This is a genomic window from Rhizobium sp. SL86 (genome assembly GCF_026672545.1).
GTDB lineage: Bacteria > Pseudomonadota > Alphaproteobacteria > Rhizobiales > Rhizobiaceae > Neorhizobium.
Window position 1 is genome coordinate 845,265 of the sequence record NZ_JAPPRJ010000002.1, and the last position, 57,671, is coordinate 902,935.

The following is a 57,671-nucleotide window of genomic DNA, read 5'->3' on the forward strand; positions in this document are numbered from 1 at the left end:
CCGGTCGACCTGCCGTTGCGCGCCTTCCATCCCGGCGTCAACAAGGTCGATATCCTGGCCGAATTGCCGCGCGAGGATGACAAAGCTTGCGATCTCGCCGCCCGCAACGACGAGCGCCCGCGCTTCCTGCTTCTCGCCGATACCGCCTTTGACATTCCGGCACTCGCACGGGCCGGTCGCCTGCCCGATCTCGCGGCCTTCGCCGGACGGGGGTATCCCTTCAACCAGCGAGACAAGATCGAGATCTATGTCGACCGTTTCAGTCCGGTCCGTCTCGGTGCGGCCGCGACCATCCTGACGCGACTGGCGCTGAGTGCCCGCCATCCCCTGGTCGCCGATCTCAGGCTGGGCCAACCCGCTCCCGATATCCAGTCGACGGCGTTGGTGATTGCTGCTGGCAATCGCCAGATGGCGCAACTCGACGGAAAAAGCTTGCGGTCCGCCCGTTTCTCCGTCGCCGGTTTCGACACGATGACGACCGGCTCGGTTGCCGGTTCATTGAGCGTGCCGGGCTCCGATGCGGGGGCTGACATGCAGGCGCTGCTGCAGGCCTTCCAGCAGCGTACCGCCGACGAACGCAGCGATCCGTCCGTGATCGCCCGCATCCTCAAAACGCTGCAGGCCGGATCCGATACCGTTGGCCGCTGGTTGCAGTATCGCGACGTGGCAGACCAGCCGCCGCATTTGCGCCCGGCAGAGGTTCTGGCGACGATCAACCAGACCGGCAACGGGTCACGGCTGACGAGCATCACCACCGTCACTGCCGCCAATGAGGAAGATCTCAAGCAGGGGGTCGATGCTCTGACGGAACCTGCAGCCTGGCAGAAGCTGAGGGGCGGCTCGGCCCTGGTGAAACGGTCTGACCTTTCGGTCGTAACCGCACAACCGGCGGCCTACAGCTTCTATCCGCTGACCGATACCAGCATCGGCAATCTGCGCCGGCTGACCGCTGCCTGGCTCTCCGATCATTTCCTCGTTTATGTAGGGCTTATCCTGCTTTTGATCGGAAGTTTCGGCCTCTGGCTTGGTTACACCGTTCCCCGCAAGGGCGTGAGGACAGTTCGATGATGTCTCGCAAGCTCCCTCTTTCCATTTGCCGCTCGTCGGTGCTGCTGCTGATCATGCTGGCTGAAGGCGCATTTGCCGGAAGCCTGCTGCCGCAGGACAATCCTGTTGCCGCTTTGCCCCCCGCCCAGGCTGAAAATACCGCCCCCGAACCGGATGCGGTGGAACTTGCGGCGCTCTATTATTACGCCCAGCAGGGCGAGAAGCAGCGCGTCGAGCGTGAAATCCAGCGCATCAGCCTGAAATTCCCGGCATTTACCGTGCCTGACGATCTCTACAGGCCCGCCGATGAAAAGCGGGTCGATGAAACCCCGTTGTGGCGTCTCTACGAGGCGGACGATTATGCCGGGATCGAGCAGGAAATCAGCCGGCTTGCAGCCGCAAATCCGGGCTGGGAACCCTCTGCCGATTTTCGCGAGAAACTGGCACGCCGAAAGCTCCGTCACGACATGACCGAAGCCACCGTCGCGAAGGACTGGACGGCGGTGATCACCGCCGGCAAGGACCTCGACCCGACCGCCGAACCGGATGTCGATCTTTTGTGGATGCTGATCGACGCCTACAAGGGCAACGACATGGGCACCGTGGCGGCACCCATCTATCGCGGCATCCTGTTCCGCAAGGACGAAAACCGGTTCAGCGACGACGTCGTGATGACCACGCTGCAAAAGGCTGTCGAGGACTTCCCGGCGGCGGAGCTGCGCCAGTTGATCCGCATCCTCTCCGCCTCACCCGGGCTTGCCGCGCGCATGCAGGGGCTGACGCTCGACCTGATGCGCCGTGAGCTCGCCGATTATGCGGCGGGCCTTGCCGGTGCTGTCGAACCGCAGCCGCTCACGCTGCTCGCCGTCCGACGGGCCGCCGAAACGGGAGACGATCCCAAGGACCAGTTGCTGCTCGGCTGGTATTATCTGAAAGCGAAACAGAGCGGCGAGGCGGAGGCCTGGTTCGACCGGGCGCTCGCCGCCACGCCCTCGACGGAAGCGCTGAAGGGTCTCGTTCTCGCCCAGATGGCCGCGGGGCGCAATGGTGAGGCATTTGATACGGTGGCAAGCCATCTCGATCTTGCCGCCGGTGACTGGGAGAGTTTCCTCGCAAGCCTCTCCTTCGGTTTTCAGGGCAAGGCCGCAACCACGGTCGCGCCCACCGTCGCCAAGGCCTATGCAGACGCCATCCAGTCGTCGCAATCGCCCGAACACTCGGAAATCCTCGGCTGGTATGCCTATAATTCCCGCCAGTTCGATGCAGCCAGTGCCTGGTTCGGCAAATCCTTCGATTGGAAACCTTCAGCCGAAAGCCTGAAGGGTAAAGCACTGACGCTGCTGCAGCAGAAGGACAGGAAGGGGCTGGATCAGTTGCAGAGCGACTATGCCGGTGTCTATCCGCAGGTCTTTGCCGAGTTGAAGACGGCGGTAGCCCCCTCCGGCACGCAGGGCCAGGCAATCAACACCCCTTCAAACCAGGCGCAGCCGCAATACGTCCAGAACCTGCGCGCCAAGCGCTACAGCGCCTGTGTCGCCGATCTCGCCCGCCTCGAAAGCCGCAAGTCGCTTTCCGGCGACGAACAGCTGGTACGCGGCTGGTGCACGCTCGGCATCGACCGGTTGGCGGAAGCCCGGCAATCCTTCGAGATGGCCCTCGCAACGAGTAGCAAGAAGGATGATGCGGCCTATGGGCTCGGCTTGACGCTGCTGCGCGCCAAACTGACCGAGGATGCCGATCAGGTGCTTGCCCGCTACAGTCTGACACCCGCCCGCGAGCGGGAGCTGCGCGCGGAAATCCTTTGGCAGCGGGCCCGTTCCGCCTTTGACCAGAAGCGTTTCCCCGATGTTCTGGCGGCGCTCAACCAGCGCCTGCAGATCGCGCCGGAAAGCGTGGGCATGAGCCAGATGCGCGCCTGGGCGCATTATCATCTCGGCAACCTCGGCCAGTCGCGAGCAATCTTTGCCGAACTGAACAAGGTGGTACAGGACCCGGCGAACCAGCGGGGACTGGCGACGATCAACGAACGGATGGGGATCGAGCGATGAACAGGCTGCCCTTGCATCTTGCTGTCTATCTCGCGTCCCTTCTGCCGCTCGCCGGCTGTGTGACGCAGGACGAAGATCCCTGGCTTGCCCGACAGGCCGGAACGACGGCGGGCCTCTCCGCTGCAGCGGTTGGCGGCGGCAATCGGTCGATCCCGCCGGAGCTCGCCTGGGCACGGTTGAGCGGGGTAGAGCAAAAGCCGATCTCCGCCCGCAGCCTCACCAGCGAGGACAGCCAGATCCAGCAGGTGATCTACCCGAACCGCACGACGGCACCCGGCGAAAACCGCCTGACGGTGGAAAAGGGTCCGGCCGATCTCGACCGGCTGCGCAAGGCGCCGAGCCGGGCCGCGCTTGCCGCCGAAATGCGCGCCGCACTGCCTGGCATCGCCATGAACACCGAACAGGTCTTCCGACACAATGCCTATGGCCCGTACGGTGTGGCCATCGGCTCCTTGGCTGATGGCAGCGCCTGCGTCTTTGCCTGGCAGACCATCGAAAAATGGCCGGCAAGCGGAACCAAGGGCAAAGAAGCGGGCACCGTCCGCCTGCGTTATTGCGCGCCCGGCGCCTCGAGAGACAACCTCGCCAATCTTCTTGCAACGCTGTCGCTGAACGGCAGCCTCTATGGTTACGCTGTGCCCGTTGCCATCTCTCCCGCGCCGGAACCGGAAGCGGTGCAGCTCACCCGGCGCACCATTTCGTCAAACGCGACCAGTGGACCAAGTGTCGGCGCAGTGACTGCCGCGCAGTCGGCCCAGGCACGCACGGAAGCGGTGGAAAAATCCTCGACCTCCGTCAGCATTCCACTGCCGGACAGTTGAGGCGAAGTCATAAAGCTCACTTCTGCAGGACACGGCAGGCCGCCGGATCAAGCGGCCTGTCCAGCGCGGCCCGAAGCCCCGCCAGTTGCGGGCGGTCGCCCTTTGCCGTCGGCTGGATGTTCAGTGCCTCGTCCTCCGGCCAGAAATCCCCGCCGGCCCAATAGGCCCAGCCAAGCCAGACATCACGGTCGCGATCGATGGCCGCCGTCATTTGCGCCGCCACCTCGATACAGGCCGGATCCCGGGTCACGCCGAATTCACCCATGAAACCCTGGCGGTCGTTCTGCCGCAGCCAGGCCGAAACCCTGGCAACGGCGGCAATGGCATCCGCGGCACGGCTGCAACTGTCCTTCTTGCCGGAAAAATCTGCGTCGAAATACTGGTGGAACTCGTAGGCGAAATGGTTGGCGGGGTCCTTGATCCCAAGCATGACGGAGGCATTGGCGCCACCATACCAGTCGTCGAACCAGCTGTGCGCGCCGGTCCAGGCCGTGCCTGGCACCAGGATCAGGTTGTGTGAAGACACACGGCGGATCGCGGTGATCGCGGCATTCGCCGTCTTCAGCCACTGCGCCGCCGGCATGTCGTGTGGTTCGTTCATCAGACCGAACATAACGCCTGGATCGTCACCGAACTGATCCGCAAGCCGCTTCCAGAGATCCTCGAAGGCGGCGAGCGGCACCTCGGGGGAACCGATCACCTTGCCGTTGTAACGGGCGTAATTGTGCGGATCGAGGACGACCTTCAGGCCGAGAACACGCATTTTGCGCACCGCGTCGATCAGAAGCCCCGCCTCCTCCTTCGCGAAGGGTTGGGAGAGTTTCGGCTGCAATCTTTCCCACAGGAAGGGAAGCCGTACCGTGTTGAACCCTCGCTCGGCGAAATAGGCGATCGTCGTGTCGGTGGGGTAAATGTGGCTTTCGCCGTGTTTTCCGGGCGGCGCGCCAAACTCCGCCCCGGCGAGATTGATGCCGCGCAGGCAGGCGCCATCGGCGGCCGAGGCGGACGAAGCAAGACTGAGTGCCATGAGGCCTGCCAAGACGTTCCTGATCACCAAAAGAGCCATTCCCGTTGTCGGGCAAGGAAACGCGGCATTGCGGTCCGCCGCGTGCCCTTGCAGGACACTGATCCGATTCGGCCTCATCTTATGGGCGCCACCCGGCCCTCACAAGGGCCGGAAGTGCTTGCCTGCCCGACTAACGCAGGAACGTCCGGAAGCGCTGCAGCGAGAAGACGAACAGCACGCCGCCAATCGTCAGCAGCGCCACAAGTTGCGGCCACACAACGCTCAGCCCCGCCCCGCGAAACAGCACCGCCTGGGCCAGAATGACGAAATGGGTGTTCGGGGCGATCAGCATGATGTTCTGGATGATCTCCGGCATGCTTTCGCGCGGCGTCATGCCGCCGGACAACACCTGCAGCGGCAGAAGAATGAGGATCAAGAGCAGGCCGAACTGCGGCATCGTGCCGGCAACGACCGCTAGCGAGATGCCGATGCAGGTGGTGGCAAAGAGCTGCAGGGCAGCCCCCAGCAGGAACAGGGCGAGCGAGCCCTGCACCGGAACATGCAGCACGCCCTGCACCACCACGACGATGGAGACGATGGTCGCAACCAGCACCACCAGTCCCATCGACCAGATCTTGCTCAGCATGATCTCGACCGGGGTCACCGGCATGGCCAGCAGGTGTTCAATCGTCCCGTGCTCACGCTCGCGGATGAGGGCAGCCCCGGTGAGGATGATCGACAGCATGGTGACGGCCGAAATCACCTCGTTGATCGCCCCGAACCAGCCCTTGTCCAGCTCCTGGTTGAAACGCGAGCGCAGGACGAGGTCGACCGGCAGTTCGCTCTCGCCGCGGTATCCTTGCAGGAACTCGCTCACCTGGCCGGAGACGATGGACTGGACGTAGTTTCCGCCGGTAAAGGCCTGCGTCATTCGGGTGGCGTCGATGTTGAGCTGGATGGTCGGGGAGCGACCCGCCAGAAGATCGCGCTGAAAGTCCGGCGGAATGTCGAGCACGAAGGTATCGAGGCCTGCATCCATGCGCCGGTCCATGTCATATTGCGAGACCAGCTTCGGCGTGACGAAATACGGCGGATAAAATGCCGTGAGGATGCGCGAAGAAACCGGGGACTGGTCCTCGTCCACCACGGCGATCGCCGCATTGTTGAGGCTCTCCGGCTGGGCGCTGGAGGCGGTGTAGATCTGGAGCGTGAAGGAATAAACGATCAGGATCAGCATGACCGGATCGCGCGCCAGACCCCACAGTTCCTTGATGCCCAATTCGACGATATTGGCAATCCGCATGGCTCAGCTCGCCTGCTTCTTGAGGAGGATGGTGCCGAGCCCGAGGAGGACGGGAACAGCGAGGAGCAGTGGCAGGAACGAGCCGGCGAGATCGCCGAAATCGAGCGCCTTGGAGAAGGTGCCGCGCGCGATCGTGACAAAGTAGGTCGTCGGATAGATCTGGCCGATCAACGCCCCTCCCCCCTGCAGTGATGAGACGGGGTCGATCATGCCGGAATACTGGACCGCCGGAATGAGCGTGATGAGTGCCGTGGCAAAGATGGCCGCGATCTGCGACTTGATGAAGCTGGAGATCAAAAGGCCCATGGCCGTCGAGGACAGGACGTACAACACAGCCGCAACCGTCAGCGCCAGGAAACTGCCCGTCAGCGGCACCCGGAAGACGAAGACGGCAAAGGCGACCAGCATCAGGTAATTGAGGATCGCCAGCACGATATAGGGAAACTGCTTGCCGAGCAGGAATTCCAGCCGTGTCACCGGCGTGGCATAGAAATTGAGGATCGACCCCAACTCCTTCTCGCGCACGACGCTGAGCGCCGTCAGCATGGCTGGGATCATCATCAACAGCAGCGGAATGACGGCCGGAACCATGGCAATCAGGCTTTCGATGCTCGGATTGTAGCGGTAGCGGATCGCCAGGTTGAAATCCCCCTTGGTTGCCGCGTCGCCTTTCAATTCACGCGTCTTCTGAGTCAGCCAGGCGGAATGGATGCCCTGCACGTAACCCCGCACCGTTTCGGCCCGGGTGGGCATTGCACCATCGATCCAGGCGGCGATCTCCACGGGCCCCTGGCCACGAGCAACATCGCGCCCGAAACCCGGCGGGATTTCGATGGCGAGGCTCAGTTCACCGCTGCGCATGCGCTGGTCGAGATCCTGGTAATCGCGGATCGGCGGTTTTTCGATGAAATAGCGCGATCCGGCGATCTGCAGTGCGTAATCGCGGCTCACCGTCGTATCGTCGCGATCCAGCACCGCATAGGTCAGGTTGTCGACGTCGAGATTGATGCCGTAGCCGATCACGAACATCAGGATCACGCTGCCGATGATGGCAAGCGTGGCGCGGATCGGATCGCGCTTCAGTTCCAGCGCCTCGCGCTGCGAATAGGCGAGCATGCGCCGGATGTCGAAGAACGGTGGCCGACCCGCCGGTGTGGCGGATGGCTCGGCGATTTCGGACTCTGCAGCCGGGTCCACGACCGCCTGCGGCTGTGCGGCTGTTGCCGTCTGCCCGATCGCCTCTTCCAGATGGGCGATGAAGGCCTCTTCCAGCGTCGCCGCCTGCCGCTGTTCGATGATCGCCTTCGGCGTGTCGCTGACCAGCACCTTGCCGGCATGCATCAACGAAATGCGATCGCAAAGTTCCGCCTCGTTCATGAAATGCGTCGAGACGAAGATCGTCACATTGTCCTTGCGCGACAGATCCGCGAGGATCTGCCAGAAACCGTCGCGCGCCACAGGATCGACCCCGGAGGTCGGTTCGTCGAGGATGAGGATGTCCGGTCCGTGGATCATCGCGACCGCCAGAGACAGGCGCTGGCGTATACCGAGCGGCAGGGCATCCGGCAGACTGTCGACGACCTGCGTCAGATCGAACCGCTTGAGCATCTCCTCGATCCGTGGCCCGATGCGATCCGGTTCCATGCGGAAGAGCCGGGCGTGCAGGTCAAGGTTCTGGCGCACCGTCAGCTCGGAATAGAGCGAAAAGGCCTGGCTCATGTAACCGACCTTCCGCCGCACATCCATGTCCTTGGGATCGACCGGGTTGCCAAACAGCCGCGCCGTGCCCTCCGTTGCGGCAAGCAGGCCCGTCAGCATTTTCATCGTCGTCGTCTTGCCGCAGCCGTTCGAGCCGAGAAAACCGAAAATCTCGCCCTTGCGGATCCGAAAGCTGACTGTGTCGACCGCTGTGAAATCACCGAACCGCATAGTGAGATTTTCCGCCTCGATGGCGATCTCATCCTGCCCGTCGGCTTCCACGCGCGGCGGAATGACGAGCGTTTCGTGTCCCTGGCGTTTTTCCTCCGGCAGCAGCGCAACGAAGGCGGCATCAAGGTTCTTCGTTTGTGTCTTTGCAAGAAGCTCAGCGGGGGAACCGGTGGCGAGAACCCGTCCGCCATCCATGGCAACCAACCAGTCGAACCGTTCGGCCTCCTCCATATAGGCGGTCGCAACGATCACGCTCATCGCCGGCCGGTCGCTGCGGATATGGTCGATCAGTTCCCAGAACTGGCGGCGCGACAGCGGATCGACGCCGGTGGTCGGTTCATCGAGGATCAAAAGATCGGGATCGTGCACCAGGGCGCAGCAGAGCCCGAGCTTCTGTTTCATGCCGCCGGAGAGCTTGCCGGCCGGGCGGTCGGGAAAGGGGGAGAGACCGGTTCGCCGCAGCAGGTCATCGATGCGGCGCTTTCGCTCGTCCCGATCCTGGCCGAACAGACGGGCGAAGAAATCGACGTTTTCGGTGACTGACAGGGTGGGATAGAGGTTCTTGCCGAGACCTTGCGGCATATAGGCAATGCGTGGGCAGATCAGGTCGCGGTGACGGCGGGAGGCAATGTCGCCGCCGAGCACCTGGACCTTGCCGCTCTGCATCACATGCACGCCGGCGACGAGCGACAGCAAACTCGACTTGCCGACACCGTCCGGGCCGATCAGCCCCACCATGCAACCGGCGGGAATGTCGAGCGTGACGTCGCGCAGCGCCTGTGTCTTGCCGTAACGCAGGCTCACCCCCGCAAGCGTGACCACGTTCGGCCGGGGTTCGGCGCCCTCCGTTTGTCCGTCAAGATCCGGCCCTGTCATTGCACCACATCCGCCAGATTGGCCGGCCAGACGGCCTGCGGATCAAGCTTCACATAGGCCATTCCGGGAAGACCAGTCTTCACCTGCTGGATGTATTTCTCCAGCAATGCCTGTGGGATTTTCGCCTTCACCCGGAACATCAGTTTCTGCCGTTCCTCTTCGGTCTCCACCGTCTTCGGGGTGAACTGCGCGACATCGGCAACGAAGGCGACGGTGGCAGGAATGGAAAACTGCGGGGCGGCATCCAGAACAAGGCGCACCTCGCTGCCGATCGCAACCCGGCCGGCCTCCGCGGTCGGCAGGAAGAAGGTCATGTAGACGTCGCTCAAGTCGACAAGATTGAGCACCCGGCCGCCGGCAGACAACACCTCTCCCGGTTCGGCGACACGATACTGCACCCGCCCCGGCCGTGCGGCCGTCAGCGTGCTGTCATTGATGTCGGCAACGATGCTTGCAACGGCAGCCCGAGCCGCTTCGACCGCCGCTTCCGCATCGATCACCTGCGCCTTTGCGGAACTGATGGCAGCCTCCGATGCAGCAAGCTGGGCCTCGGCCGCCGCGACCGCGGCCTTGGCTGCCTTGGCGTCGGCACGGTCCTCATCAAGAGCCTGCTGGCTGGTGACGTTGGAACTGGCGAGTTGTTCGGTGCGGGCCAGCTTGCGGCTGGCACCGTCCAGTTCGGCTTCGCGCTGAGCGACCGTCGCGGCCGCCGCTTCCCGTTCCGCCTGCCGCTGCATCACCAGGCTTTTTGCCGTATCGATGCCGATGATTGCCTGGCGCAGGCTGGCTTCCGCCTGGGCCTTCTGGGCCTCGAGCTGCACGGTATCCATGCGGGCGAGAACCGTGCCGGGTTTGACGAAGTCACCCTCGACCGCCATGATCTCGCGGATCCGCCCTGCCGTCTTGGTGGAAACGTCAACCTCGGTCGCTTCGATGCGGCCGTTTCCGGAGGCAATGCCTTCGGGAAGGGCCGCGCCGCTGTAATTGCTCCAGGCATAATAGCCGCCTGCCGCAAGGGCAGCGATGACTGCCACGGTTGTCAGGCTTTTCATCCGATCGTTCATGTCGCTCTCCGGCACCTGCCTCAGACAGAAATGGAATGTGCTGCCTATTCGGCCCGGCGCCGGCGTCCTGGCTGATAGATCCGAATGAAGCGGCAATACCGAATTGCTCGGCATGACATGAAGGTTAGCGGGCGTGCCTGCGGCGGAAATTGATCCGCGTCAAAAACTGAGAAAAAATTGGTACTCACCAGTATCATTTACCTGTATAGACTGCAGGCGTTTGAGTCCGAGGGCGCCTCCGGCTCTGACCAGGAGTTCTTAAGGGCTTGCGCACATTCGCAGAAATGTACGCGCAAGGTCCACGACAGATGCTTGTGAGACGATCGGACAAGCAGACTGGCGGCGGGCTCCCTACATTAAAGACGAGTGCGACCGATGGCCCTTCGCCGACGTTCGCCTATGTCCTCTGTCGAGGACAGGAACAGGTGAAAGATACTACGCATGCAGACGGCTGTGAATTCAGCAACAGCAGACATGGGAACGAGGGCCGGCAGGACCGTCCAGACGCTTGCTTACCGGCTCGCCGGGAGCCCCCGCGCCATCATCATCGTCTTTGCCGTGTACTTCCTCTTGCAGACGCTGATCCGGCTGTTCCTGCCGACGGCACTGCGGGTCGACGAGGCACAGCAGGTTCTGTTCCAGCAGTGGCTAGCCTTCGGTTATGACGCGCAGCCTCCGCTCTACAACTGGTATCAGCAGATCTTCTTTAGGCTGTTCGGAACAAGCCTTTTCGCCGTCGGCGCCGCCAAGAACCTCGTTCTGTTCCTGATCTTCTTTTTCTACATCAAGGCAGCAGAACTGATCCTCTCGGACAAGCGGCTGGTGGCGGTCGCGGCGTTTCTGTTGTTCGTCATTCCGCAGGTCTTCTGGCAGGCACAACGGGACCTGACCCACACGACGATGCTGATGCTGAGCGTCGCGATGCTCCTTTACCTCACGGCGCGCCTCTTCCGGGGACCCGGGACACTCGGTTACATCGGTATCGGCCTGTGCATCGGCATGGCACTCCTGTCGAAATACAACAGCCTGATCATCCTGCCAGCCATCCTCATGGCGGTCTGGCTTCACCCACAGGGACGTGAGCGCATCCTTGACCGTCGTTTTATTTTGTCGCTTGCGCTGGCATTTGCCTTATGTATCCCGCATGCCATCTGGCTTTTCCACAACCTCGATCTCGCCTCCGGAGTGACGTTGAGCCGAATGGCGGAAAATGCACCGGACGGACGGTTCTTCCAGGTGACCTTTGGCGTTGCAACCTTCATCGGCGGAGCGCTGGTGATTGTCTGCGTGCCGATGCTTCTGACGGCGCTGTCCTTGCTTGGCCTGAAACCGCGCGGCGACGGCGCGCCGGATCGGACCTGGTACCGCTTCTTCCGCACCTATTTCATCGCGATCACGCTCATCATGCTGCTGGTCATTGCAACGATGACGCTGACGGAAATCCGCGACCGCTGGCTGCTTCCGCTGTTCTTGCCCTTGCCGCTGTTTATTGCGCTGTGGCTCGAGCAGCAGCGATTCAGCCTTGCCCGCCTCGTGCCACGTCTGGTCTCGGTCGCGCTGGCCACCATGCTGGTCGTCCCCGGCGCGCTCATCGCCTCGCAGCCACTGATGTCCCTGCTCGGGCTCAGGACCAGTTCCAACTATGACTGGCAGAGTTTCGCCGACAAGTTCCGTGCCGACGAAAAGGTGGCGCCGGCGCTCATCGTCACCGGCGACTGGCGCACCGGCGGCAATCTGAGGTTCCTGTTCCAGGACACGCCGGTTGTGACCACCACCTATGACGACTTCACGCCACCGATCGACGCCTCGGGAGAGCGGCCAATCCTACTCGTGCAGACGACCGGAAAGGAAAAATTCCCGAAAATGCTCGAATGGCTGGAGAAGAACTACGGCCTTCGGCTGGCGCTTCCCGAGATCCGCTCACTCGACATGCCGATGTATTTCCCGACTGAAGGCGAATGGCTGCGCTTCCACTACACCGTCGTCCGACCGGTCGGTCTCGTGGCACCGAAACCCTGACCGTGCCGCCCCTCGGGCAGGTTCTGCCAGGCGTCAACCGGCCTTGAGGCCGAGGAGCGCCGCACCGATCAGTCCGGGCTCCACGGTGCATTCAGCCTTCACCACGAGCGGCCGGTCGAAGCGGCGCAGGATGCGGCTGCGCACCGCGGCATCGATCGCTTCAAGCAGAGGTTCGGCATTGGACAACCCGCCGCCGACCGGAATGATGGTCGTTCCCGTGACATTGGCAACCAGCGCCAGCGGGCCTGCCAGAACATCGACATAGACATCGATCGTCCGGCTCGCCGCGGCATCCCCCACCTCCCAGGCCGCAACAATCTCTTCGCTGGTCTGCGTCGCCCCATGCAGATGCGCATGCAGTTTTTCCATGCCGCGGGCGCTGCAGACGGCATCGATGCAGCCGGTCAGCCCACATCCGCATTGAAAGCGCGGCAGGCGTGCCGGCGGATGGCCGGCTTCGGTCGCGGCGACCGGGCCATGGCCCCATTCGCCGGCAAACCCGCCCTCGCGGTTGATGAGCTGCCCGTCGATCACCAACCCGCCGCCGACGCCGGTTCCGAGGATCACGCCGAAGACGACGCGGTGGCCGCGCCCGGCGCCAATCCCGGCTTCCGCCAGCACGAAACAATCCGCATCATTGGCCACGAGAACCGGAAGGCCAAGGGCGGCCTCCAGATCCTGCCTGAGCGGCCGGCCATGAATGCAGGGCACATTGGCAACGACGGCGCGACCGGTATCCGGATCGATGATGCCGGCGATCGAGAGCGCTAAGCGCTCGGGCCGTTCGTCCGCCTCGTCGATCACCGATTGCAGCACGGCCACAAAAGCGTCGAAGTCATGGATCGGCGTCGGCTGCCGCGGCACGGGGCGCACATCCTCCACCGCATAGGCGAGCGCCCCCTTGATCGCCGTGCCACCGATATCGAAACAGACGATCATGATGCTGCCATCCGGTCCGTAAGATCGCGTCCCGCCACAAGCTTACCGCCGATAAAGGTCGAATGCAGGCTCAGTGCGGTATCGAGCACCACCATATCCGCATCGAAACCGGGCTTCAGCAGGCCTTTCGTCGTCGCAGCGATCGCCTCCGCCGGATAACGCGAGGCCATCCGCAGCGCCTCGATCAGGGACACGCCCAACCGTTCATGGGTGAAGCGCACGCAGGACAGCATGTCGATATCGGCGCCCGCCAGCGTTCCGTCCGCAAGCGTCAGCCGCCCGCCGCGGCGGAAAACCTGCCGGCCGTTCAATTCGAATCCGTCATCCTCCGTGCCAATGGTCGACATGGCATCCGTCACGAGGAAAATGCGGGCCGGACCGTTTTTTGCCCGCAGCGCCACGCGCATGGCCACCGGATCGACGTGGAAACCGTCGGCGATCAGGCCGCAGAAGATGCGGCCATCATCGAGTGCCGCGCCGACGACACCCGGCTCGCGGTTGCCCATCTGGCTCATCGCGTTGAAAAGATGCGTCACCATGGTGACGCCGGCTTCCGTATAAGGCGCGACCATGGAAGCCACGACATCGGTGTGGCCGAGGCTGACGACATACCCCGCCTCTTTCAGCCGCGACACCTGTTCCGGCGTCACGCTTTCCGGCGCAATGGTGGTGAGCGCCTGGCCGAACGTGCCCGACGCCGCACAGAGAGCGGAAAGATCCGCCTCCTCCATCGGCCGGATCAGGGTCGGGTCATGCGTGCCCTTGCGGGCGAGCGACAGATGCGGCCCTTCGAGGTGCAGGCCGAGATAGCCGGGGATGTGGCCGGCAAAAGCATCGCGTCCGGCTGCCAGTGCCGTGTCACGAATCTGAGGCGTATCGGTGATCAACGTCACCATCACCGAGGTCGTGCCGTAGGCGGCATGCGCCCGGCAGATGGTAGCGATCCCGGAGACGGTCGGATCGTTGTTGAACAACACGCCGCCGCCGCCATTGACCTGCAGATCGACAAAACCCGGCGCCACCAGCGCATCCCCCACATCCAGGGTCCGATAGCCGTCCGGCACCTCCTGCCGCGGCACGATGTTCGTCACACGGCCACCGTCGATCAGCACCGCATGCTCATGCCACAGCTGGTCGCCGTCAAAGATACGCTGGCTGACAAGCGCTAAAGGCTCGGTCATTGGGTCACGGTCACTTTCTGAAGTGCTGCGGGTTTATCAGGGTTGAAGCCCCTAAGACGGGAGAGCTGTTCGACCATCCCGTAATAGGGGATGATCAGGCAAAGCGCATCCGTCAAGGGATGGCCCGTTGCCACGAAGGGAAGTTTTGCCGGCCCCTGCCCGCTGGCCAGCTGCGAGGTTGCGTAAACGGCAGCGTTCTTCTCCACCAGTTTCGATGCGGTCGCGACGATCGAGGTTTCCGCCTTGTCGCGCGCCGCAAAGGCAATCACCGGGAAAGCGGCGGCCACCAGCGAGACCGGGCCATGCAGCACTTCCGCCGAGGAATAGGCCTCCGCGTGCAGCTCACAGGTCTCCTTGCACTTCAAGGCGGCTTCCGAAGCGATGGCCAGCGAGGGGCCCCGGCCCAGCATGTAAAGCGAATCCGCAGCCACGAGGGTATCGATCACCGCACTCCAGTCGAGCGACAGCGCCTCGGCAAAATGCTGCGGCAGCGCGTTAACTGCCTGCTTCAGGTTCGCATCGTCCTTCCAGTGGGCAAGGACGGCAAGGCCTGCCACGATGGAATTGACGAAGGATTTCGTTGCCGCGACGGCAATTTCCTTGCCGGCATCGACATTGATCGCAAGGCTTGCGGCGACACTCAGCGGCGACGGCACGGTGTTGGCCAGCGCGATCGTCAGCGCCCCACCATCGACCGCAGCCTTGGCGAGCGCCACGATGTCCGGGCTTGCACCGGACTGCGAAACGGCAATCGCCGCCCCTCGCGCAAGGCGCAGCGGCGCGCCATAGATCGAAGCCAGCGACGGGCCGAGCGAGGCCACCGGCAGGCCGAGCTCCAGCTCGATCGCATATTTCAGGAAATGCGCCGCGTGATCGGAGGAACCGCGCGCGATGGTGACGACCACGGCCGGATCCCGCTCGCGCAGGGCCTTGCCGGCAGCCTCCAGCGCCTCCGCCTGATCGTTCAGAAGTCGCGCGGCCACATGCGGGATCTCGTCGATCTCCTGTCGCATGATCGATGTCATGAGAGTCTAAGCCTTTCCATGCTGTCGGCATCAACTGCCGATGGTGAGTTCCGCAACGAGATCATAGGCGTCGCTGCGATAAAGAGCGGTCGAGACTTCCATCACCCGACCGGAGTCCAGATAGGCGATGCGCTGAACGCTAAGCGCAGCAGATCCGGGCGGCACACCCAGCAATTCCGTCTCGTCTTCCTTGAGCAGAACGGCCGAGATACGCTGATTGGCACGCACGGGCCGGATGTTGCGGCTGAGCAGCGCCTGGTAGAGCGAATTCTCAACACCGTCCGGGTCCGGCAGGATGTCGTCCGGCAGGCTGGTGCGCTCCAGCGCAATCGCCATGTCGTTGGCGGTGCGCAGACGAACAAGCCGGGCGACCCTCGCCTGCCCGGCAAGGCCGAGCGTCATCGTTTCTTCCGGCGTCGGATGAAACAGCCCACGGTCCAGCCAGCGCGACCCGGCCACCATGCCGCGCCGGCGCATGTCTTCGGAAAACGAGGTCAGCCGCGTCAGCGGTTGCTGCATGCGCGGCACCGGCTTGACGACGAAGGTGCCGGAGCCGCGGCGGCGTACCAGAAGCCCTTCATCCACCAGTTCATCGATTGCCTTGCGCACCGTGACCCGCGATATGGCGGCGGCATCGGCAATGTCGCGTTCCGCCGGCAGCGCATCACCATGCTTCAGCCGACCATCGGACATGGCCTGCTCGATCATCTTCTTCAGCTTCACATACAAGGGGCCACCGCGGACCGCCTGCAATTGCGACAGGGGAAGCGCATTTTCATTCATCGGCCGCCCTCGCGCCCGCCGCGCACAGGCCCTCGCGCCACCAAGGCGGCATGCGTTTTCCAGAAATGCAGGCTGAGCGTCATCGTGCGGAACCCCTCCAGGTGAGCGCGGAAAATACCAATATGGCTCCACAGACGCAATTGGTTTTAGAGTTGGGTCAGCACAAATCCCAATGCAGAAATTTTTGCGGTTGTTTTTCAGCTGTTTATCAAATCAGCGCAACAAATGACGATCTGCATGCTGGACGATTGGCATTCGTTTGGTATTAATTATTAACAATCAGCCTGGCTCCGGTTGTCTCTTGCCGCACAGCAGAGGTGGCGCACAAGTCGCCTCTGCGTTCTGAAAATGAATTTCATCACATCGCGGATTTTCCGCTTTTCAGGTTGACGCGGCGGCACAACTGAAACAGTCTGTGAAAAATAATTACGAAAAACGGGGAACTGATCGTCAATGAAGGTCGCCATCATCGGGTTGGGCTTCCGCCTGGGCTATCTGGGCCAGGTGTTCAGCCAAATGGATCCGAATTTCGAGATCGTCGGCTACGTCGACCCGGCACCCGCCGGCATGGATCGGCTGAAGGAGGCCGGCGTTTCGCCCGGTCGCGCCTACGAAACGCCGGAAGCGCTGATTGCCGCAGAGACCTTCGACCTGCTGATGATCGGCTCGCCGAACCATCTGCATCTCGAACACATCCGCATCGGACTCGAAGCAGGCCTTACGGTCTTTACCGAGAAACCCATTGTCATCTCGATCGAAGAGAGTTTTGCACTCGCCACGCTGCTCAACCGCTACGGTCACGACCGGCTGCTCGTCGGGCTCGTCTTGCGTTATTCGCCGCTCTACCGCGATCTGCGCGAGGCACAGGCGAACGGTCTGCTCGGCGACGTCGCCTCGATCGAAGCCTCCGAACACATCGCCCCTTATCATGGCGCCTTCTTCATGCGCGACTGGCGCCGCTACAGCAGTTATGCCGGCGGCTTCATGCTGGAGAAGTGCTGCCACGACCTCGATCTCTACAACGGCGTCATGGCATCACGCCCGCGTTTCGTCGCAAGCTTCGGCGGACGCAAGAGCTTCGTACCCAGCAATGCGCCGCAGCAGGCAGGCGTCAACGATCTCGAGGTCTATCACCGCAAGCCGAGCGGTTGGATGGGCGCCGACAAGGTGTTCGACAGCGACGGCGACATCATCGACTACCAGACCGCGATCGTCGAATACGAATCCGGCGCCTCGATGACCTTCCACACCAATCTGAACGTGCCGGACGAGTTCCGCCGCTTCTGTGTAATCGGTTCGAAGGGCATGGCGGAGGGCGATTTTGTCCGCGGTTTCCTCGACGTCCACGATGCCCATAGCAGCGAAAAGCTGATCTCCAACACCTATTCCGCCCCGTCTGCTTCCTCGCATCATTACGGCGCGGATGAGCAGATGGCTGCCGATGTGCTGGCCCACATGCAGACCGGTACGGCACTTCCCGTCTCGGCGCTCGATGCGATCGAAGCCGGCATTCTGGCGCTTGCCATGGACGAGGCACGTAACGGCCGCAAGGTCGTCGATCTCGCACCCGTCTGGGAGCGGTACGATGCCTGCCTGCATGGCACATCCGCCTCACGTCAGGCGAAGACGGCCTGAGGAGGCGCCAAGATGCACGCCAAACGCAGCGCCGTCCTGTTTGCCTGGATCCTTTTGGCGCCGGCACTTCTGTATGTCTGCGCCATCGTCGCCTATCCGCTGGTCGATACCTTCATCCTCTCGTTTACCGATGCTTCGCTGAAGAAGACGACCAACTGGGTGGGCTGGGCCAATTACGACAAGATCTTCAACGAGACCTTTGCCGAGGTCATCATCCGCACCTTCGTGTGGACCTTCTTTTCTGTCGCCATCAAGATGATCATCGGCACCTTCGGCGCGACGATGTTGAATGCCGCAGTCCCCGGCCGCGCACTGTTTCGCGTGCTCACCATGCCGCCGTGGATCGTGCCGATGGCGATCGGCATCTTCATGTGGGGCTGGATGTATAACGGCCAGTTCGGCATGATCTCCGGTCTTTTGCAGCGCTTCGGCATCGTGGATGGCCCGGTCGCTTTCCTGGCGCACGGTTCCACTGCCTTCTGGGCAACCGTCATCACCGATGTCTGGATCGGCGTGCCGATGGTGACGCTCTACATGCTGGCCGCCATGCAGGCGATCCCGCAGGATCTCTATGAAGCCGCCTGGACGGATGGCGCCGGCCGTTTCTACCGCTTCCGCCGCATCACGCTGCCGCTTCTGGTGCCGTCGATGATCACCATGTCGATGTTGTCGCTGATCGCGACCTTCAATTCCTTCGACATCATCTGGATCCTCACCCAGGGCGGCCCGAACGGCGAAACCACGACGATGATCATCGATACCTATCGCACCGCAATTGGGTCGAAGAAATACGGCGAAGGCGCAGCGCGCGCGGTGCTGATCTGCATTTTCCTGTCGATCTTCTGCCTTTGTTATTTCCGCGTCACCAGCAGGCTTGCCTCGGGAGAGAAGCAATGAGAGAGCCAGCCCAGTTGATCAACCGCTACCGCTGGTACGAGATCGTCGGCATTTATTGCGGCATCGCGGTTTTCCTTACCTTCGTACTGGCACCTTTCGTCGAAGGTTTCCTCGTTTCGCTGAAACCGCTCAGCCAGCTGTTTTCCTCACCCTACCGGTTCATTCCGGAAAACGGCTCGTTTGAAGCCTATCGGACCATGTGGGAAAGCGTGCCGGGTTTTGCCCGCTACATCTTCAACTCCTTCTTTATCTCGACGATCGTGACGACCGTCGTGTTGTGCATGGTGGTGCCTGCGGCCTATGCCTTTGCTCGGTTCGAGTTCAAGGGGCGCGGCACGCTGCTTGCGGCCTTCTTGGCCGTCAACATGTTCTCCGGCGCGGTCCTGCTGATCCCGCTTTTCCGGCTGATGCGCACACTCGGCGTGCTGAACACCTATTTCGCCATGATCGTGCCGGGCGTTGCCTTCCTCATTCCGTCCGCCATCTGGCTGTTGCGCACTTACATGATGCGCATTCCGCGCGAACTCGACGAGGCCGCCTATGTGGATGGTGCGAGCCACTTCTACACGCTGCGCCGGGTCATCCTGCCGATTGCCATGCCGGGCATCACCGTGGTCGCCATCACCACCTTCATCGGTTCCTACGCCCAGCAGTTCATCTTCGCGCTGACCTTCAATGCCAAGAGCGAATACATGCCTTTGCCGGTCGGGCTGTTTGCCTATTTCGGCCGCCAGGAAGTGGTCTGGAACGAGTTGATGGCGGCGAGTTTCGTCGGCATCGCGCCCGCCATGATCGTGATCTTCTTCCTGCAACGTTATCTCGTCAGCGGGCTGACCGCCGGCGCGGTGAAACAATAAACAACCTCTAAGAATGGGAGCATAACCGTGACACTATCGATCAAGACTGGGATCTATGCAGCAGCGCTTGTCGGCACCACCATGCTGAGCGCGATGGCGGCACATGCCGCCGACAAGGAAATCTCCTGGATCTATTGCGGCGACAAGATCGACCCGATCCATGAGAAATACATCAAGGAATGGGAAGGCAAGAATGCCGGCTGGAAGGTCACGCCGGAAGTTGTCGGCTGGGCACAGTGCCAGGACAAGGCCACCACGCTTGCCGCCGCAGGCACGCCGGTCGCCATGGCCTATGTCGGCTCGCGCACGCTGAAGGAATTCGCCGAGAACGACCTCATCGTTCCGGTTCCGATGACAGATGCCGAAAAGAAGAGCTATTACCCGAACATCGTCGATACCGTGACCTTCGACGGCACCCAGTGGGGCGTTCCGATCGCCTTTTCCACCAAGGCGCTTTACTGGAACAAGGACCTGTTCAAGCAGGCGGGCCTTGACCCGGAAACCCCGCCGAAGACCTGGGCGGAAGAAATCGCCTTTGCCAAGCAGATCAAGGAAAAGACCGGCATTGCCGGTTACGGCCTGCCGGCCAAGACCTTCGACAACACCATGCACCAGTTCATGCACTGGGTGTACACCAACAATGGCAAGGTGATCGATGGCGACAAGATCACCATCGACAGCCCGGAAGTTCTGGCGGCGCTGAAGGCCTACAAGGACATCACGCCCTATTCCGTCGAAGGCGCCACCGCCTACGAGCAGAACGAAATCCGCGCCATCTTCCTCGACGGCAAGGTCGGCATGATCCAGTCCGGTTCGGGGGCTGCCTCGCGCCTGAAGAAGACCAGCATCAACTGGGGCATCGCACCGCTGCCGCTCGGTCCCGCCGCCAAGGGCGAAGGCACGCTTCTGATCACCGACAGCCTTGCCGTCTTCAAGGGCTCGGGCGTCGAAGAAAAGGCGATCGAATTTGCCAAGTTCATCACCTCGCCCGGCCCGCAAGGGGAATACGAACTGCAGGGCGATGCCGGCCTCACACCGCTGCGCCCCTCCGCACAGGTCGATGCCTTCGTCGCCAAGGACCCCTTCTGGAAGCCGCTGATCAACGGCATCACCTATGGTGGTCCGGAACCGCTCTTCAAGGATTACAAGGGTTTCCAGAACGTGATGATCGAGATGGTCCAGTCGGTCGTCACCGGCAAGGCTGAACCGGAAGCAGCGCTGAAGAAGGCAGCCGCCGATCTGGAGCAGTACAAATAAGACTAGGGGAGAAGGGCGTGGGGTGGCGTCACCCCGCGCAGGCCCCACGCCTTTTCCCATCCTTGTTTCGCGAAAGGCCGCTCGTTCCGGCGAACGGAGAAGATATCTTGGGACAGCTCAAACTCGATAAGATCCAGAAGTTCTACGGCGACTTCGAAGTGCTGAAAAGCATCGGCCTGGAGGTGAAGAATGGCGAATTCGTCGTCTTCGTCGGCCCGTCCGGCTGCGGCAAATCCACCCTGCTGCGCATGATCGCCGGGCTCGATTCGACCAGCACCGGCGACATCCTGATCGATGGCGTGCGCGTCAACGACAAGCCGCCGGTCCAGCGCGGCATTGCGATGGTCTTCCAGTCCTATGCGCTCTACCCGCACATGACGGTGTTCGAAAACATCGCCTTTCCGCTGCGCGTCGAACGCCTGCCGGAGGAGACGATCCGCGAGAAGGTGGAGGCGGTGGCAAAGATCCTGCAGCTCGACAAAAGGCTGCATCAGAAACCGGGCATGCTGTCGGGCGGCCAGCGCCAACGTGTGGCGATCGGCCGGGCGATCGTGCGCGAGCCGAAAATCTTCCTGTTCGACGAGCCGCTCTCGAACCTCGACGCGGCTTTGCGTGCCGACATGCGCATCGAACTCTCCAAGCTGCACCAGGACCTGAAAGCAACGATGATCTACGTCACCCACGACCAGGTGGAGGCGATGACCATGGCCGACCGGATCGTGGTGCTGAATGCCGGCGAAATTGCCCAGGTGGGCGCGCCGCTGGAGCTCTATCACAAGCCGCAGAACCTGTTCGTCGCGGGTTTCATCGGCAATCCGAAGATGAATTTCATGCCGGTCACCTGCACGGCGACCGATGAGCATGGCGTCACGGTGTCTTATGCCGGACAGAGCGTGACGCTGCCGGTTGCGGCGCGGCCGGATCTTGTCGGCCAGACGCTGACGCTCGGCATTCGCCCCGAACATCTGAGCCTCGGCAGCGGCGATCTCACCGTCACCGTGACCCCGTCTGTCATCGAACGGCTCGGGGTCAACACCGTTGCCTATGCCGCCCTGCCGAGTGGCGAGAATTATTGCGCGCTGCTTCCGGGATCAGCGCCGGTCAGGGTCGGCGCGCCAATGCAGACCGGTATCCGCGCCACCGACTGCCATCTCTTCGACGGCAAAGGCCAAGCATTCGAGCGGCGGGTGGACTGGCAGACACTCGATAGACCGGCGGTTACCGCCGCGTGACGTCTCCGCGGTCTGCCTACCTTCAGGCGGACTGCGCTTTCAGATAGGTGCTCGGCGAGCGGCCGAGCATACGGCGGAACATGGTGGAGAAGGCAGCGATATTGTCGTAACCGGCATCGAGCGCCACCGTCGTCACCGGTTCGCCTTCCGCGAGCCGCGGCAGCGAGGCGAGCAGGCACGCCTGCTGGCGCCAGGTGACGAAGCTGATGCCGGTCTCGGCGCGGAAATGCCGGGTGAAGGAGCGCCGCGCCAGCCCCAGTCTTTGCGCCCATTCATCGATGCTGGTGCGCGCCGAGGGCGCTTTCAGAAAGTCCCGGCAGAGTTTGGCAAGCCTGCGGTCGCTCGGAAAGGGCAGCCCCAGTGGCCGGACCGGCAGATGCGGAAATTCATCGAGCAATAGCTCGCTGACCAGCGACAGCCGACGCTCCGTCATCGGCCGCGCCTCCACCGCCACCAGTTCGCCGATCAGGGTCTGCGCCAGCGGCGTCACCTCCACCACCCGCGGCTGGCCGGCCGTTTCGCCCGGCAGATCGACATAGACCGACTGCATCTCGACATCGCTCACCATCTCGGCCGAATGTTCAGTTGCGGCGGGAATGATCAGCGCATGGCCGGGCGGGATCATCCAGCGACGGTCACCGGTCGACACCAGCACGATGCCGCGCCGCGCAAACCAGAGCTGCGTGCGGCTGTGCGAATGGCGCGGAACGGCAAGACCGGTTGGATAGGTGCGCGCCAGCGCGATCACCGGTTCGTTCGCCTGCTCCAGCCAGTGCAGACTTTCGACATGGTGATCACGCCGAGTCTCGCCCGCCGCTATCGTCAGATCCAGAACTCGCATTTGGCCCATTCACGAAAGAAATCGACCACAACACAAATGCGGGCCAGCCACAAGCCGATTATGACACGGGTAAAACCGACCGGCGCAACCGGCCGCACAAAAACAGACAAGACGAGGAACACCAGGGATGGCCACTGTCGCCGCCGCGGGGCACCCGGTCGAACGGACCGCCTTTTCCATCATTTTTGCCGCCAGCTTCTGCCACATGCTGAACGACATCATGCAGTCGCTGCTGACCTCGCTCTATCCGCTCTTGAAGGAGAATTACGCACTCGATTTCGTGCAGATCGGGCTGCTCACTTTCGCCTTCCAGGTAACGGCCTCGTTGCTGCAGCCGGCTGTCGGCGTGGTGACCGACCGCTGGCCGATGCCATTTTCGCTGCCGGCAGCGATGCTCTCCACCTGTGCCGGGCTGATCACGCTTGCCTTTGCCCACCACTTTTCCGTTCTCGTACTCGGCGCCTGCCTGATCGGCATCGGCTCGGCGATCTTTCATCCGGAAGCCTCACGCGTCGCCCGGCTCGCCTCCGGCGGTCGCCATGGTTTTGCGCAATCCTTCTTCCAGGTTGGCGGCAATACCGGAACGGCGATCGGCCCGCTGCTCGCCGCCTTCATCGTCATTCCGCATGGCCAGTCCTCCCTCGGCTGGTTTTCGCTGATCGCGCTTTTAGGCTTCGCGGTGCTCTCCGGCGTCAGCGTCTGGTACATGCGCCACCGCCGTTCGACCGCGGGGCGGCCGCAGCCGAGCCGCACGCTGCCGCTGCCCGGGCGCCAGGTGGCGATGACACTCCTCATCCTTGTCATCCTGGTCGCGACGAAAAACGCCTATCTTGCGAGCCTCTCCAGCTATTTTACCTTCTACACGATCCACCGTTTCGGCGTGGACGTGCAGCAGGCACAGATCCTGCTCTTCCTGTTCCTCGGCGCCTCGGCCGCCGGCGTCTTTTTCGGCGGGCCGATCGGCGACCGGTTCGGCTCACGCAGCGTCATCTGGTTCTCGATCCTCGGCGTCATCCCATTTGCGCTGATGCTGCCCTATGCCAACCTGTTCTGGACCTGCGTGCTCGTGGTGGTGATCGGCCTCATTTTCTCCTCGGCCTTTTCCGCCATCGTCGTTTTTGCCCAGGAACTGGTGCCGGGCCGCGTCGGCATGATCGCCGGCCTGTTCTTCGGGTTCGCCTTCGGCTTCGGCGGCCTGGGTGCGGCAGTGCTCGGCCTGTTTGCCGACCGGCACGGCATCGAATTCGTCTACAATCTCTGCTCCTACCTGCCGCTGCTCGGCTTGCTGACAGTGCTCCTGCCGCGCCTGCCTGGCCATCAACGCGCCTGACACCGGGACTCCGCACAGACTGATTTCACGCCTTCGTGATTGGATCGTGATCGCCTGGAGTGTCGACGCCCGCAACATTTGCAATCCTCTCCGGTTCGCCCACCGAGCGTCAATAAAGGCGCTCGACGCTGAAGAGAAACCAAGAGAGGAGACAACCATGCTGGACAAGGTTGTGACCAAGCTTGCTGCCTCTGCCCTCGCCGTGGCGGTACAGGCGATCTCGAACGCCGACCTGGCCTGTGCCATCGGTGAGAGCGAATAGGACGCCGGTCTTGCCGCAGACCAGGACGCCAACAGTTTCAACGTGATCGAAGAGCCGGAATTCGGCGTGTCGGCGACGACATGAACGGTGGCGGCTGTCCGACATTTGGCGCAGGCGTCCGCCCGCTTGGGCATCGGGTATCGCACCTGGCCGCAGCCTTCCCCAGGCACAGATGACCGGCCCAGCCGGTCTTTCACCCCCAAAAAACGTCAACTCAACCACCTGCGCCATTGTGACGGCGCATACCGAAAGGAAAGACCATGATGAAGCTACTTGCAGCCACCTTCGCCTCCGCCCTGCTGGCCGCCCCGGCCTTTGCGCAGTCCGGAAACAGCACGTCCGGCAGCAGCACGTCCGGAAGCGGGAGCAGCACATCGAGCGGCTCGAATGCCCAGTCTTCCGGCGGCGCCCTGCAGCAGAGCAAGGTGCGCGACCAGTTGACCAAGGCCGGATTTGAAGATGTCGAAATCCTCGACGCTTCTTACCTCGTGCGGGCTCAGACCAGCGAAGGCAATACGGTGCTGATGGTCATCGATCCGCCGATGTCCGGTGCCTCTGATCAGTCGTCCTCCTCGTCCTCCGGCTCGCAGAAAAGCAATCCCTGACCTTGACGCGCCAGCGGCCGGATTTAGCCGGTCGCTGGCGTTTTGGCGTCCCGCCCGCAGCGATATCCACGTGCAGAAGCACTGCCGTGGCGAAGGATCATCCGACCGGGGCGCTGAAAGCGGCCTCGTCAGGGTCGTTGTTTCTTCCCACCGCCGTTCCCTGCGTCCACCCTCGTTGGATGACGCGTGCAGACTAAGGCGGGTGCGCCTCCTCAACTCCTCCATTCCCCAGCGCGCCGCATGAGGCACATCCAACGCGCCTGCACTCCACCCGGTCGCACCAGGATCGCAGCCAAATGCCGCCGTTGATCAAGATGATCCTCGACGAAACGACGGGGGCACCGGGAGAGGAGGAGATGCGGAAAATCGACGCAGGGTTGGAGGAGGACTATAAGAAGACCATGTACTAGACAGGCTGTTACGCCACTCGATGCAGTTCTTCGCCCCGCGTCACGAGTAAAAGGACTGCTGTCGTCCGGACACCTGGCGTCTGAACAATGGTGCACCTGCCACGCAGGTCGATGCCATCCGCACCAACCATCAGCGAAGGCTCACTGTCGCGTCCAAGCCCCGCTTTGAAGATAACAGACGGCGGCACCTCCAAATGCTGTATTCGAGGCAACCGCATTCGGTCTTCAGCCCGTGAGCGGGGGCTCCACCAGAATGGCGCGGAAGTCATTGACGTTGGTGAGCGTGGGGCCCGTGACGACTTGCGCGTCGAGGGCTGCGAAGAAGGAATGGGCATCGTTTCGCTGGAGCGCCCGGCGCGGATGGACTCCGCGTTCTGCCGCTCTCTTTAACAAGTCAGGTCCGATGACGGCACCGGCCACTTCGGCGGCCCCGTCCACACCGTCCGTGTCGCATGCGATTGCGTGGATACCTGCCGCGCCGTCGAGCGCCAAAGCAAGCGCCAGACAGAATTCGGCGTTCGGACCGCCGATGCCGTCGCCACGGCGGGTAACGGTGAGTTCACCGCCAGACAGAAGCAGGATCGGCTGATCCCCCGTCTTCATGCCCGCCTGCACAGCACGCGCCTCTTGTGCCTGAGCCTCAGCGACCAGCCGCGCCTCCCCTTCGAGCGCATCTCCGAGGAGGCGCACCTCGCAACCGGCTTCGCGGGCAAGAGCTGCGGCAGCTTGCAGCGATTGCCGGGGCGCGGCATAGATGACGTTGTGGACACGCGCCAGGCGCGGATCGTCTGGCTGCACGACACCGGAGCCATGAGACAGTGCCTCGCGGACCGAGGCCGGCACCTCGACATTCCACCGATCGATCACGGCCAGAGCCTCGTTCGGGCTCGTGGGATCGCCGACGGTGGGACCAGAACCGATGTAAGCCGGATCGTCTCCGGGAACGTCCGAGATGATCAGCGCCAGCAGTTCTGCCGGCCAGGCTGCGGTGGCCAATTGTCCGCCCTTCACCCGGCTCAGATGTTTGCGCACCGTATTCATCCGGTCGATCGGCGCGCCGGAGGCAAGCAGCGCCTGATTGACCGCCTGCTTCTCCGCCAATGAGACACCCTCCACGGGTTGGGTGAGCAGCGCTGAAGCCCCTCCGGAGATGAGCGCCAGAACGAAATCAGCCTCGCCGGTCGTTTCGAGCAAAGCGATCATGCGGGCTGTCGCTTCGAGCCCCGCCTGATCGGGGACCGGGTGGGCGGCCTCGACGATCTCGATACCCCGACACGGGCGCGCATATCCGTAGCGCGTAATGACGAGGCCTTCACAGGGACCCCAGGCCGCCTCTACAGCTTCGGCCATGCGTGCACTCGCCTTGCCCGCACCAACGACGATGACCCGCCCCTCCGGTTTGTCCGGCAGGAAATCCCTGAGCGATCGCATCGGGTCTGCGACCTCGACGGCCCGGTCGAACAGGCGTCGGAGAAAGAGCTCCGGTCGATCGATCATGGAACGTCCCTCACACCGCTCGTATCCCGGATCACCAACTCCACCGGCGTTACGATTTCCGGCTGCGGGCGTTTGCCCTCTTCGAGCCAGGCCAGAACCGTGGCGGCAATAGATCGCCCGAACTCCGCAATCCCGCAATGGACCGTCGAGAGGGCTGGAAATACCTGGCTGCATTCCTCGATATCATCGAAGCCGACCATCCGGAAGTCGTGCCCCACGGCGCGGTTCAGCTTTGCGAATCCCGACAGCATACCGAGCGCCACCAGATCGTTGAAACAGATTGCCGCATCGATCTCTGGATGCGTCTGCGCCAATTCTTCGGCGGCTTCGCGACCGAAGGCACGGCTCGCCCTGCCCGACAGGACGAAAGGTTCCATACCGGCATCAGCCAGAGCCTCGAAATAACCCGCCATGCGCTCCCGCGTGACGGCGCGGTCTGCAAGTCCTCCGACAAAGGCGATCCTTCCCGCCTGAACCGACAGGAGGTGTCTTGCAGCGAGAAGGCTGCCCAGGCGATAGTCGGGTGCGGCGAAGGGAAACTGTGCAACCCGGGGGTCGACCTTGCGGAGCACCTGCATCGTGGGAATTGCGCCGCGTGCGATGGCATCGAAGGTGCCACCTTCATCGCCATAGGCCGGCGACAGCACGAGGGCGGAAACGCCGTGCTCGATCATGGCCCCGACCACCTGCGCCTGGACTGCCGGATCCTCATCGGTATTCGCGACCACCGTTGCATAACCGCGCTGGGACAAGGCCATCTGCAGCGAAGTGGCGAACTCGGTGAAAAACGGGTTGCGGAGATCGTTGATGACAAGTCCGATCAGACCGACATTCGAGGAGCGGAGGTTGGCGGCCGCTCGGTTGTAGACATAACCGACCGTATCCATAGCTTCGCGCACCAGGCGGCGCGTTTCCTCTTTGACCAGCGGACTGTTCTGCAAAACGAGGCTGACGGTGGATTTGGAAATCCCTGCCACGCGCGCCACATCGATGATCGTCGGCCGACGCTCCATGCCCTTCAATACACCCCGTTCAGTTCCAGCAAGACTCGCATCCTTCTCACGGCAAGCTGCGGATCGGCAAGCAGATTTGCCTGATCTGCCAGCCGGAAGACCTGTGCATAGTGGACGATGTCGCGGCTCGACTGGAAGCCGGCCGGCATGATGAAATGCCGCTGGTGGCCGTTCAGCCAGGCGAGGAAGGCAATCCCGGCCTTGTAGAAGCGGGTCGGCGCCCGGAAGATTTCCCGGCTGAGCGGCACCGTCGGCGCAAGCAGCTTATGATACGTCTCGAGGTCACCGGCAGCGAGCGCGTCGAGCGCCTGCGAGGCGGCTGGCGCAATCGCCGCGAAGATGCCGAGCAGAGCATGCGAATAATGCCGGCCATCGCCGGCAATCAGATCGGCATAGTTGAAGTCGTCGCCGGTATAAAGACGCACACCATCCGGCAGGCGAGCACGAAACGCTTCTTCATGCGCCTGATCGAGGAGCGAGATCTTGATGCCGTCGACCTTGCCGGGATTTTCGCCGATCAGATCGAGCACGAAATCGCTCGCTTGGCCCACATCTTCGCTGCCCCAGTAACCCTTCAGCGCCGGATCGAACATGTCGCCCAGCCAATGCAGGATGACGGGTGCGGCGGCACCATCAATCAGTCTCCGATAGACGGTGCGATAGATGTCCGGTCCGGCGCCCATGGCGGGGAAGGCGCGCGAGGCCATCAGGATCAGTTGCCCGCCGGCAGCCTCGATGGCCTCGGCCTGCGTCAGATAGGCCCGCGCGATGCTATCCGCATCGGTGAGATCGGAGAGTGCCATATGGTCGGTCCCTGCACCGCAGGCAACGCGCGGTTTCATCGGATGCGCCTTGGCCGCCGCCATTGTGCGCCCGATGAGTTCAAGCGCGGTCTGCCAGTCGACACCCATGCCACGCTGGGCCGTATCCATGGCCTCGGCGAGACCAAGACCTTGGTCAAAGAGCGCAGCCCGGAAGGCAAGCGTGCCCTCCCAGTCGACGGCGGGGCGCGTGTCCCAGGGATTGCGCTCCCGAAGCGGGTCAGAGACGACATGCGCGGCGGCAAAGGCCGTGCGGGTGAGGGGACGGGTGGGGGCTCGCGGCACGAGTGGCGTCCCGCTGAAACGGTAGTTCTCGATGCGACCATCGACGGTGGGCAATTCAATCATGCTGAAGATCCTCAGTTTGAACCGGAAGGTCGAAGACGAGAATGCCGTCGAGACCACCCTCGGCATGAGCCACCAGACGCGCGCCAAAACGCTGGTGATCCGGGTGGAGCTGATAGGCTTCGAGAGCCGCCCAGCCAGAAAAGTCGGCGACGAAACCGTGCAGATAACCGCGTTCGATGCGTTCCGGGCTCTCGCTGCGTCCAGATGTGATCGACAACAAGCCGGGCACCTTGCCCTCGATCTGATGCAGTTCGTCGAAGAGGTCGTCGATGACGGCTTGGGACACCGTCTGCTGGAAACGAACGAGTACGATGTGGCGGATCATGGCGCACCTCCATGATCCGCTTTGATCATGTCAGCGGCCTTTTCGGCGATCATGATGGTCGGCGCGTTGGTGTTGGACGAAACCACCGTCGGCATGATCGAAGCATCGATGACACGCAGACCGTCGATGCCGTTGAACCGCAGCCGCGGATCGACAACGGCCGCAGGATCCGAGCCCATGCGGCAGGTGCCGGCCGGATGATGATCGGTCTTGGAATGGCGGCAAGCGTAGTCGAAATAGTCCTGGTCGGTGTGGACATCCGGCCCCGGGAGGCGCTCCGCCTTCACGTAGGGCTTCAACGCATCCTGGCGCATGATGTCCCGAGCAAGCTTTAATCCCCGGATCGACATCTCCCGATCATACGGATCGGCCCAGTAGTTGGGATCGATCAGGGGGGGCGCCAACGGGTTGTTCGAACCGAGCCTGACCGTGCCTCTCGAGCGCGGCCTGAGATAAGCGGAATTCAGTGTCACGCCGCCATTCGCCATGGCGGCCACACCGGCTTCGATGCCCGAGCCGAGCCCGAGATGGAACTGGATATCCGGCGACCGGGCCTCCGGATCGGCGTACCAGAAGCCCCCGGTCTCAAACAGGCTCGAGGCGACGGGGCCGGTTCTGGTCAGCAGGTATTGAAGACCGGCGAGCACCGAGAGATGCGGCTTGGCGAAACGGTCATAGGTATGAGGCCCCGTGCATTCGGCAATCACGAAGAGATCGAGATGGTCCTGCAGATTGGCTCCGACGCCGGGCTGGTCGAAGACGACCGGCACACCAACAGAAGCCAGATGATCCGCAGGACCGATCCCCGACAGCATCAGAAGGCGCGGGCTGCCGATGGCGCCCGAGGACAAGAGCACTTCGCGTTCGGCTCGAATGACACCTTCGCCGGCGAGTTCGACGCCGATCGCCCGCCCCTTCTCGACCACGATCTTCAGCACCTGCGCATTAGTGCGGATTGTCAGATTGGGGCGTTGTCGCGCCGGATTGAGATAGGCGATCGATGCCGAGGAGCGGCGGACATTGCGCTGGGTCAGTTGATAATATCCGACGCCATCCTGCTTATCGCCCGTCATGTCGCCATTGAAGGGAATGCCAAGCGCGGCGGCAGCCTTGAAATAGGCCTCGCAGATCGGCAGGGGTGCTGCGGGCTTGCTGACTCCCAGCGGACCGCCCTTGCCGTGAAACCGATTGTCGAAACTGTCATTGTCCTCCGCCTTTCGGAAATAAGGCAGAACCTCCTCGAAGGACCAGCCTTCGCAGCCCATCTGACGCCAGTCGTCGTAATCGAGCGCATTGCCGCGGGTGTAGATCTGCGCGTTGATGCTGGAGCCGCCGCCGATGACCTTCGCCTGGGTGTAGCGGATCACCATGTTGTTCATATGCCGCTGCGGCACTGTGCTCCAGCCCCAGCTTCCGATGCCTTTGGTCATCTTCGCAAAGCCTGCCGGCAGATGGTAGAAGGGATGCCAATCGCGCCCGCCCGCCTCGAGCAGAAGCACGTTGAATGCGGGATTTTCCGAAAGCCGCGCCGCAAGGACCGAACCGGCAGAACCACCGCCGACGATGATGAAATCAAAAGCGTGCCGCATGTCAGTCTCCTAAAGGCGTGCCAGCGACAAGCCGCCGTCCACGGGAATCACCGCGCCATTGGCAAAGGCAAAACGGCCTTCCACGAGCGGCACGACCACGTTCGCGACGTCGGCCGGCTGACCCCAGCGCTGCGCAGGAACGAGGCCCCCTTCGATCCGTGCGGTATATTTGTCCTTCACGCCTGCCGTCATCTCCGTCTCGATGATGCCGGGTCTCAGGTCGAAAACGCCGATCCCATGCGGCGCGAGACGCAGAGCAAAGAGCTCCGCCATCATCCCGGCCGCGGCCTTGGAGATGCAGTACTCCGCCCGCTCGATCGAGGCCATGCTGGCGCTCACCGATGTGACAAAGACGATCGAGCGATAGGTGTCGGACGAGATCGCCAGCATTCGCCGCACGACCTCCTGGGCAAGGAAAAAGGCACCGCGCAGGTTGACGCCGAGAACGAAGTCGAAACTGTCGGGCGTTAGCGAAAGCATGTCGCCACGCACCTTGGCGGGCACGCCAGCATTCGAGACCAAGGTGGTGATCGGCCCAAATTGCGCTTCGACCCGGTCAAGGATCGCCGCAACATTGTCGATGTCCTGCAGGTCGTGGCGGACATAGAACGCCGCATCACCCAGTTCTCTCAGCGCGGCCAGCACCTGCGGCTCGTCGCTATCGGGCAGAGACGCAAGCGCGACCTTATGGCCGGCGGTGACGAGTTCCCGGGCGATGCCGAGACCGATGCCCTGCTGGCCTCCCGTGATGAGTGCGACCTTGTTCACTGGTTAAACTCCGTCTCAATGATGTGGCGGCCTGACCGTAGAGCGAGGGCTGCAATCGTCAGGGCCGGGTTGACGGCGGCCGAGGTTGGCAGGATCGACGCGTCGACGATGAAGAGATTGCGGTGATCGTGGCTGCGCCCGAAGCTGTCGACGACACTCGTCATCGGGTCAGCACCCATCCGAGCCGTGCCACATTGATGGGAGGGCGTGCGACGATCGAAAGCGCGCGAGAGGACCAGGGGATAACCGGCTTTTCGGAGCAGCGCTTTGAGCGTGTCGACGAGGGCGAGATGCGCCTGCCAATTCGACCGCTTCCAGTCGAGGACGATCCGACCGTTCCTCACCTGCACGCGGCTGTCAGGATTGGGCAGATCCTCCGACATCGCATAAAGATCGATCGACCGGGCTGCGATCCAGTTGGCGACAGGGCGCGGCAAAGGCGAACTTGCGGCCAGGATCGGGCCGGTGATCTTTCCGAGCAGCTGGATGTTGCCGAGTGGTTCGCCATTCGGCCCGCCTGTCAGGTAGAAGTCGTTGACCAGCAGGGTTTTCTGGTAGACCGACGGATTTCGCCGGAGCGGATGAAGTGCAAGAACTGCCGAGCAGTTGTGGTTCATGAAGTTGCGACCGACCTGGTCGGATCGGTTTGCCAGACCATGAGGATACCTTTCGTCGACCGAGGACAGCAGGATCGCAGCGCTCCGCACCGCGCCCGCCGAGAGAACGACGATCGGTGCGGTGAGCACCTGTTTCTCGCCTTTGTTCGAGACCTCGACGCCAGTGATCTGACCGCCCTCACCCGCCAACAGACGCGTTACCTCACAGCCCGTCTCAAGCGACACGTTGAAATGGCGCAGCGCATGGGCGAGGCTCACCGTCTCTGCATCCTTTTTGCCGCCGCAGGTGTCCGGATAGGCGTCCCACGTGGTGGACCCGTGCGCCAGCCATCTGTCGACATCGACACCCAGCGGCAAAGATGCCGGGTGAAGCCCAATGGCGCTGAGGCGGCGGCGAAGATCGGCAATAGGGGGTTCATCCGGCACCGGTCGAAAATCGTATTTTCCTGAGTGAGGCGGTTCAGTCGGATCCTCGCCGAGCGCTCCCCGGACCTCGAACAACTGCTCCGCCTTCTGGTACCAGGGCTCCAGGCTGTCATAACCGATCGGCCAGCCCGGCGTTGTTCCTCCCATATGGCGCAGCGGCGAAAAGTCCTCACGCCGGTACCGCAGCAGAACGGCGCCATAGAATTTCGAATTGCCGCCGACATTGTAGTAATTGCCGGGGTTGAAGGGCCGGTCGTCGCCGTCAAGCCACTCTTCCTTGGGTCTGAAATGCGCCCTGCCGAAAATCGCCTCGGCATCCCGATCTGCAGACGACGGCTGCAATCTTTCGCCCTTTTCGACGATCAGGATCCGCCGGCCCGTCGGGGCAAGCTGAGTGGCAAGCGTTGCTCCGCCCATGCCCGATCCGATGATGATGACGTCGGCGTCGCTCATGGCCGGATGCGCTCTTCCGTTTTCGGATCAAAGGCCACCGCCTTCTCCATGTTGACCGCGAATTCGAAGTCGTCGCCACCGGCGATATCGACATCGGCCCGCATCCGCGCGATCACGTCCTTTCCACCCAGGCTCATGGTGACAAAGGTGTCGGAACCTGCGGGTTCAGTCACAATGACGCGGTTTTTCAGGCTGACGATGTTCTGCGACTTGCGGTCAGCACCCTCCGGATCGGTGATGGCCTCGGGGCGGATGCCAAGCAGAATGTCGTGTCCGTCGTAGGAGGCTAGTCCCGGCTGGCTGAAGGCAAGCAGACTCTTCGCTCCGTCGCCCAGCACGACCTCGGCATATGGCCTGTCCTCCCGGACGACGATCCTAGCCGGCACGACATTCATCGCCGGACTTCCCATGAACGTGGCGACAAAAACGTTGGCCGGGCTGTCATAGATCTCTTTCGGCGTACCGAGCTGCTGAATGTACCCCTTGTTCATCACCGCGATCCGGGTCGACAGCGTCATGGCCTCGATCTGGTCATGGGTGACGTAAACGATCGTGCGTTTGAGCTTGGCATGCAGCTTCTTGATCTCGGTGCGCATATCGACGCGAAGTTTCGCGTCGAGGTTGGAAAGCGGCTCGTCGAAGAGGAAAACATCGGGATCACGAACCAGGGCGCGGCCCATGGCGACGCGCTGGCGCTGGCCGCCGGAAAGCTGGCCGGGCTTGCGGTCGATGAGATGATCGATCTGCAGGAGTTTGGCGACCTCGGCCAGGGCCTTGTCGCGTTCAGCTTTCGGCACGCCGTGCATTTCGAGGCCGAACGTGATGTTCTGCCCGACGGTCATATTGGGGTAGAGCGCATAGGACTGGAAGACCATGGCGATGTTACGCTTCGACGGGTGGACGCCGTTGACGACACGGTCCCTGATCGCGATCTCGCCGGAGGAAATGCCCTCAAGCCCGGCAATCATTCCCAGCAGTGTGGACTTGCCGCAACCGGATGGGCCGACAAGCACAAGAAACTCGCCCTCCTCGACGGAGATGTCGACACGATGCAGGACTTCGAGCTGTCCGTAGGACTTGGTGACGTTCCGGATGTCGAGAAAGCCCATGATCTTATCCTTTGACTGAACCGGCCATCAGTCCGCGCACGAAATAGCGCCCGGCGACGACGTAAACGAGAAGGGTGGGAAGGGCGGCGATGATCGCGCCGGCAAAGTGCACGTTGTATTCCTTCACGCCGGTGGACGACTGCACGAGATTGTTGAGCGCGGCCGTCATCGGCTGGCTCGTGCCGCCGAAGGAGACGCCGAACAGGAAGTCGTTCCAGATATTGGTGAATTGCCAGATCACGGAAACGACAGTGATCGGGCCTGAGACAGGCAGAAGTATGCGCCAGAAGATTTGGAAGAAACCGGCGCCGTCAATTTGCGCCGCCTTAACGAGTTCGGTCGGGAACGTCGCGTAGTAGTTCCGGTAGTAGAGAGTGGTGAAGCCTATACCGTAGACCACATGCACCAGTACGAGCCCCGGCACCGAACCCGCGAGGCCAAGCTTGCCGAGCACAAGCGCCATCGGGATCAGCACGATCTGGAACGGGATGAAACAGGAGAACAGCATCAGCCCAAAGACGATGGTGTCCCCCCGGAAGCGCCATTTGGTCAGCACATAACCGTTCAGGGCACCGACGATGGTCGAAATGGCAACGGCAGGGACGACCATCAGGATCGAATTCAGAAAATAAGGCTTCAATCCGGTCGGCGACACGCCGATCTGGGCCGTCGACCACGCGGATCGCCAGGCGTCCAGGGTCCAGGTCTTGGGCAGCGCCATCATGTTGCCGCCGGTGATTTCGGGCAGCGGCTTCAGTGAATTGATGCCCATCACGTAAAGCGGCAGCAGGTAGAAAAGCGCAAAGAGCAGAAGGACGAGATAGATGAAGATGCGTGTGACGCGGCCGGTCCTGACGGCGGTGTCCTGGCTGACGGCAGACATCAGTTCTTCTCCTTCAGTTCGGCATATAGATAGGGAACCATGATGGCCGCGATGGTCATGAGCATGATCACGGCAGACGCCGAACCGACGCCCATCTGATTGCGGGTGAAGGTGTAGGAATACATGAAGGTCGCGGGCATCTCGGTCGCGCGTCCCGGACCGCCGCCCGTGAGCGCGATCACAAGGTCGTAGGACTTGATCGCGAGATGGCTGAGGATGACGAAGGCCGAGAGGAAGGCGGGGCGCAGCATCGGGATAACGATCCGGCGATAAAGCTGGAAGCTGGATGCCCCATCGATCTGTGCGGCTTTCAGGATCTCATTATCGATGCCACGCAGGCCTGCGAGAAACATCGCCATGACAAAGCCGCTGGTCTGCCACACCGCTGCGATGACAATGGTGTAGATCGCCATGTCGTTGTCCTTGATCCAGGTGAAGGAGAAACTCTCCCAGCCCCAGAGGCGCATGATCCGCTCAAGCCCGATTCCGGGGTCGAGAAACCATTTCCAGGCCGTGCCTGTCACAATGAAGGAGAGCGCCATTGGATACAGATAGATCGGCCGCAGCACGCCCTCGCCGCGGATCTTCTGGTCCAGAAAGATCGCCAGCAGCAAACCGAGCGCCGTGCAGATGACGATGTAGAGGCTTGCGAAGATCGCGATGTTGCTGATCGCGATGTGCCAGTTCTCCTGGGCCCAAAGCCTGCGGTAGTTCGTGAAGCCGACGAAATTGTAGATGGGCAACATCTTCGAGCCGGTGAAGGACAGGAAGATGGTGAACAGGATGAACCCGTAAACGAACAGCAAAGTGACGGCGAACGAAGGGGCAAGCACTACCTTCGGCAGCCAATCCTGGATGCGCGTGCGCAAGTCTGCCCTGGTCGAGCGTGTCATGATGGGTCTCCCTGTACGGTATGGGCTAGACCGACGCCGCCTCTCGACGTGAAGACGGCGTCGGGGATGCCGCAAGCGACGAGGAGGTCGCTCGCGACGGGAGGTTACTTTGCGGCTGCCACGGCCTCGGCGAGTGCCTTGGCGGCTTCGGCACCATTCTTGAAGCCACCATTGAAGGCCTTGGTCACGACGTCATAGACGGCATTTTTGACGGCTGCCGGAGCGGCATGGCCGTGTGCCATGGAGCCGAAGAGTGATCCCGCCGAACTCGCGGCGGCCAGGTCCTTCATGCCCTTCTTGCCGCAATCGTCGAAATCGGTATCCGGCACGTCCGTACGGGCCGGCACGGATCCCTTCACGACGTTGAAGGCCGACTGGAATTTCGGGCTCTCGATGGCAGAAGCCATGGCCATCTGCGCCTTGACCTTGTCGTCACCCGAAACGTTGAACATCGCGAACTGGTCGGAGTTGAACGTCACGGAGCCTTGTGTTCCGGGGAATCGAATGCAGACGAAGTCTGCGCCCGGCTTCTTGCCGGCCTTCAGGAATTCACCCTTGGCCCAATCGCCCATCATCTGCATGCCGGCCTTGCCATCGATAACCATTGCCGAAGCGAGGTTCCAATCGCGGCCGGAGAAGTTGTTGTCGACATAGCTGCGCAGCTTGATCAGGCGATCGAAGGCATCCGCCATGTCGGAACCGCTCAGCGTTGCCTCGTCGAGATCGATGAAGGCCTTTTTGTAGAAGTCGTTGCCCTTGGACAGCACAACGCCATCAAAGACTGTGGCGTCCTGCCAGGGCTGGCCACCATGGGCGAGCGGCGTGATGCCGTTTGCCTTCATCTTGTCGAGCACAGCGACAAGCTCGGTCCAGCTCGTGGGCGCCTTGCCGCCTGCCGCATCCAAAGCCGCCTTGTTGATCCACACCCAGTTGGTCGAGTGAACGTTGACCGGAGCCGCGATCCAGCGACCGTCATACTTCGAGAACTTCTGCAGTGCCTCCGGCACCACTTTGTCCCAACCCTCGGATTTGGCGACGGCATCGAGATTGCCGAGCGCGCCCTGTTCTGCCCAGTCGAGAATGTCGAAACCGAGCATCTGGACGGCGGTCGGCGGATTGCCGGCGGTCACACGGGCGCGGAGCGCGGTCATCGCCGCTTCACCGCCACCGCCGGCAACCGGCATATCGACCCAACCGATGCCCTTGGTTTTCAGATCCTCCTTCAGAACGTTCAGGGCGGCCGCTTCACCACCCGAGGTCCACCAGTGGAGCACCTCAACGTCGGTGGCATGTGAGATGCCGGCGGTTCCCGCCAGCATGGTACCGGTAATCAGCATGGTCTTGAAAAGGCTACGCATGTTCTCCTCCTATTTGATGCGTTGCTTTCAATCGTTCCGGAAGTCAGTCGCGCACCCAGTTCGGCCTTGTCCGGCCAATGCGCATCACGACGGATTTGATCTCCAGGAATTCGTCGAGGCCGTAGCGGCCATTCTCGCGGCCCTGTCCGCTCTGCTTGAAGCCGCCAAAGGCAACTTCAGGGAAGCCGTCCATCCAGGTATTGGTCCAGACGGTGCCGGCTTCGGCGCGGCGCGCGAAGGCGAGGCAGGTGTGCACGTTCTCGCTCCACACCCCTGCGGACAGGCCATAGGACGCGTCGTTAACGAGCGACACGGCCTCGTCGAGTGTCCGGAAGGTCAAGACAGCAAGCACGGGGCCGAAAACCTCGTCGCGCGCGATCGGCATCTCCGGGCTCACATGCGTCAAAATGGTCGGCGCGAAGAAATCGCCTGGCAGACCGGGATGGCGGACAGCCTCGCCGCCGAGTTTGAGCTGGGCGCCCGCGGCGACCGCGTCGCGCACATAGGCGGAGATCTTTTCCTGATGCGCCAGCGAGATGATCGCACCGACCTGTGTCTCGGGATTGAGCGGATCGCCGAAAGCGACCTTGCGGGAAAGGGCCACGACCTTTTCGACCAGGGCGTCCGCAATGTCTTCATGGACGATGATACGGCTGCCGGAATTGCAGCATTCGCCAGCGTTGAAATAGACCCCGAAGGTTATCGCATCTGCGGCCGCATCAAGATCGGCGTCCGGGAAAACGACCTGCGGGTTCTTGCCACCCAGTTCGAGTGCGACCTTCTTTAACGTCTTCGACGCAGCAGCGCTGATCGCCTTGCCGACGGAGGTTGAACCCGTGAAGCTCACCATGTCAACAAAGGCATGCTCGGCCATCAGGGCACCGACAGGCTGGCCGAAACCGAGGACGATGTTGACAACGCCCGCGGGCAATCCGGCCTCGATAAGCAGTTCACCCAGCATGACCGTGGTTGAGGGTGTCATCTCTGACGGCTTGATCACGCAGGTGCAACCCGCCGCCAGCGCGAATGGCAGCTTCTGGCTGAGGATCCAGAACGGAAAGTTCCAGGGCGTGATGATCGAGACCACCCCAATCGGCTCTTTCAGCACGACGGCGAGCATGTCCTCTCCGAGCGAGTTGTGGCTGTCACCATGAAGGGTGCGGGCAAGCGCCGCTGCATAACGCCAAAGGTCGGCAGCACCAGCCACCTCGCCCCGGGCCTGGGCGATCGGCTTGCCACTTTCAAGCGTTTCGACGAGCGCCATTCGCTCGACATTGGCCTCGATGAGGTCGGCGACCTTGAGCAGCAACGTGGAACGTTCCTTGCCCGTCACACGGCTCCAACGGCCATCGTCGAAAGCCCGCCGCGCAGCCGAAATGGCGGCTTCCGTCTCCGCAGCGCCGCCACGTGCGGACCGGCTGACGAGAACGCCATGTGACGGCGAGACCCTGTCGAACGTTCCCCCATCGGCGCTGTCGCACCATATGCCGTCGATCAGATGGCGGCCCGTAAAGGGCGCCCGGGGAAGCGGATGCGAGACGGCGGCGGTCATGGTCATGTCGTTCATGTCATTCTCCCGAAAATGCGGGTTTGCGTTTTGCCCGAAAGGCCGCGACACCTTCGTCACGATCGGCACTCGCCGCGATTGCCGAGCTGCCCAGCGCCTCGATCATGGCATGGCGATCTTCTCCCCGGCCTGCATGGATCATGAACTTCGCCACTTCGATGGCACGCGGAGACAGGCCAAGCACAGACCGGGCCATGTTTAGGGCCGTCTCATGCGGCTGCGCGGAAACCTCCGCCACGAAACCGAAGGCATGGGCCCGCTCTGCGGAAATCCGCCGTCCGAACAGCGCCATCTCCTTCAGGATCGGTTCCGGCAGCAGCCGGCCAAGGCGCTGCGTGCCCGACCAGCCGGGCACGATGCCGACATGGGCTTCAGGAAGAGCGATCGTTGCGTTCGGAGCCATGACCCTGACATCGCAGGCCGCGGCAAGCTCCAGGCCACCGCCGAAGGCATGCCCGTTTATGGCGGCAACTACGGGCTTCGACAGCCGCGCGAGACGATCAAAGATGCGGTGCCCATCACGCACCCAATGCCGGGCGAATTCTGCCGGGCTCAGGTCACCCCAGGCGTTGATGTCGGCTCCGGCGCAGAAGGCACGTCCGTCTTCTGCCGTCACGATGAGGCAATGAACGTCACGCATCCGTTCCAATCGATCGAGATGACCGGACAACTGCTCCAGCATCTCGACAGTGAAGGCATTGAGCTTGGCTGGATTGTCCAGCCGGATCTCGGCGATCCCTTCGGCAATCTCCAGGTGGACGGCGCTCATGGTGTCCACCCCATTGGATCCTTCGCAAGAAGCGAGGTCGAGATGACGCGCGCATCCGGCGCGACGGACACTCGACCCTGCGATGCCGCGATGATGTCCCGTTCGGGTTCAATGCCCGGCATGATCTCGGTCGCGACAAGACCATGGTCCGACAGGCGCATCACACAACGTTCGGTCACATAGAGCACGTCCTGTCCCTGCTCGCGGGCTCTCCGACCCGAGAAGGTGACGTGCTCGACGGTGTCGACCATCTTGGTGAACTTGCCGGGACTGCGCACATGGATGCCGTCTTGCGTCAGCTCCACCGTCGCCCCGGCCTCGAACCAGCCGGAAAAGACGATCTTCTTTGCATGCGCGGTGATATCGACGAAACCACCGCATCCCGCGGTGAGATAGGGTTTTTTGCCCAGCTTCGACACATTGACATTACCCTCCACATCCACCTCCAGGAAAGAGAGGAAGGAAACATCGAAACCGCCGCCCTGGAAATAGATGAACTGCTGTGGCGACGGCACGAAGCAGTCGGCATTCGAGGCGCAGCCGAAGGCGAAATCGGTGAGCGGCATGCCACCGACAGCACCCTGCTCGATCGCCCAGGTCACAGCCTCAGGATGCCCCTCCTCGAGCAGGATCCGTGGCACCTGCGCGCTGATGCCGAAGCCGAGATTGGCGGTCATTCCCGCTTTCAATTCGAGCGCGGCGCGACGTGCGATCACCTTCTCGATACCGTGCTCCGCCAGATGGAAGCTGGACCAGGGCCGCATGATCTGGCCGGATATTGCCGGGTCGTAGGCTGTCTCGCAGGTCTGTTTCTGCTCGGGATCGAGCACGACGACATCAACGAGATGACCGGGCACGCGCACGTCATGGGGACGAAGGCTGCCGGCCGCCGTCATCCGCTGGACCTGCGCGATGACAAGACCGCCATTGTTGCGTGTGGCGATGGCCTGTTCCAGCCCGCCGAGATAGGCGCCCTCGTGCTCATAGGTGAGATTGCCCCGTTCGTCGGCCGTGGTGGCCCTGAGAATGCAGACATCGGGATAGAGGTTGGGGAAGTGCAGCCAGGTTTCACCGGCGAATTCGACGCGACGGACGATCGCGCGAGCGGCTGCCTTCGCGTTCATGGCGCAACCCTGGCGGATCGGATCGACAAAGGTATCGAGGCCGATGCGCGTCAGGACGCCCGGGCGGCGGGCGGCGGCCTCGCGGTGCATGTCGAACATGATGCCCGAAGGGACGTTATAGGCCTCGATGCGATCCTCGACGACCATCTTCCAGATTTCTGGCATCGGCAGGCTGGACGGGCCGGAAGGATAAGATCCCGCCAGCACCCGCCTGATCAGACCGTCCTTGGCGATATGATCGATGCCCTTCACGCCATACATGTCGCCGGCGGCGATCGGATGCAGCATGGTGAGATCGCGCGGATGGCCCTCCGTCTCAAAACGCCGGCCCAGCGCTGCAAGGACGAAATCCGGGCAACCGAGCGCGGATGAAGAGGAAACGGTGACAACGGCACCGTCGGGAATAGACGAGACGGCGTCAGCGGCAGCAACGAGCTTGCTCAATGGAGATCTCCATAATTCACGGTGACCCGCGCACCGCGCGCGGCGGCATCCCGCACGGCGAGCGCAACGGCGAGTGACTTCACCCCATCGAGGCCGGTTGCAGCGGGCTCACCGCCGCCGGCCGCAGCGAGGTGAAACCGGCGCACCCCCTCCTGGTACAAATCGTGCCGGTCGAACGCGATCGCCTCGCGCCCCGACGCGGTGACCAGATCGATTGAACCGATCGGGTTTTGCGTCATGACATCCCTGGCGAAGATCGATCCTTCGGTTCCATGCACTTCCAGCCCGGAACCGGCGAAGGGATGCGTGAAGCTTTCATGGCTCATCACCATGGCGCCGGACGGCATGGACCAGACGGACATGGCTGAATCCTCGACGCCGTCCCCGAGGCCGGAACTTGCCATCTGCGCCACGACCGAGACCGGGTCTTCGGCCAACAGAAAGCGGGCGACATCGGCATCGTGAACGGTGATGTCGGGAATGACGCCGCCGCCGGCCCCGGGCGAATTGATCCGCCATCCTTGCAGATGCGGCGGCAGGAAAACGGCGTGGTGCAGGCGCAGCGAAAGCACACGGCCAATCCGGCCGGAGGCGATGAGCGCCCGCACGGCGCGGTGACTTCCGGCGCAACGCAGGTGATGATTGGTGGCGAAGACAAGCCCCGCCTCGTCCGCAGTCCGCACCATGGCAAGCGCGTCATTGAGGCTCAGCGCAAGGGGCTTCTCGCAGAGCACATGTTTTTTGGCTTTAAGCGCGGCGAGCGCCTGAGACAGATGTTTTTCATTGGTCGTCGAAATGTAGACCGCATCGACCGCATCGTCGCGACAGGCCTCTTCCAAGTCGCTTCCGGAGGCCGGGATCTCGTGTTCAGCCGCAAAATCCCGGGCGCGTTGTGCCGAGGCGCTCATCACGCGCATGATTTTTCCGCCTTGTGCGCGGATGGCCCCGATCATGTACTGACGGGCAATCGTGCTGGCTCCGATCAAGGCCCACCGCATTTGCGTCTCCCCCCGCAATTCCGTTTATTGGATCGTTCCAATGCTTATGGAACGATCCAATAAACGTGTCAACTGCTTTTAGGGAGAAGGCAAAAACAAGGGCCCGCTCCGCTTTTTCGGAAGGGTTACGGAAGGGATGTTCTCCTGCGCAAGGAGGGATCGGTTACTCTGACTGAAGACCGCCAATACCGTAAGGACCGGTCAGGAAGTCCAGAAAACAGCGTGTCTTTGCAGGCAAATAGCTGCGATTGGGATAGATGGCATGCAAGGTCACCTCGGGCCAGAGCGTTTGGTTAAGGGCCGCTTCGAGCCGGCCGTCTGCAAGGTCTTCGTGAACCAGCCAGTGGGGCATCATGGAGAGGCCAAGCCCCTCGCGAGCGGCCAAATAGAGGAGGGACTCGTTGCCGCTCAAAAGCACAGGGGTGAGATGCAGTTCGGGTGCCTCTGGTCCATTGCCAAGCCGCACCCGGCCGTCAGGGGCAACCGCGCTATAGGCCAGGAAGGGTGCGCCTTTCAATTTCTCCGGACTTTGCGGCCGCCCGAGACGATCGAGGAGCTCCGGCGTTCCAACAAGAACAAACCGGATCGTCGCCAGACGGCGGGCAATCAGAGTATCATCCAATGCCGCGGTCACACGCAGGGCAAGATCGAAACCTTCTTCCACGAGATTGACCTTGCGGCCGGAGAGGTCCAGATCGAGCGTTACCGCCGGGTGCTGCGCGCGAAACGCGACCAAGAGACGAGCAAAGGCAGGATTTGCCATCCATACCGGCAGGCTGACCTTAAGCGTCCCCTTCGGCGAAACAGTGGTGTGCGAGAGCTGTGCCTCCGCCTGCTCCAGCCCCTCGAGCAGCGTGCGAACGGTTCCCAGATAGAGCATTCCGGCTTCCGTCAGACTGACGCTGCGGCTGGTTCGATTGAGCAGCCTTGCGCCAACGCGTGCTTCGACCTGCTGAACGTGTTTGCTGGTCATCGCCGGAGAGAGACCAAGGCGTTCTGCAGCGGCAGAAAAGCTCCGCAATTCGGCAACTGTTGCGAACACCCGAAGACCAACAAGCGCGTCCACGATCATCTCCTTGCAGGAAACGCAGCCTCAATTATGGCGCAGATGATCAAACAGTACGAAAGACATAAGATCCTGTCCATCTTCAACCGCGCCGCATCCTGCCTGCAGGGTCGTGGCCGATGGCACAGGACCAACCATGTCGACACTCATCTCCACCACGACTGCATCAAGCCCCCGCTGGACCATCGGCCTCTGGGTCGCGCAGATCGCACTCGCCCTGCTTTATCTGATGGGTGTCTGGATGCACCTCTTTCTGTCCCCCGAAGAGGCTGCCGCCATGGGTGCAATCTGGATGTCCGAGGCGCCGCTCGCCTTCGTCCGGTTCATTGGCGTGATGGAACTTCTCGGCGTCATCGGCTTGATCCTGCCGGCAGCCACCCGGATCAAACCAAACCTGACGGTTCTCGCCGCAGTCGGGCTCCTGGCGATCCAGGCGCTGGCGATCCCCTTCCATGCGATCCGAGGCGAGTTTGCACCGCTTCCCTTCAACCTGATCTATGTCGCGCTCGCCGTGCTGGTGATCTGGGGCCGCTTGCGCAAGGCACCGATCCTGCCGCTCTAAGCTGACGAACAGAGAGAGGACCGGCACGGACACCGAGGCCCTGAACTCGCCCGGCGGCTCGGCAAACGCGGGCCCGAGGCCCGCCGCATTCTGGACCCCGACCACGGCACCAAGCTCGGCCTGATCCAGGATGCCCTGCGGGTGCTCGGAAAGCAGATCGTTGTGAGCAATCGCGAGGCAGCGTGAGGTGACGTGTTCGGGCCGGACGTCGCGTTCCGGTTATGGTGCCTATCGATTTAGCCCCCGCTACTACATCAAACAGTCGAATATATCTCGCCTGAATTATCGCGTTGGTCGACAACTTATTTAAATCGACGAACCACGACATTCCCGTGATGACCTTAGGTTATTTTTGCAATTCGAGGTTATTGCTGTTCTTGATTTTAGATGGCTCCACAGAGTACATGTTTACGACGGCTTCACCCTTCTTATTGACGCCGACTGACCAGTGCATGCTGCAGGACTGCAGTTTTACGACAGTCTTACCCGCGTCTTTAGCCGTGAGGCCTGTTGGGGCAAGGTAGCCGCCCTTTGTTTCAAAAACAGTCCCTATCTCGATTTTTTTCCCCATCGCATCTAAGTAAGCCTTCGCCACGTTCGACGCATCTTCCGTCTGATCACACAGATACGCAAAGGATCCTCCACTCCCATCGCTACAGGTGTTGAAAGTCACCTCTAGCTCGGAATCATCCATTTCTCTCGCTTCGCCAGCACACGGCTGAAAAACGACCTTTGTGCCAATCCGCTTCGTAATCACCCCATAAATGCCAACTTCGTTCTTGAGCCTGTAGTAGGGCTCAACGGCAACGAACTTATCCTCCGCCAACGCTGAGGTGGCGCAAACTAACCCCATCACGGCTGCGGGTAGGCAGCCGATTCTCATCACTCTGCTATTCATGTTTTGCCTGCCTCCCCGCAAAATAGGAAATCGTGCCATCGCCTTTAACAACAAAGAGAATTGCATTATCTGGCCATTTCTTATTTAGGCACAATAAGAACGTCTGCTCTGGAAGGGCGAGAATCTGACGGTTACTATCCGAAGCTCGGCATTCTGCGTATTTGCTGTAGCCGACCTCCGCAGCATCAGATCTGGAAAGAACAACCTGCGAGATGGATTTCCGGCCCAGCCAGACATCCGCCACCCTGACATTTGCCTCAAAGGCGGCAACGTATTTAATTGTAAGCATAGCAACGACAAGAATGATAGCCGAGAACGATACAGCTACTCTGCCTTGAAATTTTCGACATTTTGGGATCAGTGCGAGCAATTGCCAACCTCCAATCAAGAACGCAGTCGCAAACAAGAGCCAGACGTTACTAAGGGGCGTGAAGGCGTAAACTAGGACTGTCGTGAGAGGTATATTTACTTGCGTATAATCGATACCGAAGGCGTCGAGATAACTGCTCAAATACGCCCACCCGGCAAAGTACACCAATGCCACAGGCAGCGCAGCCACAACAGCATCCAATAGAGCGGCGCGAATAGCTCCCATAGGTCCCCCATCAAAAGTGATTGTTGCACGAGTTGGAATGCAACTTCAAGAAGCCACAGGACTCCGACGCTTGGGGCTAGCCAATCAATTCCGGCTCCGTAGTGGCTCCAGCAGTGCGAGCTTCATTTAGATGATGCGATTCGTGGCTGGGCTCTGACAAGCACAGTTTGATCGACAACCTCACCCCCCCGGCACCACCAACCCATCAGGCACGGATATCCAGATCACCGTCTGGCCCTCTGGTGAATGGCGCGACAGGTGCCCTCGGCCGTGGGTATCCTCGATCAACACGAAACTTCCGGCGGGAACGTGGCGGATCTCGCCGTCACTCGTCTCATAGTCTACCGCGCCGTCGAGTCGGACGGTCAGGACTGGTTCCGGAACAGTGTGCCAGGCGACTTCGCGCATGCCGGCAGGAATGTGGGTGATGCGCACGCGGGATGCGGGGTAACTGGCGGTGACATCGAAGGGGACCGCATCAGGATGCACCGCCCGTTTTGTGGTTGGCAGATCCACCTCATCGAAGTGCGAATGCCCGTCAGGCGACGCATAGATGCGCAAGCATTTCATCACACATCCCCATGCCCCTCACCACACCAATCCCCGCGCGGAAACATCTTCCACCCGTGTCACCACACCGGCCCGATGAAAGGTCATCGTGTCGAAGAGGTTGGAGACCACGCAGGTGTGGTTGGGGATGATGCGGATGCGTTCGCCGATTTCCGGGCGGGGGCCTTCGACTTTTGAGAGGTCCACCGTGCCGTGTTCTTCCGAAAGCGTGGTGATGCGGGCTTCCGGGTATTCGACGATATGGCCGAAATCGGCAAAACCGAGGAGATCGGAGGTGAGCGCCTTCGAGCCGGCGTCCAGAATGGCGCGGTCGGGGGTCGGGCGCGACACGACGGTGGCGAGGATGTGCATGGCGCAATCCTCAAACCCGCAATGGCCGGCGCGCACCATGGCGCGGTCGTTGTAGATATAGGTGCCGGCCCGGTGTTCGGTGGCGGTCGGCACCAGATGGGCGGAAAAGAGGCTCGGCGTGCCGCCGCTCGAGCGGATCGGGCAGTCGATGCCATCCACCGCGAGATAGGCGATTGTTGCGAGGAAAAAGTGATCGACCGCCGCTTCCGTATGCGGTTTCGGGTAGGTCAACAGCCCGCCGAAGCGGAGGTTTTTGCTGGCGACGATGCTGCGGGCGAGCGCTGCCGCCTCATCCGGGCTCTGCACGCCGCATCGCCCGCCGCCGGTATCGCATTCCACCAGCACGGTCAGCGGCTTGCGGTTGGCGAAGAAGGCGGCAAGCCCCGTGACGGTGACGATGCTGTCGGCCACCACCTTGAGGCCGGAAATGCGCTCGTTCAGCGTCGCCAGCCGGGCGAGCTTGTTTTCACCGAGAATATTGAAGGTGATCAGGATGTCCTCGAAGCCGGCTTCTGCAAACACTTCCGCTTCGGTGATCTTCTGGCAGTTGATGCCCTTGGCGCCGGCCTCGACCTGGGCTTTCGCCAGCGCCGGGATCTTGTGCGTCTTGATATGCGGGCGGAAGGCGATGCCATGGCTGTCCATATAGGCCTGCACACGGGTCATATTGGCGGCAAGCGTCTCCTCGTCGATCACCGGAAGCGGCGTCGATAGCTGCTCCAGCCGGTCGCCCGCCTGCGGCAGGGTCAACGGGGCAATCCTTGCATCATCCATCACTCAGGCCGCCTCTGTTTTATGCGGATCGGCCATGATCGGCCAGATATCGCGCCGCACCCGCCGATAGGGGTTGGTCGCCGGCTGATTGGGATAAGGCGTGCCGGCCGAACAGTAAAGGATCTCCGAGGCGATCTTGGAGAAGGCCGCATAAAAATGATTGGTCGACTTGATGACGAGGATGTCCTTCGTGAGTGGATCGAGCCCGAGCGCCGTGAAGAGCGAGGGATCATAACTCTGCACCCTGACCGAACCGAGGATGATATCGATGCCGGACAGGCGGATATGGGCGGCATCACCGAAGGGGGCGATGCTATCGCCAAACCGCATCTCGGCATCTTTGGTGAGCTTCACCACCTGAACCAGGCCATCCACCGGGTATCCGGTGCCGGGCGCGGATTTCGCGCCGAAACGCAGGGGGATCTCCGCCCCCTCGCCCGCGGCAAAACAGATCTGCACGGCAATCGGATCCCAGATCAGGCCGAGCGCCACATTGGTGACGCCGCGGGCAAGCAGTTCCTCCAGGAGGACGGTCGCATCCCCCGCCGTGCCGCCGCCCGGATTGTCCCACATGTCGGCGATAACGACCGGGGCGCTCACGCCGGACCGCACAAGATCGAGTGCCTGCGACACCGCCTGTTTCTCGTCGATCGAGGCCATCATGAAGGTGCCGCGCTTGGCGTACAGTTCGAGGCCGAGGGTCCGGGCGAGTTGTTCGCCCTTTTCCCGTTTGCCGTTGGTAATCGCGATGGTTTTCGTGCCCATTTCGGGCACGTCGCCGGCCATGAACCCGTGGATGACGGAGAGCGACAGCACGTCCGGGTCGCTCGCCTCGATCGCCTTCAGTCTGTCGACGAAGGAGCGCATCGGCTCGCGCGAGGTGGGAAAAACGTCGATCATGCGGCAGTCGAACACGGACATGACCGGCTGAACTCGGCCCTCCAGCGTATCGACCGCGATCGCCCACAGATCCTCGGCACGATCGACGAAATCGGTATGCGGAAATTCCTTGAAGACAACGAAAAAATTCGCCGCCGCGACGCGTTTTTGCGTCAGGTGGCTGTGGGGATCGAGCTCGGCGCAGACAAGCACGTCAGGGCCAACAATGGCCCGAATGCGGGCGAGAAGATCACCCTCCGGATCGAGATATCCATCCGCCACCATGGCGCCGTGCAGGCCGAGAACCACCGCATCGACCGGCAGCGCGGCCGTCAACTGGTCGAGGATCTCGTCGCGCAGGCTCTCATAGGCCTGACGGTTGATGAGACCGGCGGGATCGGCCCAGGCAGCGGTGCCCTCGATCAGCGTCCAGCCCTTCTCCCGGCACACCCGTCGTCCCACGGTGATCGGCGCGGTGCAGAGCGTCGGAGTTTCCGGATGTTGCCCCGGCGGGGCGTAGAGCGATTCCTCGAAGGCGCGGCGGTCAATGCAGATCGGCGAAAACGTGTTGGTTTCAGTGGCAAGGGCGGCGGTGAAGATGCGCAAGGCAGGTCTGCTTTCGTCTGGTCGCAAGGGGGTGATCAGCCCATCGGATAAGGCAGGTAGCCGGTGAAGCCGGAAATCTTCCAGCCCCCTTCGTGCAGGCGGCAGTAATAGAGCGTCTGCCACTTCATGACGTCCAGCGTGCCATCGCGTTTCATGATGCCGCCGTCGAATTTTTTGCGCACCAGCGCGGTCTCGCCCGAAATCTCGATCTCTTCCAGCCGCGTGGTGGTGAAGATCGCGTTGCGCGGGTCCTCGCCATAGGACTGGGCCTGAAAGTCGCGCGCCTGAGAGAGCCATTCATCGCGATAGGCGGCAAGCGTCGGGAAGGCGAGGGTCCACTTGTCCGGGTTCGGATCGCGGTTGCCGGAAATGCCTAGAAAACCCTCCGCGATGAAATCGCCTTCGACCATGCCCCAGTCGGCGGCAATGAAGGCATCGATGTCGCGCGTCACCAGCATGTCCCAGATGGCGTGGCGGGCTTCATCGCTTTCGGGGAAGGGATTGCGGTAGGGATCACGCATCGGCGGCACTCATCTAAATTCTTTTCATGATCGACGAAAATCTCTGGTCAAGTTCCCGCGACTATGGTCGAATGTCAACGATCCAAGAAAATAATTTCCATGGAGTGTCATGTCGATCAAACGTTACGGGGCCGAAAAGGCCGGTGCCGGCGGCCAGCGCCTGCCCTTCGCCAGAGCCGTCGAGGCCGATGGCTGGCTGCATGTTTCGGGCCAGGTGGCGATGGAGGATGGCGAGATCATCGCCGGCGGCATCGTCGAGCAGAGCCACAAGGCGATCGAAAACCTCATCGCCATCCTGCACGAGGCGGGTTACGGCGTGGAGCATGTGGTGCGGTGCGGCGTGTGGCTGGACGATCCACGCGATTTCTGGAGCTTCAACAAGATCTACCAGGGCTATTTCGGCGAACACCCGCCGGCACGCGCCTGCGTGCAGGCCAGCATGATGGTTGACTGCAAGGTGGAGATCGACTGCATAGCCTACAAACCAAAAGTTTGAACGGGCACGATTTTATGGACATCTTCGCCATCCTGCAGGAAGAGCGCAGCCAGTTTTCCACCGCGGAACAGAAGATCGCAGACATCCTGCTCGGCGACTTCGATTTCGCGGTAAAGGCCTCGATCATCGAACTGGCCGAAAAGGCGGAGGTCTCGCCGCCCACCGTCACGCGGTTCTGCCGCCGGCTGGGCTGCCAGAATTTTGCCGATTTCAAGGTGCGGCTGGCGAAATCCGCCTTTGTCGGCCTGCGCTACCTGAACCCGGAAGCCAAAAGCACCGAGCCGGCGGATGTGGCGGAAGACGTGATCACCAAGGCGCAGAACGCGCTTTTCCTGATCCACCGGTCGCTCGATCCGCTGATCCTGGAAAAGGCGGCCGACCGCTTGTCGCGCGCCGACATGATCTATGCCTTCGGCTCCGGCGGCAACTCTTCAATGATCGCCAGTGAATTCCAGAACCGGCTGTTCCGGCTGGGCTGCCGCGTCACCGCCAGCAGCGACCACAACATGCAGCTGATGTTTACCGCCGCCGCGCATTCCAACGACGTGCTGATCGGTTCCTCCTTTTCCGGCCGCAACCAGGAACTGGTGCGCTGCTTCAGGCTGGCGAACGAAAACGGCATCAGCACGATTGCGCTGACCCAGAGCGGCAGCCCGGTGGCAGACGCCGCGGAAATCGTCATCGGCATCGACTTGGCCGAGGGCGACAACATCTACCGGCCAACCTCGACGCGCTTTGCCTTTCTCGCCGTGGTCGACGTGCTGGCCAGCCTCGTTGCCTATCGCAACCGCAAGCTTTCCACTGTCACCCTTCGCCATATCAAACAGCAGCTGGTCGAACACCGCGATGGCGCCGACGACCGGCAGATCCTCGGAGACTGACCCATGCCCTCCTCCGTTGCCGTCGTCACGGGAGCCGCCGGCGATATCGGGCGCGCCATCGCCAAGCGCCTGGCGCAGTCCCACGATGTGGTGGCGCTCGTCGATATCGATGAGACGGCGCTGGACAAGAGCCTTTCGGATCTGGACGGGTCCGGGCGTTATGCGACGATCGCCTGTGATGTCACCGACGTGGTAAGCGTGGCGGCCATGGCGGGCCAGGTCGCAGCACTCGGGACGGCAACGACGCTCGTTAACAATGCCGGTGCGGCACGCGCTGTCTCGCTGCACGACACAACGGCGGAGATCTGGCGGCAGGATGCAGCGCTCAATCTCGAGGCGGCCTTCCTTACCTTTCGGGCGCTGGAGGATGCGTTGAAAACCACGAGCGGCAGCGTGGTCAACATCGCTTCGGTGAACGGCATGGCGGTGTTCGGCCACCCGGCCTACAGTGCCGCCAAGGCGGGGCTTATCCACTTCACCAAACTGGTTGCCGTGGAATACGGCAAGTTCGGCATCCGCGCCAATGCGGTGGCACCCGGCACCGTGCGCACGCAGGCCTGGGAGGCACGCGCCGCGGCCAATCCGCAGGTCTTCGAAGAGGCCAAGCGCTGGTATGCGCTGCGCCGCATCGCGACCGCCGAGGACGTGGCGAATGCCGTTTTCTTTCTTGCCGGCGACCAGGCGGCCGCCATCACCGGCGTGTGCCTGCCTGTCGACTGCGGGTTGACCGCCGGCCAGGCGGAGCTTGCCCGCACCTTCTCGCAATCCGAACACTACTGAGCCAGCCAAAGACAAAGAGCCAAAGGGGAACCATGATGGCCGACGCTGTTTTCCGTCTCGAAAATTCCTGGGAGCCGGTGGAGGGAGATCCGTGCGGACGTTTCGTCTTTACGCTGGTGAACCTCTCCGATACACCGCTCAGCGGCTTCAAGCTTGCTTATACGTCGCTCACCCGCATCAAGGATGCCGAAGAGCCGCATTGCGAAAACGCCACCTTCCTGCGTCGCAATGCCAATTTCCACCAGTTTGCGCCGCCTTCGGATGTCGTGCTGGCACCGGGAGAGAGCTGGCGGTTTACCGTTGCCCCGCTCTGGCGCCCGGCGCGCCACCGCACCGACGGTGCGAAATCCGCCTATCTCACTTTATCGGACGGCAGCCATCACCCGGTCAGCGTCGACGACACGCTGCTTGCCGGCCGCGCCCCCGAACCAGCACCCGTGCTGATGCCGAAGGGCGAGGTGCGCGAACCCTTCTCGCTGCTGCCCTGGCCGATCTCCGCCGCGCTGGAGGCGGGCGAGAGCGTGCCTGTGGCACTTTATCCGGCGGAGGGTACGGCACTTGCCGACAAGCAGGCCCTCCAATCCGTGGGTGCGCTTTACCGGCGCCTGTTCCAGATTGGTCACCAGCCGTTTTCGCTCGCGCCGGTGCATGCGGGCAAGGCTCTCCGTTTCGTCCATGATGCCAGCCTTAGCGCGGAGGGGTTTCACCTGAACTTTGCTGAAGAGGTGACACTGACCTCTTCCGGCCCCGCGGGCCGGCAGTATGGCCTCACCGCTCTTGCCCATCTGTTGCACGGCGCGCGAACTGAGCCGCAGACCTTCCGTTTTCCGGCCGCTGGCACGATCGAGGACGCGCCGCGGTATGGCTGGCGCGGTTGCCATCTGGATGTGTCCCGGCAGTTCTATCCGGTGGCCGACGTCACCCGCCTCATCGACATCATGGCCTGGATGCGGCTCAACATCTTCCACTGGCACCTGAGCGACGATGAAGCCTGGCGGCTGGAGATCAAGGCCTATCCGACGCTCACCACCAAGGGCGTGCTGCGCGGGCCGGACGAGCCGATGCTGCCGCAGCTTGGCAACGGCGCCGAACCGGTCGGCGGTTTCTACAGCCAGGACGAGGTGAAGGCGATCGTCGCCCATGCGGCGAAGCTGAATGTCGAGGTGGTGCCGGAGATCGACATTCCCGGCCATAGCACGGCAACGCTGGTGGCCTTGCCGGAACTCACCGACGGCCAGGAGGCGCCCGACAGTTATCGCTCCGTTCAGGGGTATCCCAACAATGCGCTGAACCCGGCGATCGAGGGCACCTACACCTTCCTCGGCAAGGTTTTTGACGAGATGGTCGAGTTGTTCCCTTCGAAACTCATCCATATCGGCGGCGACGAGGTGGCGGCCAATACCTGGATGGCCTCGCCGCTTGCCCGCAAGCTGATGGACGAGCAAGGCATCGATGGCACGTTCGGCCTGCAGAGCTATTTCATGAAGCGCATTCAGACGATGCTTCTGGCGCGGGGCAGGAAGCTTGCCGGCTGGGACGAGGTCAGCCATGGCGGTGGCGTCGATCCGGACGGCACGTTGCTGATGGCCTGGCAGAAGCCGGAGGTGGGCGTCGAGCTGGCACGCCAGGGTTATGACGTGGTGATGACGCCGGGGCAGGCCTATTATCTCGACATGGTGCAGGACGAGGCTTTTCAGGAGCCGGGCGCGAGTTGGGCAGGCACCGTGCCGCCGAAACATACCTATACCTATGAGGCGGTCGGCGAATTTCCGGAGGAGCTGAAGCCGCGCATGCGCGGTGTGCAGGCCTGCATCTGGTCCGAACACTTCCTCAACCGCGACTATTTCAACCACCTCGTCTTCCCCCGTCTCGGTGCGATTGCCGAAGCGGCCTGGACCCCGAAGGACAACAAGGACTGGCAGCGCTTTGCCGCGATCAGCCCGCTGATGCCGAAGCTTTGAGGACGTGAAGACCATGACACTGCGTATTGCCGTCGGCGGTATCCATACCGAATGCTCGACCTCCTCCCCCGTTCTGATGCAGCCGGATGATTTTCGCGTCCTGCGCGGCGAGGCATTGCTGGGGGCGGAGTATTTCAACTTCCTTGGTGCGGATGGAGTGGTGCACCTGCCGCTGCTGCATGCCCGCGCCGTGCCGGGCGGGCCGGTGGCACGCCACACCTACGAGGCGTTCAAGGCCGAGTTTCTCGACCTTCTGAAGGCGAGCCTGCCGCTCGACGGGCTGTATCTCGCCATGCATGGCGCGATGAACGTGGAGGGCATGGACGATGCAGAGGGTGACTGGATTTCCGCCGCCCGCGCGGTGGTGGGGCCGGATGTTCCCGTCGCGGCCAGTTACGACCTGCACGGCAACGTGACCCAAAAGATCATCGATCAGCTGGATATATTCGCCGGCTATCGAACCGCCCCGCACATTGATGTGCGCGAGACCATGGTGCGCGCCTGGTCGATGCTGGTGAAGACGCTCACGACCGACGCGAAGCCGGGTGTTGCCTGGGCACCGGTTCCGGTGCTGCTGCCGGGCGAACGCACCTCCACCGAGGATGAACCGGCAAGAGGCCTCTACGCCAAACTTCCCGACCATGACGCCGTGGATGGCATCTGGGATGCCAACCTGATGGTAGGTTATGTCTGGGCGGACGAACCGCGCGGCACGGCCTGCGCCGTGGTGACGGCAACCGACAAGACCGCGGCGAAACGCGCTGCCGAAGCCATCGCGCAATCCTACTGGGACGCGCGCAATGATTTCCAGTTCGGCCCGGTGACGGCCTCTCTCGACGCGGTCCTGGATCTCGCTGAAAAGGCCGAGACCCGACCGGTGATCCTGGCGGATTCCGGCGACAACCCGACGGGCGGCGGCGTGGGCGACCGCGCCGACGTGCTGAAGGCGCTGATCGAGCGCGGCTTCCAGGGCGCTGTGATCGGCGGCATTACCGACAGGCCGGCGGTGGAGACCTGCTTCAAGGCCGGTGTCGGCGCTAGACTGCGGCTCAAGATCGGCGGTTCGCTCGACCCGAACAGCCCGAGCGTCGAGACGGAGGCCGAAGTTCTGAGCCTCGATGATCCGGGTGCGGAGGCCGAGCGGCAGGCGGTCGTGAAAATCGGCGGCATCACGCTGATCCTCGCAGCACGCCGACGCCCTTACCACAACATCGCCGACTTCACCCGGCACGGCATCGATCCGAAAACTGTGCGGCTGCTGGTGGTGAAATCCGGTTATCTGTCGCCGGAACTGGCGCCGATCGCCAACCCCAACCTGATGGCGCTGACCGACGGCGTGATCAACCAGGATATCGAGCGCATTCCCAACCGGCGGCGCAAGCGCCCGAGCTTTCCCTTCGACAAGGATTTCGACTTCACGCCGGAGGCGTTCTTCTCCAGCCGATGGGTGGCGAAGACGTGACAAGTGCCCTCAAGGCGACATGGGCCAATCCCTCGCTCCGAACATCGGCGCTTGCCATCTTCTTTTTCGGCACGACGGGAGCGGCCACCTCGCCCTACCAGTCCCTGATCGGCATCCAGGAACTGGGGCTTTCCAATTCCGGTTATGCAACGCTGATGTTTGCGGCAGCCGTGATCAACGTCACCGCAAGCGTGATGATGGGCATTCTCGCCGACCGCATGGGCGATTACCGCACCTCGATCATCTATGTCTCCCTGTTCGGCGTCGCCGGTTACGCGCTCGTTTATCTCGCGGCGAATGTGCCTGCCTTCGTGGTCGCGAAACTTCTGCTGCTTCCCGTCTTCGGCGCATTGAACTCACTGATCTTCGCCAATGTACGGGCAAGCTCCGGCGCATTGAGCGCGGCGCAACTGGTCAGCGTCAATTCCACCATCCGCGCCACCATCTCGCTCTCCTGGGTGCTGATGCCGGGGCTCGTCGGCGTGATGCTGGCCGGTGCCAGCTCAATGCTGCCGGCCTATCTGATCGCGACCGTGGCCGCCGTTGTCTGCTTCGTGCTCGGCGCCTTTTTTCTGCCGATTGCGCCGAAGCTTGAGATCGAGGGCGGGGCGGAACGGGCGCGTTTTCTCGCTTCACTCGGCGAGGTGATCGAACCACGCGTTGCGCTGCGCGTGACGGCGATCGCACTGATCTGCTCGATGCTGCACATCAGCGATGCCGTGCGCCCGCTGATCGTGACCGGCAAGGCCAAGGGCACGGTCGCCGATCTCGGCATCATCGTCGGCATCGTGGCGGCGCTGGAGATCGTCTTCATCCTGTTCTGGGGCAAGGCCGAGCGCTGGATGACACCGGTTCGCGCGCTGGCACTCGGCGCCGGGCTTTATGCCGCCTACCTGATTCTGCAGGGGCTCGCGACGGAACGCTGGCATGTCTATGCCCAGACGCTGATCAGCGGATTTGCGGCGGCCGCCATCATCAGCCTACCGATCACCTATCTGCAGGACCTGATCGCCGACCGGCCGGGGCTCGGCAGTTCGCTGATTGCTGTCAACATATTCTTAAGCGCCGGTTTGAGCGCCGGCATCTTTGCGCTTGGCACAAGCATCGGCGATTACGGCTTTGCTTCGATCCTCGGCGCCATGGTCGGCTGCCTCGGCATCATTCTGCTTCTCGTGCTCGAAACCGGCAAAAGGACACCGCATGGCAGGCGCTAACCGAAGGCTTTCGAAGGGTTCGCCCGTGCTGGAAATCTGCGTCGACAACGCGGAGGGCCTGTTTGCCGCGATCGAAGGTGGGGCGGACCGGATCGAACTCTGCTCGGCGCTCTCCGTCGGCGGGCTGACCCCCTCGCGCGGGTTCATGGAACTGGCAGGCCGCCAGGCGGTGCCCGTCTATGCGATGATCCGCCCGCGGCCCGGTAGTTTCGTCTTTTCACCGGAAGAGGTGGAGATGATGAAAAGCGATATCGACACGGCGCGCTCCGCGGGCCTCGCCGGTGTCGTGATCGGTGCGACGCTGCCCGAAGGGCCGCTCGACATCGCGACGCTCACCACGCTTTCCCGGCACGCGGCGGGACTGGACCGCACCCTGCACCGCGCCTTCGACGTGGTGCCGGACATGGACGCAGCGCTGGAGGCTGCGATCCGGCTCGGCTTCTCACGCATTCTCACCTCCGGTGGGCGACCGACCGCGATCGAAGGCATCGAGAGGCTCGCCGATCTCGTGCGTCTTGCCGGCACACGGATTACCATCATGCCGGGCTCCGGCGTTCGGCCGGGCAATGCCGCAGAACTGCTCGAGAGGCTCGGCGTGACGGAGCTGCACGCCTCCTGTTCGGCGCGTTTCATCGAAAGCGATCGGCAGCTGATCGAGCTGAGTTTCGCCGCCCGCGAGATGCTGAAGACGGACGCGGCCAGCGTGCGCGAATTGCGGCGTATCGTGCACGCGCACCAGACGTAGACCGCTCAGGCCACCTGCACCAGGTGGCCGGCCGAGACCTCGCGGTATTGACGCTCAGGCGGACGGTAATCGAGCGGGCGGACCGGGCTTTTCAGCTCGTCGTTCGAAATGCCGCGGCGGAGGCCACGCCTCGCCGGATCCGGAACGGGAACGGCGGCCATCAGTTTCTTCGTGTAAGGATGCTGCGGGTTTTCGAAGACGGCGGCGCGCGGGCCGATCTCAACGATTTCGCCGAGATACATCACCGCCACCCGGTGGCTGACCCGTTCGACCACCGCCATATCATGGCTGATGAACAGGAAGGCGAGGTCGAGGCTTTCCTGCAGATCGAGCAGAAGGTTGCAGACCTGGGCTTTGATCGACACATCGAGCGCCGACACGCTCTCATCCGCGACGATGACTTTCGGATCAAGCGACAGCGCGCGTGCAATCGCGATGCGCTGGCGTTGCCCGCCGGAAAACTCGTGCGGATAACGGTTCATCACGGCGGCGGAGAGACCGACTTTCTCCAACAGATCGGCGGTCTTGTCCCGCGCCTGGCGGACCGTTCCCATCTTGTGCTTGAGGAAGGGTTCGGCAATCGCCTGGCCGACCGTCATGCGTGGATTGAGGCTGGAAAACGGGTCCTGGAAGATCATCTGAATGCTCTTGCGCATCCGCTGCAGCTCGAGCGTCCCGAGGGTGCGGACGTTGAAGCCGTCGAGCTGGATCTCGCCGGAGGTCGGCTCGATCAGCCGCATGATGGAGCGGCCGGTCGTCGATTTGCCGCAGCCGGATTCGCCGACGAGGGAGAGCGTCTCACCCTGTCTCAGATCAAAGGAGACGTTTTCCACCGCATGCACGGAGCCCGTCTGCCGGTTGAAGAGGCCGGAACGGATGGGAAAACGGGTGACGAGATTGCGGACTTCGAGGATCGGCGAATGCTGGACGACCGAATGCTC

51 protein-coding genes and 1 pseudogene (2 of these 52 cut by a window edge) are annotated in these 57,671 nt (G+C 62.2%); 20 read left to right on the forward strand and 32 right to left on the reverse strand.

Features of this window, described 5'->3' with window-relative positions; all coding sequences use genetic code 11:
- The 3 genes in view from OU993_RS16065 to bcsN are tightly spaced (each overlapping or abutting the next) and all read left to right on the forward strand, a layout consistent with a single transcriptional unit that may run on beyond the window.
- A protein-coding gene (locus tag OU993_RS16065; RefSeq protein ID WP_268159070.1) for a cellulose biosynthesis cyclic di-GMP-binding regulatory protein BcsB crosses the window boundary here: on the forward strand, window positions 1-1,068 show its final stretch. Its footprint begins 1,251 nt before the window's first position; only the last 1,068 of its 2,319 coding nucleotides appear in the window; its start codon lies beyond the left edge, outside the window; it ends in the stop codon at window positions 1,066-1,068.
- Entirely contained in the window at window positions 1,065-3,095 is a 2,031-nt protein-coding gene (locus OU993_RS16070) for a tetratricopeptide repeat protein (protein ID WP_268159072.1), read from the forward strand. Before OU993_RS16065 ends, OU993_RS16070 begins: the two co-directional genes overlap by 4 nt.
- Window positions 3,092-3,916, forward strand: a complete 825-nt coding sequence (gene bcsN / locus OU993_RS16075; protein ID WP_268159074.1) for a cellulose biosynthesis protein BcsN — start codon at window positions 3,092-3,094, stop codon at window positions 3,914-3,916. Before OU993_RS16070 ends, bcsN begins: the two co-directional genes overlap by 4 nt.
- 16 nt (window positions 3,917-3,932) lie before the next feature.
- Here bcsN and OU993_RS16080 read toward each other — a convergent pair whose 3' ends face one another.
- From OU993_RS16080 to OU993_RS16095, 4 genes are all read right to left on the reverse strand, one after another.
- Window positions 3,933-4,943 carry a glycoside hydrolase family 5 protein gene (locus OU993_RS16080; RefSeq protein ID WP_268159076.1) on the reverse strand — a complete coding sequence of 337 codons (1,011 nt, stop codon included), beginning with the start codon at window positions 4,941-4,943 and terminating at the stop codon, window positions 3,933-3,935.
- 169 nt (window positions 4,944-5,112) lie between these two features.
- Entirely contained in the window at window positions 5,113-6,225 is a 1,113-nt protein-coding gene (locus OU993_RS16085) for an ABC transporter permease (RefSeq protein ID WP_268159078.1), read from the reverse strand.
- A 3-nt stretch (window positions 6,226-6,228) separates the two neighbouring features.
- Entirely contained in the window at window positions 6,229-9,030 is a 2,802-nt protein-coding gene (gene rbbA / locus OU993_RS16090; protein ID WP_268159080.1) for a ribosome-associated ATPase/putative transporter RbbA, read from the reverse strand.
- Window positions 9,027-10,094: an HlyD family secretion protein gene (locus OU993_RS16095; protein ID WP_268159082.1), complete on the reverse strand. Its 1,068-nt coding sequence runs from the start codon at window positions 10,092-10,094 to the stop codon at window positions 9,027-9,029. Before OU993_RS16095 ends, rbbA begins: the two co-directional genes overlap by 4 nt.
- Window positions 10,095-10,568: 474 nt before the next feature.
- On the opposite strand from OU993_RS16095, the gene OU993_RS16100 reads away from it, so the two are divergent.
- Window positions 10,569-12,113 (forward strand): glycosyltransferase family 39 protein, encoded by a 1,545-nt coding sequence (locus tag OU993_RS16100; RefSeq protein WP_268159084.1) that lies wholly within the window; start codon window positions 10,569-10,571, stop codon window positions 12,111-12,113.
- Window positions 12,114-12,146: 33 nt separating this feature from the next.
- On the opposite strand, the gene OU993_RS16105 is transcribed toward OU993_RS16100, so the two are convergent.
- The 4 genes from OU993_RS16105 to OU993_RS16120 are packed head-to-tail and all read right to left on the reverse strand — an operon-like array spanning window position 12,147 to window position 16,041.
- Window positions 12,147-13,052 carry an ROK family protein gene (locus OU993_RS16105; protein ID WP_268159085.1) on the reverse strand — a complete coding sequence of 302 codons (906 nt, stop codon included), beginning with the start codon at window positions 13,050-13,052 and terminating at the stop codon, window positions 12,147-12,149.
- The gene (gene nagA / locus OU993_RS16110; RefSeq protein ID WP_268159086.1) at window positions 13,049-14,233 is read right to left on the reverse strand and encodes an N-acetylglucosamine-6-phosphate deacetylase; all 1,185 of its coding nucleotides are present in this window, start codon (window positions 14,231-14,233) and stop codon (window positions 13,049-13,051) included. Before nagA ends, OU993_RS16105 begins: the two co-directional genes overlap by 4 nt.
- Window positions 14,230-15,258: an SIS domain-containing protein gene (locus OU993_RS16115; protein WP_268159087.1), complete on the reverse strand. Its 1,029-nt coding sequence runs from the start codon at window positions 15,256-15,258 to the stop codon at window positions 14,230-14,232. The genes nagA and OU993_RS16115 overlap by 4 nt, the downstream gene beginning before the upstream one ends.
- A gap of 30 nt (window positions 15,259-15,288) precedes the next feature.
- Entirely contained in the window at window positions 15,289-16,041 is a 753-nt protein-coding gene (locus tag OU993_RS16120) for a GntR family transcriptional regulator (protein ID WP_268159089.1), read from the reverse strand.
- A 453-nt stretch (window positions 16,042-16,494) separates the two neighbouring features.
- Between OU993_RS16120 and OU993_RS16125 the strand changes: the two genes are divergently transcribed.
- The 5 genes from OU993_RS16125 to OU993_RS16145 all read left to right on the forward strand — a co-directional run bounded on the left by OU993_RS16125 (window position 16,495) and on the right by OU993_RS16145 (window position 21,919).
- Window positions 16,495-17,676, forward strand: a complete 1,182-nt coding sequence (locus OU993_RS16125) for a Gfo/Idh/MocA family protein (RefSeq protein WP_268159091.1) — start codon at window positions 16,495-16,497, stop codon at window positions 17,674-17,676.
- 12 nt (window positions 17,677-17,688) lie between these two features.
- The gene (locus tag OU993_RS16130) at window positions 17,689-18,573 is read left to right on the forward strand and encodes a carbohydrate ABC transporter permease (protein WP_268159093.1); all 885 of its coding nucleotides are present in this window, start codon (window positions 17,689-17,691) and stop codon (window positions 18,571-18,573) included.
- Window positions 18,570-19,430, forward strand: a complete 861-nt coding sequence (locus OU993_RS16135; RefSeq protein ID WP_268159095.1) for a carbohydrate ABC transporter permease — start codon at window positions 18,570-18,572, stop codon at window positions 19,428-19,430. Before OU993_RS16130 ends, OU993_RS16135 begins: the two co-directional genes overlap by 4 nt.
- Before the next feature lie 81 nt (window positions 19,431-19,511).
- Window positions 19,512-20,687, forward strand: a complete 1,176-nt coding sequence (locus tag OU993_RS16140; RefSeq protein ID WP_268159692.1) for an ABC transporter substrate-binding protein — start codon at window positions 19,512-19,514, stop codon at window positions 20,685-20,687.
- A gap of 107 nt (window positions 20,688-20,794) precedes the next feature.
- Window positions 20,795-21,919: an ABC transporter ATP-binding protein gene (locus OU993_RS16145; protein ID WP_268159097.1), complete on the forward strand. Its 1,125-nt coding sequence runs from the start codon at window positions 20,795-20,797 to the stop codon at window positions 21,917-21,919.
- 22 nt (window positions 21,920-21,941) lie between these two features.
- Here OU993_RS16145 and OU993_RS16150 read toward each other — a convergent pair whose 3' ends face one another.
- Entirely contained in the window at window positions 21,942-22,760 is an 819-nt protein-coding gene (locus OU993_RS16150) for an AraC family transcriptional regulator (protein WP_268159099.1), read from the reverse strand.
- A gap of 127 nt (window positions 22,761-22,887) precedes the next feature.
- On the opposite strand from OU993_RS16150, the gene OU993_RS16155 reads away from it, so the two are divergent.
- The 3 genes and pseudogenes from OU993_RS16155 to OU993_RS16165 all read left to right on the forward strand — a co-directional run.
- Entirely contained in the window at window positions 22,888-24,090 is a 1,203-nt protein-coding gene (locus tag OU993_RS16155) for an MFS transporter (RefSeq protein ID WP_268159100.1), read from the forward strand.
- A gap of 522 nt (window positions 24,091-24,612) precedes the next feature.
- Complete coding sequence (locus OU993_RS16160; RefSeq protein ID WP_268159102.1) at window positions 24,613-24,957, forward strand: hypothetical protein; 345 nt, start codon at window positions 24,613-24,615, stop codon at window positions 24,955-24,957.
- Window positions 24,958-25,235: 278 nt separating this feature from the next.
- Window positions 25,236-25,367, forward strand: a pseudogene (locus tag OU993_RS16165) (pyridoxamine 5'-phosphate oxidase family protein); the annotation flags it as partial.
- Window positions 25,368-25,592: 225 nt separating this feature from the next.
- Here the strand turns inward: OU993_RS16165 and OU993_RS16170 are convergent.
- The 16 genes from OU993_RS16170 to OU993_RS16245 form a co-directional block, all read right to left on the reverse strand.
- A complete protein-coding gene (locus OU993_RS16170; protein WP_268159104.1) occupies window positions 25,593-26,864 on the reverse strand; it encodes a glycerate kinase type-2 family protein in 1,272 nt (423 codons plus the stop codon).
- The gene (locus tag OU993_RS16175; RefSeq protein ID WP_268159106.1) at window positions 26,861-27,877 is read right to left on the reverse strand and encodes a LacI family DNA-binding transcriptional regulator; all 1,017 of its coding nucleotides are present in this window, start codon (window positions 27,875-27,877) and stop codon (window positions 26,861-26,863) included. Before OU993_RS16175 ends, OU993_RS16170 begins: the two co-directional genes overlap by 4 nt.
- A 5-nt stretch (window positions 27,878-27,882) precedes the next feature.
- Window positions 27,883-29,046 (reverse strand): dihydrodipicolinate synthase family protein, encoded by a 1,164-nt coding sequence (locus tag OU993_RS16180; protein ID WP_268159107.1) that lies wholly within the window; start codon window positions 29,044-29,046, stop codon window positions 27,883-27,885.
- Entirely contained in the window at window positions 29,039-29,371 is a 333-nt protein-coding gene (locus tag OU993_RS16185) for a Dabb family protein (protein WP_268159109.1), read from the reverse strand. Before OU993_RS16185 ends, OU993_RS16180 begins: the two co-directional genes overlap by 8 nt.
- A complete protein-coding gene (locus OU993_RS16190; RefSeq protein ID WP_268159111.1) occupies window positions 29,368-30,960 on the reverse strand; it encodes a GMC family oxidoreductase in 1,593 nt (530 codons plus the stop codon). The genes OU993_RS16185 and OU993_RS16190 overlap by 4 nt, the downstream gene beginning before the upstream one ends.
- 9 nt (window positions 30,961-30,969) lie before the next feature.
- Window positions 30,970-31,728: a 3-ketoacyl-ACP reductase gene (locus tag OU993_RS16195; RefSeq protein WP_268159113.1), complete on the reverse strand. Its 759-nt coding sequence runs from the start codon at window positions 31,726-31,728 to the stop codon at window positions 30,970-30,972.
- Window positions 31,725-33,224, reverse strand: coding sequence for an FAD-dependent oxidoreductase (locus OU993_RS16200; protein ID WP_268159114.1), 1,500 nt, complete (start codon window positions 33,222-33,224; stop codon window positions 31,725-31,727). Before OU993_RS16200 ends, OU993_RS16195 begins: the two co-directional genes overlap by 4 nt.
- A complete protein-coding gene (locus OU993_RS16205; RefSeq protein WP_268159116.1) occupies window positions 33,221-34,333 on the reverse strand; it encodes an ABC transporter ATP-binding protein in 1,113 nt (370 codons plus the stop codon). The genes OU993_RS16200 and OU993_RS16205 overlap by 4 nt, the downstream gene beginning before the upstream one ends.
- A 4-nt stretch (window positions 34,334-34,337) precedes the next feature.
- Entirely contained in the window at window positions 34,338-35,216 is an 879-nt protein-coding gene (locus OU993_RS16210; RefSeq protein WP_268159118.1) for a carbohydrate ABC transporter permease, read from the reverse strand.
- Window positions 35,216-36,109, reverse strand: a complete 894-nt coding sequence (locus OU993_RS16215; RefSeq protein WP_268159119.1) for a carbohydrate ABC transporter permease — start codon at window positions 36,107-36,109, stop codon at window positions 35,216-35,218. The genes OU993_RS16210 and OU993_RS16215 overlap by 1 nt, the downstream gene beginning before the upstream one ends.
- Before the next feature lie 104 nt (window positions 36,110-36,213).
- Window positions 36,214-37,467 (reverse strand): ABC transporter substrate-binding protein, encoded by a 1,254-nt coding sequence (locus OU993_RS16220; RefSeq protein ID WP_268159121.1) that lies wholly within the window; start codon window positions 37,465-37,467, stop codon window positions 36,214-36,216.
- Window positions 37,468-37,510: 43 nt separating this feature from the next.
- Window positions 37,511-39,025 (reverse strand): aldehyde dehydrogenase family protein, encoded by a 1,515-nt coding sequence (locus OU993_RS16225; RefSeq protein WP_268159694.1) that lies wholly within the window; start codon window positions 39,023-39,025, stop codon window positions 37,511-37,513.
- Between the two features lie 10 nt (window positions 39,026-39,035).
- Window positions 39,036-39,803, reverse strand: a complete 768-nt coding sequence (locus OU993_RS16230) for an enoyl-CoA hydratase/isomerase family protein (RefSeq protein WP_268159123.1) — start codon at window positions 39,801-39,803, stop codon at window positions 39,036-39,038.
- Complete coding sequence (locus tag OU993_RS16235) at window positions 39,800-41,371, reverse strand: acyl CoA:acetate/3-ketoacid CoA transferase (RefSeq protein ID WP_268159125.1); 1,572 nt, start codon at window positions 41,369-41,371, stop codon at window positions 39,800-39,802. The genes OU993_RS16230 and OU993_RS16235 overlap by 4 nt, the downstream gene beginning before the upstream one ends.
- Window positions 41,368-42,369, reverse strand: coding sequence for a Gfo/Idh/MocA family protein (locus OU993_RS16240; RefSeq protein WP_268159127.1), 1,002 nt, complete (start codon window positions 42,367-42,369; stop codon window positions 41,368-41,370). Before OU993_RS16240 ends, OU993_RS16235 begins: the two co-directional genes overlap by 4 nt.
- A 163-nt stretch (window positions 42,370-42,532) precedes the next feature.
- The gene (locus tag OU993_RS16245) at window positions 42,533-43,441 is read right to left on the reverse strand and encodes a LysR family transcriptional regulator (protein WP_268159129.1); all 909 of its coding nucleotides are present in this window, start codon (window positions 43,439-43,441) and stop codon (window positions 42,533-42,535) included.
- 130 nt (window positions 43,442-43,571) lie between these two features.
- On the opposite strand from OU993_RS16245, the gene OU993_RS16250 reads away from it, so the two are divergent.
- Window positions 43,572-43,997, forward strand: a complete 426-nt coding sequence (locus tag OU993_RS16250; RefSeq protein WP_268159131.1) for a DoxX family protein — start codon at window positions 43,572-43,574, stop codon at window positions 43,995-43,997.
- A 346-nt stretch (window positions 43,998-44,343) separates the two neighbouring features.
- Here the strand turns inward: OU993_RS16250 and OU993_RS16255 are convergent, their stop codons facing one another.
- The 6 genes from OU993_RS16255 to OU993_RS16280 all read right to left on the reverse strand — a co-directional run bounded on the left by OU993_RS16255 (window position 44,344) and on the right by OU993_RS16280 (window position 49,191).
- Entirely contained in the window at window positions 44,344-44,895 is a 552-nt protein-coding gene (locus OU993_RS16255) for a hypothetical protein (protein ID WP_268159133.1), read from the reverse strand.
- Window positions 44,888-45,490 (reverse strand): hypothetical protein, encoded by a 603-nt coding sequence (locus OU993_RS16260; RefSeq protein WP_268159135.1) that lies wholly within the window; start codon window positions 45,488-45,490, stop codon window positions 44,888-44,890. Before OU993_RS16260 ends, OU993_RS16255 begins: the two co-directional genes overlap by 8 nt.
- Window positions 45,491-45,670: 180 nt before the next feature.
- Window positions 45,671-46,060 carry a hypothetical protein gene (locus OU993_RS16265; protein WP_268159136.1) on the reverse strand — a complete coding sequence of 130 codons (390 nt, stop codon included), beginning with the start codon at window positions 46,058-46,060 and terminating at the stop codon, window positions 45,671-45,673.
- An 18-nt stretch (window positions 46,061-46,078) separates the two neighbouring features.
- Complete coding sequence (locus OU993_RS16270; RefSeq protein WP_268159138.1) at window positions 46,079-47,185, reverse strand: D-TA family PLP-dependent enzyme; 1,107 nt, start codon at window positions 47,183-47,185, stop codon at window positions 46,079-46,081.
- A 3-nt stretch (window positions 47,186-47,188) separates the two neighbouring features.
- Window positions 47,189-48,670: a M81 family metallopeptidase gene (locus tag OU993_RS16275; RefSeq protein ID WP_268159140.1), complete on the reverse strand. Its 1,482-nt coding sequence runs from the start codon at window positions 48,668-48,670 to the stop codon at window positions 47,189-47,191.
- A gap of 35 nt (window positions 48,671-48,705) precedes the next feature.
- Window positions 48,706-49,191, reverse strand: coding sequence for a hypothetical protein (locus OU993_RS16280; RefSeq protein ID WP_268159142.1), 486 nt, complete (start codon window positions 49,189-49,191; stop codon window positions 48,706-48,708).
- 109 nt (window positions 49,192-49,300) lie between these two features.
- Here OU993_RS16280 and OU993_RS16285 point away from each other — a divergent pair, with 109 nt between their 5' ends.
- The 7 genes from OU993_RS16285 to OU993_RS16315 are packed head-to-tail and all read left to right on the forward strand — an operon-like array spanning window position 49,301 to window position 56,730.
- Entirely contained in the window at window positions 49,301-49,687 is a 387-nt protein-coding gene (locus OU993_RS16285) for a RidA family protein (RefSeq protein ID WP_268159144.1), read from the forward strand.
- A 14-nt stretch (window positions 49,688-49,701) separates the two neighbouring features.
- A complete protein-coding gene (locus OU993_RS16290; protein WP_268159146.1) occupies window positions 49,702-50,568 on the forward strand; it encodes a MurR/RpiR family transcriptional regulator in 867 nt (288 codons plus the stop codon).
- Window positions 50,569-50,571: 3 nt separating this feature from the next.
- Window positions 50,572-51,348, forward strand: coding sequence for an SDR family oxidoreductase (locus OU993_RS16295; RefSeq protein ID WP_268159148.1), 777 nt, complete (start codon window positions 50,572-50,574; stop codon window positions 51,346-51,348).
- 35 nt (window positions 51,349-51,383) lie between these two features.
- Complete coding sequence (locus tag OU993_RS16300) at window positions 51,384-53,309, forward strand: beta-N-acetylhexosaminidase (protein ID WP_268159150.1); 1,926 nt, start codon at window positions 51,384-51,386, stop codon at window positions 53,307-53,309.
- 19 nt (window positions 53,310-53,328) lie between these two features.
- Window positions 53,329-54,771: a M81 family metallopeptidase gene (locus OU993_RS16305; protein ID WP_268159695.1), complete on the forward strand. Its 1,443-nt coding sequence runs from the start codon at window positions 53,329-53,331 to the stop codon at window positions 54,769-54,771.
- A complete protein-coding gene (locus tag OU993_RS16310) occupies window positions 54,768-55,985 on the forward strand; it encodes an MFS transporter (protein ID WP_268159152.1) in 1,218 nt (405 codons plus the stop codon). Before OU993_RS16305 ends, OU993_RS16310 begins: the two co-directional genes overlap by 4 nt.
- A complete protein-coding gene (locus tag OU993_RS16315) occupies window positions 55,972-56,730 on the forward strand; it encodes a copper homeostasis protein CutC (RefSeq protein WP_268159154.1) in 759 nt (252 codons plus the stop codon). The genes OU993_RS16310 and OU993_RS16315 overlap by 14 nt, the downstream gene beginning before the upstream one ends.
- A gap of 5 nt (window positions 56,731-56,735) precedes the next feature.
- On the opposite strand, the gene OU993_RS16320 is transcribed toward OU993_RS16315, so the two are convergent.
- Window positions 56,736-57,671, reverse strand: partial view of an ABC transporter ATP-binding protein gene (locus tag OU993_RS16320; protein ID WP_268159155.1) — the 3' portion only. Its footprint extends 873 nt past the window's final position; only the last 936 of its 1,809 coding nucleotides appear in the window; its start codon lies beyond the right edge, outside the window; it ends in the stop codon at window positions 56,736-56,738.

Excerpts from the sequence above, each read along its gene's own strand:
- OU993_RS16295 (WP_268159148.1), top strand. The coding sequence starts at position 50,572 with ATGCCCTCCTCCGTTGCCGTCGTCACGGGAGCCGCCGGCGATATCGGG.
- OU993_RS16230 (WP_268159123.1), bottom strand. The coding sequence starts at position 39,803 with ATGAGCGCCGTCCACCTGGAGATTGCCGAAGGGATCGCCGAGATCCGG.
- OU993_RS16100 (WP_268159084.1), top strand. The coding sequence starts at position 10,569 with ATGGGAACGAGGGCCGGCAGGACCGTCCAGACGCTTGCTTACCGGCTC.
- OU993_RS16120 (WP_268159089.1), bottom strand. The coding sequence starts at position 16,041 with ATGAATGAAAATGCGCTTCCCCTGTCGCAATTGCAGGCGGTCCGCGGT.
- OU993_RS16240 (WP_268159127.1), bottom strand. The coding sequence starts at position 42,369 with ATGCGGTGGGCCTTGATCGGAGCCAGCACGATTGCCCGTCAGTACATG.
- OU993_RS16280 (WP_268159142.1), bottom strand. The coding sequence starts at position 49,191 with ATGCGTGATCCCTACCGCAATCCCTTCCCCGAAAGCGATGAAGCCCGC.
- OU993_RS16160 (WP_268159102.1), top strand. The coding sequence starts at position 24,613 with ATGATGAAGCTACTTGCAGCCACCTTCGCCTCCGCCCTGCTGGCCGCC.
- OU993_RS16070 (WP_268159072.1), top strand. The coding sequence starts at position 1,065 with ATGATGTCTCGCAAGCTCCCTCTTTCCATTTGCCGCTCGTCGGTGCTG.
- bcsN (WP_268159074.1), top strand. The coding sequence starts at position 3,092 with ATGAACAGGCTGCCCTTGCATCTTGCTGTCTATCTCGCGTCCCTTCTG.
- OU993_RS16210 (WP_268159118.1), bottom strand. The coding sequence starts at position 35,216 with ATGTCTGCCGTCAGCCAGGACACCGCCGTCAGGACCGGCCGCGTCACA.
- OU993_RS16315 (WP_268159154.1), top strand. The coding sequence starts at position 55,972 with ATGGCAGGCGCTAACCGAAGGCTTTCGAAGGGTTCGCCCGTGCTGGAA.
- OU993_RS16255 (WP_268159133.1), bottom strand. The coding sequence starts at position 44,895 with ATGAATAGCAGAGTGATGAGAATCGGCTGCCTACCCGCAGCCGTGATG.
- OU993_RS16270 (WP_268159138.1), bottom strand. The coding sequence starts at position 47,185 with ATGGATGATGCAAGGATTGCCCCGTTGACCCTGCCGCAGGCGGGCGAC.
- OU993_RS16215 (WP_268159119.1), bottom strand. The coding sequence starts at position 36,109 with ATGACACGCTCGACCAGGGCAGACTTGCGCACGCGCATCCAGGATTGG.
- OU993_RS16200 (WP_268159114.1), bottom strand. The coding sequence starts at position 33,224 with ATGAGCGACGCCGACGTCATCATCATCGGATCGGGCATGGGCGGAGCA.
- OU993_RS16190 (WP_268159111.1), bottom strand. The coding sequence starts at position 30,960 with ATGCGGCACGCTTTTGATTTCATCATCGTCGGCGGTGGTTCTGCCGGT.
- rbbA (WP_268159080.1), bottom strand. The coding sequence starts at position 9,030 with ATGACAGGGCCGGATCTTGACGGACAAACGGAGGGCGCCGAACCCCGG.
- OU993_RS16170 (WP_268159104.1), bottom strand. The coding sequence starts at position 26,864 with ATGATCGATCGACCGGAGCTCTTTCTCCGACGCCTGTTCGACCGGGCC.
- OU993_RS16080 (WP_268159076.1), bottom strand. The coding sequence starts at position 4,943 with ATGGCACTCAGTCTTGCTTCGTCCGCCTCGGCCGCCGATGGCGCCTGC.
- OU993_RS16185 (WP_268159109.1), bottom strand. The coding sequence starts at position 29,371 with ATGATCCGCCACATCGTACTCGTTCGTTTCCAGCAGACGGTGTCCCAA.
- OU993_RS16180 (WP_268159107.1), bottom strand. The coding sequence starts at position 29,046 with ATGATTGAATTGCCCACCGTCGATGGTCGCATCGAGAACTACCGTTTC.
- OU993_RS16135 (WP_268159095.1), top strand. The coding sequence starts at position 18,570 with ATGAGAGAGCCAGCCCAGTTGATCAACCGCTACCGCTGGTACGAGATC.
- nagA (WP_268159086.1), bottom strand. The coding sequence starts at position 14,233 with ATGACCGAGCCTTTAGCGCTTGTCAGCCAGCGTATCTTTGACGGCGAC.
- OU993_RS16220 (WP_268159121.1), bottom strand. The coding sequence starts at position 37,467 with ATGCGTAGCCTTTTCAAGACCATGCTGATTACCGGTACCATGCTGGCG.
- OU993_RS16205 (WP_268159116.1), bottom strand. The coding sequence starts at position 34,333 with ATGGGCTTTCTCGACATCCGGAACGTCACCAAGTCCTACGGACAGCTC.
- OU993_RS16105 (WP_268159085.1), bottom strand. The coding sequence starts at position 13,052 with ATGATCGTCTGTTTCGATATCGGTGGCACGGCGATCAAGGGGGCGCTC.
- OU993_RS16300 (WP_268159150.1), top strand. The coding sequence starts at position 51,384 with ATGGCCGACGCTGTTTTCCGTCTCGAAAATTCCTGGGAGCCGGTGGAG.
- OU993_RS16130 (WP_268159093.1), top strand. The coding sequence starts at position 17,689 with ATGCACGCCAAACGCAGCGCCGTCCTGTTTGCCTGGATCCTTTTGGCG.
- OU993_RS16225 (WP_268159694.1), bottom strand. The coding sequence starts at position 39,025 with ATGACCATGACCGCCGCCGTCTCGCATCCGCTTCCCCGGGCGCCCTTT.
- OU993_RS16115 (WP_268159087.1), bottom strand. The coding sequence starts at position 15,258 with ATGACATCGATCATGCGACAGGAGATCGACGAGATCCCGCATGTGGCC.
- OU993_RS16140 (WP_268159692.1), top strand. The coding sequence starts at position 19,512 with ATGCTGAGCGCGATGGCGGCACATGCCGCCGACAAGGAAATCTCCTGG.
- OU993_RS16095 (WP_268159082.1), bottom strand. The coding sequence starts at position 10,094 with ATGAACGATCGGATGAAAAGCCTGACAACCGTGGCAGTCATCGCTGCC.
- OU993_RS16245 (WP_268159129.1), bottom strand. The coding sequence starts at position 43,441 with ATGATCGTGGACGCGCTTGTTGGTCTTCGGGTGTTCGCAACAGTTGCC.
- OU993_RS16260 (WP_268159135.1), bottom strand. The coding sequence starts at position 45,490 with ATGGGAGCTATTCGCGCCGCTCTATTGGATGCTGTTGTGGCTGCGCTG.
- OU993_RS16285 (WP_268159144.1), top strand. The coding sequence starts at position 49,301 with ATGTCGATCAAACGTTACGGGGCCGAAAAGGCCGGTGCCGGCGGCCAG.
- OU993_RS16085 (WP_268159078.1), bottom strand. The coding sequence starts at position 6,225 with ATGCGGATTGCCAATATCGTCGAATTGGGCATCAAGGAACTGTGGGGT.
- OU993_RS16265 (WP_268159136.1), bottom strand. The coding sequence starts at position 46,060 with ATGAAATGCTTGCGCATCTATGCGTCGCCTGACGGGCATTCGCACTTC.
- OU993_RS16250 (WP_268159131.1), top strand. The coding sequence starts at position 43,572 with ATGTCGACACTCATCTCCACCACGACTGCATCAAGCCCCCGCTGGACC.
- OU993_RS16125 (WP_268159091.1), top strand. The coding sequence starts at position 16,495 with ATGAAGGTCGCCATCATCGGGTTGGGCTTCCGCCTGGGCTATCTGGGC.
- OU993_RS16155 (WP_268159100.1), top strand. The coding sequence starts at position 22,888 with ATGGCCACTGTCGCCGCCGCGGGGCACCCGGTCGAACGGACCGCCTTT.
- OU993_RS16175 (WP_268159106.1), bottom strand. The coding sequence starts at position 27,877 with ATGGAGCGTCGGCCGACGATCATCGATGTGGCGCGCGTGGCAGGGATT.
- OU993_RS16150 (WP_268159099.1), bottom strand. The coding sequence starts at position 22,760 with ATGCGAGTTCTGGATCTGACGATAGCGGCGGGCGAGACTCGGCGTGAT.
- OU993_RS16290 (WP_268159146.1), top strand. The coding sequence starts at position 49,702 with ATGGACATCTTCGCCATCCTGCAGGAAGAGCGCAGCCAGTTTTCCACC.